Origin of the sequence: Pseudobutyrivibrio sp. JW11, assembly GCF_900115355.1 — a bacterium.
Taxonomy (GTDB): Bacteria; Bacillota; Clostridia; order Lachnospirales; family Lachnospiraceae; genus Pseudobutyrivibrio; species Pseudobutyrivibrio ruminis.
Genome location: NZ_FOWB01000016.1, coordinates 1 through 57,671, shown reverse-complemented (window position 1 = coordinate 57,671; position 57,671 = coordinate 1). Strand labels below are relative to the sequence as shown.

At 40.8% G+C, this 57,671-nt stretch carries 39 protein-coding genes (1 of these 39 running past the window's edge); 5 read left to right on the top strand and 34 right to left on the bottom strand.

Going from position 1 to position 57,671, the window contains the following annotated elements:
- The 5 genes from BM102_RS12010 to BM102_RS11990 all read right to left on the bottom strand — a co-directional run.
- A protein-coding gene (locus BM102_RS12010; protein ID WP_090482322.1) for a PTS transporter subunit EIIC crosses the window boundary here: on the bottom strand, window positions 1-1,135 show its 5' portion. The gene continues 341 nt to the left of window position 1, outside the view; 1,135 of the gene's 1,476 nt are visible here — the first part of the coding sequence; the start codon lies at window positions 1,133-1,135; its stop codon lies off the left edge, out of view.
- A 216-nt stretch (window positions 1,136-1,351) separates the two neighbouring features.
- Window positions 1,352-2,173, bottom strand: coding sequence for a carbohydrate ABC transporter permease (locus BM102_RS12005; protein ID WP_074789430.1), 822 nt, complete (start codon window positions 2,171-2,173; stop codon window positions 1,352-1,354).
- A 15-nt stretch (window positions 2,174-2,188) separates the two neighbouring features.
- Complete coding sequence (locus BM102_RS12000; RefSeq protein WP_090482318.1) at window positions 2,189-3,079, bottom strand: carbohydrate ABC transporter permease; 891 nt, start codon at window positions 3,077-3,079, stop codon at window positions 2,189-2,191.
- An 87-nt stretch (window positions 3,080-3,166) separates the two neighbouring features.
- The gene (locus BM102_RS11995; protein ID WP_090482315.1) at window positions 3,167-4,483 is read right to left on the bottom strand and encodes an ABC transporter substrate-binding protein; all 1,317 of its coding nucleotides are present in this window, start codon (window positions 4,481-4,483) and stop codon (window positions 3,167-3,169) included.
- 94 nt (window positions 4,484-4,577) lie between these two features.
- Window positions 4,578-6,791 carry an alpha-galactosidase gene (locus tag BM102_RS11990; RefSeq protein WP_090482312.1) on the bottom strand — a complete coding sequence of 738 codons (2,214 nt, stop codon included), beginning with the start codon at window positions 6,789-6,791 and terminating at the stop codon, window positions 4,578-4,580.
- A gap of 113 nt (window positions 6,792-6,904) precedes the next feature.
- On the opposite strand from BM102_RS11990, the gene BM102_RS11985 reads away from it, so the two are divergent.
- A complete protein-coding gene (locus BM102_RS11985; RefSeq protein WP_177194965.1) occupies window positions 6,905-7,732 on the top strand; it encodes an AraC family transcriptional regulator in 828 nt (275 codons plus the stop codon).
- Window positions 7,733-7,772: 40 nt separating this feature from the next.
- Here the strand turns inward: BM102_RS11985 and BM102_RS11980 are convergent, their stop codons facing one another.
- On the bottom strand, window positions 7,773-9,965 hold the full coding sequence (locus tag BM102_RS11980) for an LTA synthase family protein (RefSeq protein WP_090482306.1): 2,193 nt from the start codon (window positions 9,963-9,965) through the stop codon (window positions 7,773-7,775).
- A gap of 199 nt (window positions 9,966-10,164) precedes the next feature.
- Between BM102_RS11980 and BM102_RS11975 the strand changes: the two genes are divergently transcribed.
- Window positions 10,165-12,714: a hypothetical protein gene (locus BM102_RS11975; RefSeq protein WP_090482303.1), complete on the top strand. Its 2,550-nt coding sequence runs from the start codon at window positions 10,165-10,167 to the stop codon at window positions 12,712-12,714.
- Here the strand turns inward: BM102_RS11975 and BM102_RS11970 are convergent.
- From BM102_RS11970 to BM102_RS11915, 13 genes are all read right to left on the bottom strand, one after another.
- Window positions 12,700-13,356, bottom strand: a complete 657-nt coding sequence (locus BM102_RS11970; protein WP_074789408.1) for a lysoplasmalogenase family protein — start codon at window positions 13,354-13,356, stop codon at window positions 12,700-12,702. The two genes, BM102_RS11975 and BM102_RS11970, sit on opposite strands and share 15 nt — an antisense overlap.
- Window positions 13,357-13,370: 14 nt before the next feature.
- Window positions 13,371-15,449, bottom strand: a complete 2,079-nt coding sequence (locus tag BM102_RS11965) for a hypothetical protein (RefSeq protein WP_090482300.1) — start codon at window positions 15,447-15,449, stop codon at window positions 13,371-13,373.
- A gap of 44 nt (window positions 15,450-15,493) precedes the next feature.
- Window positions 15,494-16,651, bottom strand: coding sequence for a class B sortase (locus BM102_RS11960; RefSeq protein ID WP_090482297.1), 1,158 nt, complete (start codon window positions 16,649-16,651; stop codon window positions 15,494-15,496).
- Window positions 16,652-16,791: 140 nt separating this feature from the next.
- Window positions 16,792-27,264 carry an Ig-like domain-containing protein gene (locus tag BM102_RS11955; protein ID WP_090482294.1) on the bottom strand — a complete coding sequence of 3,491 codons (10,473 nt, stop codon included), beginning with the start codon at window positions 27,262-27,264 and terminating at the stop codon, window positions 16,792-16,794.
- 173 nt (window positions 27,265-27,437) lie between these two features.
- Window positions 27,438-28,049 carry a Fic/DOC family protein gene (locus BM102_RS11950; protein ID WP_090482291.1) on the bottom strand — a complete coding sequence of 204 codons (612 nt, stop codon included), beginning with the start codon at window positions 28,047-28,049 and terminating at the stop codon, window positions 27,438-27,440.
- Between the two features lie 4 nt (window positions 28,050-28,053).
- Window positions 28,054-28,218: an antitoxin VbhA family protein gene (locus BM102_RS14370; RefSeq protein ID WP_155952521.1), complete on the bottom strand. Its 165-nt coding sequence runs from the start codon at window positions 28,216-28,218 to the stop codon at window positions 28,054-28,056.
- Between the two features lie 122 nt (window positions 28,219-28,340).
- Window positions 28,341-29,621 (bottom strand): MFS transporter, encoded by a 1,281-nt coding sequence (locus BM102_RS11945; RefSeq protein ID WP_090482288.1) that lies wholly within the window; start codon window positions 29,619-29,621, stop codon window positions 28,341-28,343.
- 52 nt (window positions 29,622-29,673) lie between these two features.
- Complete coding sequence (locus tag BM102_RS11940) at window positions 29,674-30,246, bottom strand: winged helix-turn-helix domain-containing protein (RefSeq protein WP_090482286.1); 573 nt, start codon at window positions 30,244-30,246, stop codon at window positions 29,674-29,676.
- A gap of 152 nt (window positions 30,247-30,398) precedes the next feature.
- Window positions 30,399-31,184, bottom strand: a complete 786-nt coding sequence (locus BM102_RS11935) for a hypothetical protein (RefSeq protein WP_090482283.1) — start codon at window positions 31,182-31,184, stop codon at window positions 30,399-30,401.
- Window positions 31,185-31,595: 411 nt separating this feature from the next.
- Complete coding sequence (locus BM102_RS14210) at window positions 31,596-31,790, bottom strand: hypothetical protein (RefSeq protein ID WP_143085492.1); 195 nt, start codon at window positions 31,788-31,790, stop codon at window positions 31,596-31,598.
- 853 nt (window positions 31,791-32,643) lie between these two features.
- Window positions 32,644-34,554 (bottom strand): ABC transporter ATP-binding protein, encoded by a 1,911-nt coding sequence (locus BM102_RS11925; RefSeq protein WP_090482278.1) that lies wholly within the window; start codon window positions 34,552-34,554, stop codon window positions 32,644-32,646.
- Window positions 34,554-36,317, bottom strand: a complete 1,764-nt coding sequence (locus tag BM102_RS11920) for an ABC transporter ATP-binding protein (protein WP_090482275.1) — start codon at window positions 36,315-36,317, stop codon at window positions 34,554-34,556. The genes BM102_RS11925 and BM102_RS11920 overlap by 1 nt, the downstream gene beginning before the upstream one ends.
- Window positions 36,318-36,319: 2 nt before the next feature.
- Window positions 36,320-36,802, bottom strand: coding sequence for a MarR family winged helix-turn-helix transcriptional regulator (locus tag BM102_RS11915; protein WP_090482271.1), 483 nt, complete (start codon window positions 36,800-36,802; stop codon window positions 36,320-36,322).
- 297 nt (window positions 36,803-37,099) lie between these two features.
- On the opposite strand from BM102_RS11915, the gene BM102_RS11910 reads away from it, so the two are divergent.
- On the top strand, window positions 37,100-37,657 hold the full coding sequence (locus BM102_RS11910) for a TetR/AcrR family transcriptional regulator (protein ID WP_090395239.1): 558 nt from the start codon (window positions 37,100-37,102) through the stop codon (window positions 37,655-37,657).
- Between the two features lie 58 nt (window positions 37,658-37,715).
- Here BM102_RS11910 and BM102_RS11905 read toward each other — a convergent pair whose 3' ends face one another.
- Window positions 37,716-38,654: an ROK family glucokinase gene (locus tag BM102_RS11905; RefSeq protein ID WP_090395238.1), complete on the bottom strand. Its 939-nt coding sequence runs from the start codon at window positions 38,652-38,654 to the stop codon at window positions 37,716-37,718.
- 26 nt (window positions 38,655-38,680) lie between these two features.
- Window positions 38,681-40,882, bottom strand: a complete 2,202-nt coding sequence (locus BM102_RS11900) for a transglycosylase domain-containing protein (RefSeq protein ID WP_090482267.1) — start codon at window positions 40,880-40,882, stop codon at window positions 38,681-38,683.
- A 156-nt stretch (window positions 40,883-41,038) separates the two neighbouring features.
- Here BM102_RS11900 and BM102_RS11895 point away from each other — a divergent pair, with 156 nt between their 5' ends.
- Entirely contained in the window at window positions 41,039-42,073 is a 1,035-nt protein-coding gene (locus tag BM102_RS11895; protein ID WP_242942936.1) for an aldose epimerase family protein, read from the top strand.
- Window positions 42,074-42,197: 124 nt separating this feature from the next.
- Window positions 42,198-43,175 carry a diaminopimelate dehydrogenase gene (locus BM102_RS11890; RefSeq protein WP_090482264.1) on the top strand — a complete coding sequence of 326 codons (978 nt, stop codon included), beginning with the start codon at window positions 42,198-42,200 and terminating at the stop codon, window positions 43,173-43,175.
- Between the two features lie 82 nt (window positions 43,176-43,257).
- On the opposite strand, the gene BM102_RS11885 is transcribed toward BM102_RS11890, so the two are convergent.
- From BM102_RS11885 to BM102_RS11830, 13 genes are all read right to left on the bottom strand, one after another.
- A complete protein-coding gene (locus BM102_RS11885) occupies window positions 43,258-44,040 on the bottom strand; it encodes an Rpn family recombination-promoting nuclease/putative transposase (RefSeq protein ID WP_090482261.1) in 783 nt (260 codons plus the stop codon).
- A 181-nt stretch (window positions 44,041-44,221) separates the two neighbouring features.
- A complete protein-coding gene (locus BM102_RS11880) occupies window positions 44,222-45,391 on the bottom strand; it encodes a galactokinase (protein WP_090482258.1) in 1,170 nt (389 codons plus the stop codon).
- 18 nt (window positions 45,392-45,409) lie between these two features.
- Window positions 45,410-45,937: a DUF6106 family protein gene (locus BM102_RS11875; protein WP_090482256.1), complete on the bottom strand. Its 528-nt coding sequence runs from the start codon at window positions 45,935-45,937 to the stop codon at window positions 45,410-45,412.
- A 58-nt stretch (window positions 45,938-45,995) separates the two neighbouring features.
- Window positions 45,996-49,013 carry a beta-galactosidase, LacZ type gene (locus BM102_RS11870; RefSeq protein WP_090482254.1) on the bottom strand — a complete coding sequence of 1,006 codons (3,018 nt, stop codon included), beginning with the start codon at window positions 49,011-49,013 and terminating at the stop codon, window positions 45,996-45,998.
- A gap of 1 nt (window position 49,014) precedes the next feature.
- The gene (locus tag BM102_RS11865; RefSeq protein ID WP_090482251.1) at window positions 49,015-49,827 is read right to left on the bottom strand and encodes a carbohydrate ABC transporter permease; all 813 of its coding nucleotides are present in this window, start codon (window positions 49,825-49,827) and stop codon (window positions 49,015-49,017) included.
- A gap of 16 nt (window positions 49,828-49,843) precedes the next feature.
- Window positions 49,844-50,725, bottom strand: a complete 882-nt coding sequence (locus BM102_RS11860; protein WP_177194966.1) for a carbohydrate ABC transporter permease — start codon at window positions 50,723-50,725, stop codon at window positions 49,844-49,846.
- 107 nt (window positions 50,726-50,832) lie between these two features.
- Entirely contained in the window at window positions 50,833-52,197 is a 1,365-nt protein-coding gene (locus BM102_RS11855) for an ABC transporter substrate-binding protein (protein ID WP_090482242.1), read from the bottom strand.
- Between the two features lie 234 nt (window positions 52,198-52,431).
- Window positions 52,432-53,367, bottom strand: a complete 936-nt coding sequence (locus tag BM102_RS11850) for an AraC family transcriptional regulator (RefSeq protein ID WP_044939148.1) — start codon at window positions 53,365-53,367, stop codon at window positions 52,432-52,434.
- 8 nt (window positions 53,368-53,375) lie between these two features.
- On the bottom strand, window positions 53,376-54,746 hold the full coding sequence (locus BM102_RS11845) for a sensor domain-containing diguanylate cyclase (RefSeq protein ID WP_090482239.1): 1,371 nt from the start codon (window positions 54,744-54,746) through the stop codon (window positions 53,376-53,378).
- 24 nt (window positions 54,747-54,770) lie between these two features.
- Complete coding sequence (locus BM102_RS11840; RefSeq protein ID WP_090482236.1) at window positions 54,771-55,577, bottom strand: nickel pincer cofactor biosynthesis protein LarC; 807 nt, start codon at window positions 55,575-55,577, stop codon at window positions 54,771-54,773.
- A gap of 42 nt (window positions 55,578-55,619) precedes the next feature.
- Window positions 55,620-56,531: a DMT family transporter gene (locus BM102_RS11835; protein ID WP_090482232.1), complete on the bottom strand. Its 912-nt coding sequence runs from the start codon at window positions 56,529-56,531 to the stop codon at window positions 55,620-55,622.
- A gap of 146 nt (window positions 56,532-56,677) precedes the next feature.
- Window positions 56,678-56,854, bottom strand: a complete 177-nt coding sequence (locus BM102_RS14365) for a hypothetical protein (RefSeq protein WP_155952523.1) — start codon at window positions 56,852-56,854, stop codon at window positions 56,678-56,680.
- Between the two features lie 66 nt (window positions 56,855-56,920).
- Complete coding sequence (locus tag BM102_RS11830; RefSeq protein WP_090482229.1) at window positions 56,921-57,334, bottom strand: hypothetical protein; 414 nt, start codon at window positions 57,332-57,334, stop codon at window positions 56,921-56,923.
- Between the last annotated feature and the right edge of the window lie 337 nt (window positions 57,335-57,671).

The window sequence follows — 57,671 nt, the reverse complement described above, 5'->3', positions numbered from 1 at the left end:
ATACAAGGTAAAATACTACAAATGCTGCGATGCCAAGTGGAATAATCATCCATGTGTTCTTAGCAGCTGGAAGTGATGCAGAGAAGATTAAGTCTGTCGCGCCAGCTGAGAATGAGAAGCCTGCTCTAAATCCTACCAAGCCTGTGATAATTGTAAACACACCATAGAGGAGTGCGTATACTACGTAAAGACCTGGAGCAAGGAACATGAATGCAAACTCGAATGGCTCTGTAACACCGCAAACGAATGCGCAGATTGCTGCAGATGAAAGAAGACCAATTGCAACCTTTTTCTGATTTGTCTTTGCGCGTCTAATCATTGCGATTGCAGCACCAGGAATACCAAACATCATACATGGGAAGAAGCCTGACATGTAAAGTCCTAAATCCCAAGATACATCAGCAGATGTCTTGCCTGCCCAGAAGTTTGTTAAATCACCAAGTCCGATTGTGTCGAACCAGAATACGTTGTTAAGTGCGTGGTGAAGACCTGTTGGAATAAGAAGTCTGTTAAGGAATGCGTAGATACCAGCTCCAACGATTCCCATCTTTGAAACTCCTGTACCGATTGCTACAAGGCCTGCGAAAAGTAATGGCCATACAAAGAGCAATACAGCTGAAACACAGATAGAAATGAGACCTGAGATAATTGCTACGCTTCTCTTACCACTAAAGAATGCTAACCAATCTGGAAGCTTTGTGCCTTTAAATTTGTTGTAGCACATAGAACCGATTACACCGGCAAGAATACCGATAAATGGATTTTCAATCTTATCAAACGCCATCGAACGTGAAGCGCTTTCTGCGATTGAAGGCATGATTGTTGTAACAAATCCTGTAGCAAGAAGTGTTGTCATAATTAACCATGAAACGAGAGCTGCTAATCCGCCTGTACCGTCATGGTCATCTGACATACCAACACCTACACCGATAACAAAAAGTATTGCTATGTGGTCAATTAACGCTGCGCCAGCTTTTACCAGGAACAATCCGATAAGCATCTTTGCACCGGTGATATCTCCTCCTTGCATTGTTGCTGGGCATAAAGCGTATCCGATACCCATCAAAAGAGCACATAGAGGTAATACCGCTACGGGCAACATAAGGGCTTTTCCAAGTTTTTGTAAAAACTTCATACATTATCCTCCTTTTTATCCCCTAACTCCCTAATAAGATTCCTTATTAAGTACTACCTAAATTATAGTCATTTGATAAAATCTGTGTCAACGAAATCGCCCTACTCTGAAACCTCTTTCATGTTTGTAGCTAACCTTTCATTTTCCCTGACAGTACTTTCACGCAAAAGAAGCCCAAGCATACGCTTGGGCTTCCTTTCATGTATTTGGGTTTTATTAAAGCTTTCCACCTGATGTAGCAATACCTTCGATGAACTGCTTTTGGAAAATGACATAGAGAATAATCATTGGGAGGCATGCGATTAATGCTGCCGCCATAAGTTCTGGGTAGTTCGATGAGAACTGTCCTTGCATCTTTGAAAGTGCACTTGCAAGGGTTGTTTTGTTTGTGTCAGGACAAACAATCATTGGCCACATCAAATCCTTGTAAGCAAATACTGCTGTAAAGATTCCAAGGGCTACCATAGCTGACTTTGTAAGGGGCGCCATGATAAAGAGGAAGGTTTGTCCGATGTTACAGCCATCCAGTCGGGCTGCTTCTTCAAGCTCCTTTGGCAAGCCCATGTAGGCCTGACGAAGAAGGAATGTACCAAAGGCTGATACCAGACCTGGGAATAAAAGTCCAAGTAAGGAGTTGGTCCAGCCAAGCTTACTTACCATTACGTACTGTGGGATGATGAAAATCTGTGATGGAATCATCATCTGGAAAAGAACCAAACCAAACATGAAATCCCTGCCCTTAAACTGAAGTCTTGCAAATGCATATCCTGCAAGTGTAGCTGTGAGGACTGCACACAAAACTCTAAGGGCAATCATCATTATTGTGTTGAAATACAGTCTTCCAAAGTTTACGTTATGAAGAACTTTTACAAAGTTTTCTACCCGAAGCTTTGATGGAAAGATTACGAATGGATCCATCTGAGTAGATTCGCCAACTGTCTTGAATGCTGTGAGCACCATCCATGCAAATGGCACCAGCATTATAAACGACATGATTATAAGAATTATATAAATAATTATTTTATTTTTACGTCCCATTTTTCTCACCTCACATTAGTTGTAGTGAACCCACTTCTTTTGACCAACCATCTGTAATACAGTCAAAAGCATAATTACTACAAGAAGCACTACCACAACTGTTGCTCCGTAGCCCTTGTTGCCCTGTGTAAATGAGTATTTGTAGAACAAGCTTACAAGTGACTGCGTTTTAAACAGTGCAGGATTGTTATTGTCGATTACCATGTAGATAACGTCGAATACCTGCATAGCTGCAATGACTCTTGTAACCAATACGAAGAAGATTGTTGGAGAAATAAGTGGAACTGTAAGGCTGAAAAACTGCTGTACTCCATTTGCTCCATCTATAGATGCAGCCTCATAGTAGTCTCTTGGGACTTCCTGCAAGCCTGCCAAAAACAAAACCATATTGTAGCCGATGATTGACCAGATACCGATGATTGCGATTGAATAAATTGCAATGTCTGGATTTGAAATCCAGTTGGTCTTTCCTGGCAAGATATGATTCAATAGTCCAAATTCAGAATTATATAACCATCTCCACACCATGGCGATTGCTGCTGGAGCGGCAACCATTGGCAGGAAAAAGATGGTTCTAAAGACACTTCTACCTTTTATTTTCCCATTTAAAAATACAGCTAATACTAACGAAATAATGATAGAGATTGGTACCTCAACTACTGCATATTTAATTGTGTTCCACAATGCCTGCCATACTTCAGTATCTGAGAAAACCCTTTGATAATTACCGAGCCCTACAAAAATATTTCCTTTGCCAAAATCTCCAGTTTTGAAAAAGCTCTGATATATAGTTTGAAAAATTGGAATGATGTTTAGGATGATTAAACCAATCATTGTTGGCGCAATGAAAAGCCATCCCCAAATAAATTCGCTTCTTTCGCGCTTTGTAACTCTTTTTTTATCCATAACATTAGTCTCCTGCTTTAAGACAGACAAGGTGCAGTATGGACTACTGCACCTTTATCTGCAATTTAAACAATAATAAAGAAGAAGTTATTCCTCACTGAGGGTCTGATTCATGCTGTCACAGATTTCCTGACAAACTGTTTCTACGTCCTTTTCGCCTGTCCAAGCTTCTTTAAGCTTTTCTGTCTGCATATCTTCCCAAACTGTTGTGTACTTTGAATATGGACGGAATACTAAGTCTGCATCAAGCATATCCATATGTCCGCTTAAGTCGAATACATCTGTGCAGTTAACCCAAAGGTCTGAGCATCCTTCGTATGCTGACATTGTTACGCCAAGCTCTGCCTGCTTCTCCTGCATTTCCTTAGAGCCGAGCCATTCGATAAGTGACCATGCTGCATCTGGATTCTTTGTGTTTGCTGATGCTGCCCAGCCAAGTCCGTTGTAAATAGAAACTCTCTTACCTGTTGTAGCATCCTTTGGAAGAACTGCTACATCACAGTTTGCTGCTGTGTACTCGTTGTCCTTGAAAGCTGATACCATCCAAGAACCCTGTGTTACCATTGCAACCTTTCCTGACTCGAAAAGTACATCTGCTGCAGATTCTGAGATTGTGTTAAGGTCTGGGCAAGAGCCGTCCTGAACCATATCTACAAACATCTGAATTGCCTTGATTGTGTTAGGGTTGTCATAGCCTGAAGACTTCTTGTCGTCGCTGATGATTTCTCCGCCCATTGAATATACTGCGTTGTAGAATGAGTCCTGGTTGTTTGAAGGTGCAATTGCATATCCCCAGTGCTCATCGTTTGTAAGCTTTGCTGCTGCATCTACGAATGTATCCCATGTCCATGTGTCATCTGGATAGTCAACGCCCATCTCATCAAAGATTGTTTTGTTGTACCAAAGTGCGATTGTATCGATATCCTTTGGAACTGCGTACTGCTTGCCACCTGACTGATACAAATCAACGATACCTTCGTAGTAATTTGCCATGTCAATCTTGTCGCTAGCTTCAATCTTGTCTGTCAAATCCATGAGCATGTCATTTTCCATGTACTTCTGTGCCTGATTTGAGTGCATCCAGAATACATCTGGAAGCTCACCGCCTGAAGCGCCAGCCTCAAGGAGTGTCCAATAATCATCCCAGCCAACTACCTGGATAGTAGCCTTTACGCCAGACTGCTCTGACCACTCGTCAATGATTTCCTGCAAACCAGCTCTTTGGTTTTCATCCCAAATAGATACTGTAAGTTCGCCTTCTACGCTTCCCTTCATCTCTGTTGCTGTAGCATCGCCACTGTCTGCTGCTGCATCTGATGAGCTATCCCCAGAGCCACCACATGCCATCATTGACACTGCCATTAATGAAGCAAGCAATAAACTAGTTACTTTCTTTACCTTCATAATAACCTCCCTTTCGGTTTTGCCGATTTTTATTCTAAATTCATATTAGCTTTCTTTAGCATATCTTTATATGGATTAATTATTCCAAAAGATGTCATTTTGTGACTTTCCCTTTTAGGATATACATGTGAGTTGTGTAGTCTCCATCGCTCTCATACCAGTGTCTTTCCTTGTTCATAAGAGAAATCCCGGCATTCATCAAATAGTCACCATAAATATCATCCTTATCATTTATCGTATATACGATATCTGGATTTAACCCCTGAAGCTTTATTCTCTCTATTCCCCAGTTTGGAATGTTTTCTGTTTTATGTGTGGTAACGATTGCTGTCTGCTTGTCATCGGAAACAACCATCCATGCAGAGATGTTGTTTTCAAATGGAGACTGTAGACGGTAATAATTGCCGTACTGGAACAGCTCACGGTACTCCTTCATAAACTTGATTTGCTTTTTTACACTTTCGAAATCCTCTTCAGATATTTCATTCAAATCAAGCTCGTATCCAAATGTGCCATAGTAAGCCACATTAGCTCTATCGTCTATAGTCATATCGCGATGTGTCTGCAGATTAGGGGATGCAGATACATGTGAGCCCACCATAGACACTGGGTAGCCGTAGCTGGTGCCGTACTGGATTTTCACTCTCTCATGGCCGTCTGTGTCATCAGAACACCAAGCCTGTGGCGCATAGTAAAGCATGCCTGCGTCGAATCTGGCACCACCGCTGGCGCATGATTCAAAAAGGATATGTGGGAATGCCTTTCTCAATCTTTCATAAAGGCTGTACACTCCCATGATGTATTTGTGATAAACCATGCCCTGCTGATTTTTATCTACATCCTGGCTGTAGCACTCAGTGATTGAACGGTTCATATCCCACTTGATGTAGTCGATGCTGGCGTTTGAAATCACTTCGTGAAGCTGATTGTAGATGTTGTCTACAACCTCTAGCTTTGAGTAATCCAAAACCATCTGATGGCGGCCTAATGTACGAGGTCTGTATGGAGCAGCAAGTACCCAATCAGGATGCTGGCGGTACATATCGGAATCCTCGTTTACCATCTCCGGCTCAATCCAAAGTCCGAATTTTAATCCAAGATCATTTATCTTTTTTGATAATCCGCTGATTCCATCTGGAAGCTTATTTGTATTTACGTACCAGTCTCCCAGTCCAGCGAAATCGTCATTTCTCTTTCCAAACCAGCCATCATCAAGGACGAAAAGCTCCACTCCTGCTTCCTTTCCCTTTCTGGCAATCTTAAGGATTTTTTCCTCATCGAAATCCATCTCTGTAGCTTCCCAGTTGTTTAGAAGGATTGGACGTGGCTTGTTTTTATAGGCGCTTCTCACCAGGTTGTTGTTCATGAGCCTGTGGATGTTTTGGCTCAAATCGTTGAGACCATTTGAAGTGTAGGTGATGATAACCTCTGGAGTGTGGAACTCTTCTCCTGGCTCAAGTGGCCACTGAAACCACTTTGGGTTGAGTCCCATATTGAATCTAAGCTTTCCAAAAGTGTCAGCCTGTGCCTTTGCGATATAGTTTCCGCTGTATACCAGATTGAAGCCAAAGGCCTCTCCCTGGAAATCATCTGCATTCTTTCTTTTGATAATTACAAATGGATTGTAGTTAGCGCTGGAATGACCACGAAGGCTTTCGATTGCAGTGATGCCTGATGATATATCTCTTTCCTTTGGGCTACGCTCTCTTCCCCATGCACCTTCAAACTGAAGCCATGTGAAGCTGGTATCTGGAAAATCAACATTGCAGCTAAGTGCCTGCTCAAGCTTTAGCTTCTTGTCTCCAGTATTCTTTAGCTTTGTATGACGGCAGATGGCAGAATAATTCTCCCAAACTGTATAGCACAAAGTCACTTCAAGGCCAGATATCAAATCCCTGCAAACTATCTCTAATGACTCTGCCTCATCATCCTCATTTGTGTATGTGGCTGGAAGGCCTGGAATAGGTGCCTTGCCTTTGTATATTCTATGAAATTGGTAAGTAAACTTTGTCACTCTAGAACCGTTGTCCTGAAGAACTTCATATGCGCTTGAGCCGAAATCTCCATCGCCAAAGGCTGGGTACTCCAAAAGGGCCAGCTCTTTAGTGTATTTCTCATCATCCTTTTCGTTACAGCACAGCGGTCTGATGCCAAATGATTGATAATCCTGCAATCTTTGTTCTGTATGTATTGGCTTTCCAAAATACAACTGGCCAATATCTCCATCCTGACAAATACCGATTACATAGCTTAGCGATTTATTAAATATATGAAATTGCTTTTCCTGCTCATTAAAAATTATTCCCATATTTTCTCCTTTGCCCTTCTTTTTTGCTATAATCATTATATTGATTACGTAGAACAATTAAGATGTTCCAATTATTCATGTTCATGTCACTATGTGACATTTGGGAGAATCATATGGAAATTAGAGGCGTTGATAAATGTCGATTTGTAGACATCACTACCTCAAATGATTTTTATCTGTTTGAGGTGGGACGATATAAATGTGAGCCACATTATAATTATGGCCCTATCATCCGCACTAGAACTATCTTTCACTATGTTATTTCCGGTGTGGGATATCTGTATATGAATGATAAGAAATATGAGATTCATGCAGGCCAAGGCTTCCTGATTCCGGCCAAGGTGAAAGCCTATTATGAAGCGGATTCCAATGATCCTTGGGAGTATACCTGGATACATGTAGATGGACCACGTGTTACAGAGCTTTTTAATTCAGCAGGAATTTCTTTGGACCAGCCTATCTTTACTCCTAATGGGGATGCCAGTGAAATCATAGATTGTATAAATCGTATATACGATAATTATGATAACGAGTGCTATTGCTATGCCATGGTTTATCAACTGTTTGGCTGCATCATGGCAAAGTCCAGCACCAAGACTGAGTCAACCGAGGTGGACCCTCGCCTTGCCTATGTAAAGAACGCCATCAGATATATTAGGCTGAAATATTCCGAGCCTATAAATGTGGAAGACATCGCCAATGCCTGTGGATTAAACAGGAGTTATTTGACCCGTGTGTTCAAACATGCCACCGGCTACACACCTCAATCCTACCTGGCCACTTACCGCATGAAAAAGGCCTCTGAAATGCTTTTAAAATCAAATGAAAGTGTCAATACCATTGCCTTTAATGTAGGATACTCTGACTCCTTCACTTTTTCAAAGGCATTCAAAAGATACAGCAATCTATCGCCTAGCGAATATCGCAGCAATCACACATAACAACAAAGGTCGCAAAGCTTAATGCCTTGCGACCTTATTTTTATTCATCTGCATCTTCTGATGTTTCAGATTCTTCTAATTCTGCTTCATCTTCTTCCTCTACATAGTTTGGATCGAATACGGTGTACTCATTTGATTCGCGGAAGATAGTGTTTGAACTACCTACCTGACAAACCTTGATTGTATCGCCGTTTTGTACGTCAGAAGCCTTTATTGAAAGAACCTGTCCAGATTCGTATTTAGTTGAAACTTGTTCGTCATTTACATATACCTTAGACCACTTGGTAAACTCATCACCGTAGATGTGCAGCCTTCCGTTGAAGAAGTATGCGCTGTCGATTGTGACATCATTTACACCCATTACTAAGTCTGAAGGGCCGTACTCTGTGCCGACTTCATATGTGTAACGATCTCCGTACATGATATCGTACTGAAGCATACGTAAGTCGTTCATGTATTCACTAGTTCCACGCTCCTTGCCCTCAGCCATTGCTGTCTGGTGATATGCGTTGATGTTACCGTTGTGAATGTTGAGTCTGTTTAAGAACTCTGATACAAGCTGGTATGAAGCAAGGTCCTCATCAACCTTTTCCATACCGAAGTTGTTCCATGTGAAGTACTTTGTCTTGTAAAGGTCACCTGTGGCAACCTCATCGTTTGTAAGACCCATAGTTGGAAGGTGGTCACCAAACATGATAACAAGTGTATCCTCACCTCTGGCATCAAGTGCCTCGATGTACTGCTTAACAAAATCATCTACGTTGTAGATACGGTTGATGTAATATTCCCAAGCCCAGTTTTCTTCTTCTGTCTTACCAACAGCGTTGACCTTGATAGCTGGATCTTCCTCAACCTGGTAAGTTGGGTAGGCACCGTGGCCTTCAACTGTGATTGTGTAAACGAAATCACTCTCTGGTGTGGAATTCATGGCATCGAGAGTACCATCAATAAGGATGTCGTCTGTAGGCCAGTTTCCAAGTGGAGTGTAATCTGTAATATCTAAAAGCTCCTTAGATGTGAATGTGTCAAATCCCATCATGGAGAATGCGTTTGCTCTTGAATAGAAGTTACCACCATTGTTGTGGACAACGTGAGTGCTGTAGCCATCTTCTGAAAGAACATCAGCGTAGCTCTCAACATCTGTCTCCTTAAGGATGGTCTTCTGTGGGTACTCTCCTGGGCCGAAGAAGTTGCAGCTAAGTCCTGTAAGAACTTCGAACTCAGAGTTACATGTGCCGGCACCAACTACAGGAACGATACAGTGGCCTGTAGAGTAATTCTGCTCAAGGTAGTGAATGTAAGGAATTGGGTCCTCACTTGTCTCGATGAAATCTGCCTCAGATACATCGTAGAATGACTCAAGCAGGATAACAACGATGTTTGGCTGTGAGTCGTCCTCAGATGGAATCTCAAGTGTGCTTACATAAGCAGAATCTTCATCAACGATGCTTTCGATCTTGCTCTTTGAATAACCAAATGGGCGATTCATACCACGGTCAAGAACCGAAGTAGAGAAGCCATATAAATAACCATAATCCAAATATCCCTGGGCAAGGTTGCCGAAATAGGATGTCATGATTCCTGAGTTTCTAAGAAGCAATGTGGATGGATAAAGGGAAACCCAAAGGGCCACCACAAGTATCAATCTCTGCCAGAATGGCTTACCGTTCTGCTTTTTCTTGCCATTCTTTAAATAGATAATCATGATGATTATGTAGATTACCAAAGCTGCGATTGCAAGCATAGCTTCTTGTGCTGAGAAGTAGTTGGAATCCTGCATTGTCAGCAAATCACTGATCATGTATAGGTCTGTGTAGCCAAATGGTGAAACACGGTTCAACAGAATGACGCAATTTATAATACCAAGGATTATAAATATCATGCTGATGAATACTCGCCACCAACCACGTCTCTTACTAAGGAACACAATCGAAAGTGCTACGAATATACAATATGAATTGAATAGGTAAGGTCCTGTGTGATTAACTACGAAGCCGCATGCCTCTGTGAATGAATGACGGGACATCCACTCCATAACAAATATCAGAAGCATAGCCAGTGGAATGTGCATCCAGAATGAGTATTTATCCCACAACATCAACCATGTTTTATGGAATTTACTTCCTATATAAGACTGAACAGCCTTTGAATTAGCCAGTTTAATAAATGGCTTTTTTATGTTCTTTCCCAGCCATACAAAGCCAGACTTTATTTTTGAAAAAAATCTTTTCATGAATCCTCCGATTAGCACAAATTACATCTAATCTAATTTAATCAAGACAGTATGAAAAAATAGTGATAAAATGTTAAATATTCAGAGCCTATCAAAGAAAATCATTTCTTATTAAAGATAGGACATCTGAATATCTTAAAATCAAAATTCCAACGGATTATAACACTTAAAAGATATTTAATCAAGAAAGCGAGAATATATGAAGTTACAATTCTATAAGAAGGGCATCCCTACAGAAATCCTTAAGCGAGTGGGTATTTTAGTGGTTGTTTTTGTGGTTTCAGTGGTGTTTTTCGAGATAGTCACAAATATCAGCGAGCCACAGGAGGTGACCGCCCAGTCCTCTCCTACGCTGCCAACTGTCACCATCGATTATCTGGGTGACGCTACAACAGAGCTTCACGGCTATGTGGCAGAGATGGACCCAGCTTACATGCGAGACGCCATTATACCTTTGGACTCTGAAAGAAACGTATCTATAACAGTGGATTCCAAGGACTATGATGTGGATGGATTGTCATACGAGATACGCTCTTTGGATACACAGCGAAACATTTCGAATAACGAGCTGGAATTCACATCTAAGGACGGCATTCTTACCGCCAGCTTCCAGGCTGAAAACCTGATTGAAAAGAACGAAGAATATCTTCTTATTCTTACAATCACAAGCGGTGATGATGAAATCTACTACTACACCAGAATCATGCAGCCAGAAGGATGTAACGAAGAAGAGATATTAGATTTTGCTCAGTATTTCCACAACACTGCTCTTTCAGAGGATGCAACAGATTTGGCTACATATATCGAGCCTTCATCTTCTGCATCTGAGGATTTGAACCACGTTACTATCAATTCAAATCTTGCTCAGATTTCCTATGGTGGATTTGATGGCACGCAGGTAGGTGATGTTAATACAGCGCTCACTGATATCAGCAGCAACTACATCAGCCTTACCTTCACTTACCTATTAAATAGAGATAACTCAGGCAAGTCAGAATATTACACATGCGTAGAGGAGTTTAGAATCCGCTATACTTCCGACAGATTGTACCTGCTTTCATACGACAGAACAATGGAGCAGATTTTGGATGACCAGTCCGTTTCATATAGCAAAAATGTGCTGAACATCGGCATCACTGATCCTGATTTGCAGTACATGTCAAACGAAACTGGTACCATCGTTTCATTTGTACAGAATGGTTCACTATACGAATACAATCAGACAGACCGCACATTAAAGCAGATTTTCAGCTTTGTGGACGACCCTACTGACAGCCGTTCTATTTATGACCAGCACCAGATTCTTCTTCTAAACATCGATGAATCTGGAACAATGGACTATGTTGTGTATGGATACATGAATTCCGGTAGCCACGAAGGCGAATGTGGTATCAACCTTTACCACTACGATGCAATCGAAGATACTTCCACTGAGCAGGTGTTCATCACCTCTACAAGCTCTTACCAGATTTTGAACGCCAACTTCTCTGAGCTTTTGTACGAGACAGCTGACAACCAGTTCTACATCATGGTAAACGGAACTCTTCTATATATGAACTTAAACGAGCTTACTACCAAGGAACTGATGACAGGCCTTGATGATGCTCAGTATGCTGTTTCTGCATCCCGCAGATACCTGGCTTGGATGGATCAGGAGGATATGTCAGATTCAATCCACATCATGGATTTGGAGACTGGAGATTCTTATGATATTACAGCAGGCACAGGACAGCTTTTGAAGCCACTGGCCTTTTTGGATGACGATTTGATCTATGGTACTTTAAATGAAAACGATATCACTACTGACGGTGCCGGCTCTACTGTTTATCCAATGTACAAACTGACAATCGCAGATATCTCTTCTGGCTCAGGTCGTGAGCTGATGACATATCAGAAGAGCGGTTACTATATTACAGATGTTTCAATCGAGTCCTACACCATTTATCTGGAGCGTATTCAGATAGATTCTGAAGGAATTATCACCGCCGCTGATGGGGACACCATCAAAAACAGTGCCGGTGAGCAAAACAAAGCCGTTGATGTTAGCACAATATCAGACGATGCCAAGGAACAGGTTGTTGTTCTCACCATGGCTGAGCTGGAGGAAGATGAAAAGCTTGGCAAGGTTGATTACGATGTGCCTGGCCTGGTACTTGCCGATGGCAGCCACTCTATCTCTGTTGCCTCTGCCACAAGCTCTACACAGTACTTTGTATATGTAGGCAGCAAGGTTTCGCTGGCCACTGATGATTTGAATCGCGCAATCACAGAGGCCGATGAAAACATGGGTATCGTGCTTGATAACACACCTAAATATGTGTGGAAACGAGGCCGCAAGTCATATCAGAATGCAATCACAGGAATCGCTGTTGGTTCAAGTGATTCGGAGGCTTCCGGCAGCGCCAGAGCTCTTTCCGCTATGCTTGTTCAGGCTGGGGAAAATGTGCAGGTGCACACACTATTAGAATCCGGAGAAACACCTATTTCGGTGCTTTCAAAGACATTAAAGGATTACGACATCCTTGATTTAACAGGATTGTCACTTAGCCAGGTGCTCTACTATGTAAACCTTGGCACACCTGTGTACGCATACACCGGTGATGACACAGCCGTGCTAATCGTAGGATACGATGCAAGCTCCATCATATACTTCGATCCGATGACTAGCCAGAATCAAAAAATGTCACTAACCGAAGCTAGTGACTATTTTGAATCATTTGGTAATGTCTTTGTATCATACATACAGTAAACTATATATGAATAATAAAACCGCAGCATAATAAGTGCCTAGATTCACATAGTGAACCAACCGCTTGTTGTTGCGGTTTTTATAATGGTAGAAATATAGGAATAGTATTGTGAAGTCGCTGAACAGGAAAAGCATTCCCGCGATGCCAAGGATTGGTGTGCCGTTGAGGCCGCATTCCAGGGCCTTTAAAGTCATCGTGGATACGAAGTAGCAGTAGATTATGCATGGCACGAAGAGGCTGCCCATATGGAGGTGACACCACTTCTGCATGCCTATGAGTATCAGGCATGGAATCACTGGCACGATGTATACTAGCACATTGGTGCCTACCGTGATGCGACACATGTAGTTAAGCAGTCCTACATGGCCCAGCATAAAGGCTATAATGCCGATTTCCATGGCTTGTTTGCGACTGTAGGTATTGTATAGGCCCATCATCAAATCACCTATAAAACAGGCTAATAGGGCCCACAGAAGCAAGCCTAGTCTTTCTGAATACCACTGATTGATAAATAGAATAACCAAAAAGGAGATACTACAGATCACCTTTAATGGGACATAGTATCTCCTTGAAAATCTATTATCACATACAGCAAATAATGCAATTATAAGTGCTACATAAATAATAGTTTCTATTATCATATTTTTCACCCGACTTATTCGTCGTCTCTATCACCTGCAAGAATAGCCTCAAGCTTCTTCTGCTTGCTGAAAAGAATTGTACCTGCTCCAAGTAAGAAGATTGCTAAGCAAAGTAAATATCTGCTATCGAATCCATCTGCTGTAGTAGGTGTTGTATCCTTTGTGTGTCCAGAAGAGATTGAACCGTCGCTGCTTACCTTGTAAGTAACTGTAGTTGTTGTCTTTCCTGTGATTGTAAGTAATGTCTCTGCCCAGCCGTCTGTGTACTCAAATCTGACTACGTGGTCGCCAGCTGAAAGGCTTGAAACATATGATGCTGTAAGAGTGAGGATTGTTGAGCCTGACTCTACAGTAAACTGGTTCTGAGCAAGTGTTACGCCATCAACCTTGATTGCAACGATCTTATCAAGTGGGCCGTCACATGTAATTGTAACTGTACCTACATTTGATGGTACCTTCTGGTTTGCACCAGCTGTAACTGAATACTTTGAGTTGCTTGTTGTCTTGCCAGAAGCTGTTGTTGCTTTGTACTTGAATGTAACTGTTCTGTCTGCGTTGACTGTGCCTGACTGGTTCTCTGCGCTTACATATTCGTATCCAGAGTATGTCTTTGGATCGTAGCTGAATGTGTCGCCCTGAGAGTATGTATCAGTCTGACGTGTCTTTGTCTCAATCTTCTTTGTCATTGTCTGGTCGTAGAATACGTCGTAAACTGTGACCTTAAACTTCTTTGTAGAAGATGAAGATGCTGTGCTCTTCTTATAAGTAAATGTGGCTGTCTGGCTGTTTGAAGCTGTGACAGTGTATGTTGTTGTGCCAAATGCTGTGTAGCCATCTACTGTAGGAGCTGTGATAACCTTGCCAGCTTCCTGTGTGTAGGATGTGATTGTACGCTCGCCGATGTATGTTGTGCCATCGTTCTCGTAGAAGTTACCCTTGATTGTAACTGTGTAGGTAGGTGTTGTGCTTCCGCCGCCACCTGACTCTCCACCGGATGAGGATGAAGCCTTGTATACGAAACTGTATTCTGCATTAGCTGTCGCTGCTGCAAATGTAGGTGTTGGTCCTGATACATAAGTGTAAGTTGTTCCGTCAAATGTCTTTGTTGTTGCCGGCATTGATGGTGTTTCACCTTCAACAACTTTTACTATTTCAGTTTTAGTTGTACCTGTTTCTGCACCTGTAGAATCCTGTAATACGTAGTTGTATGTAATGTCGTAAGTGGTTGCCTCTGTGTAGATAAAGCTATAAGTAGCATCTGCTGTTACTGTTTCAAAATCAGGCGTTGGGCCTGATACATAATTATATGATACGCTGTTAAATGTCTTTATAGTGTCTGGCAGCTCTAAATCATCATCTTCATCATACTCTTCAGTCTCTGTTCCAATTTTATTGGCTGTTGAAATAGAGTCCTTGTAGTATTCGAATGTAATTGAATATGTTGTTGTAGATGATTCATCGAATAAAATTTTAACATTTCGTCCAGCTTTTATTAATTTTTCGAAATATGTAACCACTTCCGATGTGCTTGATAAAGCCTCAGCATGAACTACTGTACCATTTGCTGGCCATGAGCTGTGAGTGCCAATTGTTGCATCAGATGCAAATGTTAGGTCTGTAACATTGCTTCCATCAAATGCTCCAGATTTAATCGTCGATACTGAACTAGGAACTGAAAATGTTGATCCCACTGAAGCAGGAACCTTTACCAAGACTGTCATACTACTATCCGAATAAGTAGCACCGTCATCTGCTGTGTATGTACCGTCATCATTTGTTGATGCAAGCGATGTACCAAGAGTATCAGCTGGTAAGCTATATAATTCTAATGAATCAGTGCTGAAGGTTGTAGTTGTTTCATCTGAAGCATCAGCTGCGTCTTCTGATTCTTCAGTCTCCTCGGTCTCTGCCACCTCTTCAACATCTTCTTCAGTTGTATCTGGGTCCTCATTCAGAACTTCGTCCACGATAGTCGTGTCCCCGTCTGCAATCGAAATTGAGCTGCCAAAGAAGGTCCAGCCCGTCAGAAGAATAGATGCGCTAATAAGAATACATCCTATTTTTTTCAATAATCCCTTGTTCTTTTTCACCATAGCATTCCCATCCCTAAATCCAAGTTTTTAGGCTCTGTTATTTTTTATTTGACTCTCTTTGCAACTACAAACATGCGACCGTCTTCGGTGTAGCTATTGCAAGTGCTAAGGGTCAAAATCTTGTCCGTAGAACTAATGTCGATTGTCTCGTCGTATACCGATAAACTTTGGATGTTATCTAAAAACTCCTGGAGCTCTGAGCCTGTAACTGCGTCGATGAAATCGTAGTATTTGTAGCTGTCGTCATCATCATAACCCACTGCTGACAGCCCCACACCTACAACTTCGTACTCTTGCTCCTCGTATAGAGTTTTAAAGATTATCGTCTTATGCGACTGATAATAATCATAGTCTAAGTATCTTTTTAATCCACCAAACATGGTTCCAGATCTCATATTGTGACCATATATGATGGTGTTAGTGGTCGGATTAACTATGTCGCAACGATAATCGACGAATAAAGTACCGGCGGTACTCGTTTCTCCATAGAAATCTCTTCTCAAATAATATTCCGGGTCGTTTGGAGTCTGACATACTGGATAGTTGATATCCGTGTCAACGACTTCCAAAATCCCTACAAAATCGCTATTTTGCGAGTATAGCTCAGTCATATCTGGAAGAATCTCTCGCTCATCTGCTGCATAATTCTTATCCCAAGGACTTACTATTAAATCCTCAGTGATTTCATTAGCCTCTGCATTTGAGTCCTCCACAGAATCTATATCGTCATTATCATTATCAATATTAACGTTATTTTGTGAAATATTAGTGTTTTGGGTATTATCTTCTCGATTTTGTATCTCTGCAGCTATCTTTCTGGTCTCGTAAACGTCCTTTATTTCTACCCCAGCATATACTCCAATGAGTACCACCGCCATGGCTACGAATACAAGTCCCAGGCGTCTGGAGCTTTTTGCCTTGGTTGCTGCCTCTTCGATTATCTCTCTATCGTCTAGAAGTCCTGCAGATTTGTTTGCCACAATATCTGCCACGTGCTCTGTGTACTGAGCACCGATTGGACTGTTGAATGTAATGATGCCATCACGAATATCATTATATAGGCGTAGGGCAACCTCTGGATCTTGTATATCAAGCTCCTCATTGATGCACTCTATTTTCTTAACGTCCTCTTGGGCTGCACGATATTCATAGTGAGTTTCAAACTCGAACCCACCAATACTAAACCTTTTCTTGTCTGACATATATCGTTCTTCCTATTGCACATGATACTACAATATATTGTATCAAATTCAATAGGAACACACAATTAATTGATTAAAAATTTTTCGACAATATACAAAAAGGCCCTAGGGCACACTGCCCTAGAGCCTTCCTTTTAGCATTATTTCACTGTTACTGCAACGTGTTCTGACTCGTTTACTTTCGTTAACTCATCATCAACAACGGCGTATCCATCAATATGATAGTAATACGTTGCTCCACTCGTCAATTTAGAATTTGTATACTTGCCAGTACTTGCTGGAATGATTGCTACTAATTTACCAGTGCTTGTTTCATCATCTGCTCTGTAAATATAGTAAGCTATAACATTTCCTGATGTATTCCAACTAACTGTAGCTTTGCCTGCCTTCTTACTTTCCACTTTTATAGCTGACGTTGCTACACCTGTTGTTTCAATGACAAATTCTTCTTCACTTTCTATGCTAGTTCCATCACTCGTAGTTGCATATGCTGTTGCAATTACTTTATATGTGGTGCTACTTGCTAGTCCTGTAAATGTGTATGTATTTGTCTTGCCAGATACACCAGTCATCATAACATCAACATACTCGTTTGTACTTGTATCCAACTTCTGCAACTTCAGAGCTGTACCATCAGAATACATATCTCTAACCCATTCTGCTGTCATGGTACTACCAGTGTCCTCTGTAATTCTTAGATTTGCAACACTTTGCAGTTTTATAGTATATGATTTGTTAAGTGTTCCTGTAAGTCTATCTGACTTACCTGTAAACTTAATTTCTCCATCTCCATATTCATAGTCACCATAATCTACATCATAGTCACCAGATGGGCTATCAGCAGTCTCATCATATAATGTTAAATCATAATATTTTTGTACTGCACCTGTCTTTAGGTTCTTAGATTGAATATAGATTTCAAACGGTGGATTAACAGCCATTCCCGTATAACGAGGATATGTAGATGAACAAATTACTACAACCCTATCATCTTTTTTATCATTATTCGTACTCAAATTTCTAGCAGTAATACTATAATCTGCTGTTACGCTTCCGGTACGATCTCCAATTGAATATGCAATTGTTGCTTCAATGTAACCATCATCTGGAGTAATACTTGTCAAATCAGAAGTATTCTCTTCAAGTATGCTTCCGTTCTTATCCATTCTGTTATATGTAATACCTGTGATGGTTGCGGTAGAGACATTAATTTCAAAGTCTGGTTCAATTGGATAACCTGTAAACTCATAGCTTGGATCATAGTTATCGGCTTTGATATCAGATGTATTGAAATCTACTGCATAATCAATTTCTTTATCGCCAGACCAATATGCTGATGATACACCTGAATAATATACTGTTCCGGTTGATACAAAGCTGTCATTTGATGTAGGCTGCTTTGTTGCCTCATATTCTGTTCCAGCTGTTAATATATAAGTTTCAGTTTGATAAGCCCCCGGTAATACTGGTAAACCAAGATAAATTCTAGGTTCTCCATAGGTAATACCCTTACCAGTATATTGCTGTGTCAATGGATTACCTTGAACGTAGTTATCATTGGCATCTTTATAGTACGTTAATGTATCGTCAAGATTTCCCCAGATATAGAACTTCAGTGTTTTGGTACCTTTGTAATTACCTTTACCTGTTATAGTAACAGTAGCTTCACCTGGCAACCAGTTGTTTTCATATTCAACTGTATAATCAGTGTCTTCTACTAATTCCAACTGATTTCTTGTAACTGTAACCGTTCCTGTGATGAGTTTACCATCGTCATAATTAACGTTGTTTCCGTCTAATCCATCAACTGTATCATCAAATGCAATCGATACATCAAAATCTGAACTCATATCATGCTGTACAACAATGTATTCAATTGTAAATGTACTAGATCCACCTGAAGGAACGTAATAATTTCCACCTGTTCCACCAATTGCTTCAGTTCCCTTGAATGAAACCTCAATGTTGCTACATACGTAGCTTGTTACTGTTCCATTTGTCTTAGTAAATGATGTTACTGTATTGCTTGCGCCTTCTACATTAATATCATCTTCACTAATTGTTGTTCCTAAAACATTATCTTTTACTGTAACAGTAGGATTTATTGTAGTTCCGTCATAAACAGCATAGTAATATCCTTCGAATTTGTCGGCATCTTCTGTAGACATAATTCCAGTTACATTACCATCTTCGTCTGTATATGATTTAGCCAAATACGTTTCAGCCGTTGCCTGTGTAAACCTCTTAAGTGTTGTTCCTGTAACACTAAATGTAAGCATTGTAGTTCCAGCACTTGTTCCATCAGAAGTTGCTAACATAGGATTTTCTGTAGTAAATACTGTTCCTTGTACCAAATCGCTAGTATTAGTTTTTAGTAATTTAGCATTTACTGCTTTTCTATGTATTGCGTACTTCTTTGATAAGGTTCCGCAGTAATCACCTTTTCCAGTAATAACAATATACTTGTATCCAGCATTTATACATGTATCATCGTTTCCAGTAGCATCAGTATAAGAGATTGTATAATCTGTGTTTACTTTAAGCTGTGATGTACCATTAAATACAGTAACTGATGGTCTTAATTGCTGTCCATTATACTCGTAGTACCATTCAACCTCATCCTTCTTAGATTCAACATATGTAATCGGATTTGATATGTTTGAACCGGTTGGTGTATAGGTTACGGTCAAGTCTAGAGTATTAAGGTTTTGACCAATATTGTATGGCAATGAAATGGTATCCATGTAGTTGCCAATACCAGTTATTGTTATTGTTGGTGACGTTGATGCAACCGTTGCGTTAGTTGTTTCATCACCATCTTTATTCCATGCAGCACTACCTGCACCAGAATTATTGCTCAAAGAAATCGTGTAGTCTGTATCTTTCTTTAGATGTTTATAGCCTGTTGTTGTACTGGTATCTACGATTCCTTTATCTACAATGAGAATATCTGGTTCGTTGTCTCCACCAATTGTTACTACATCTGGAATGTATACCGTTAAACCAGTTGAATAATTAGTCACATATCTCTTATTTGTAGACTCGTAATCCCATGTTGCACCTGCATAATCTGTGCTTACCTTATCATAGTAATAATGATAATTATTTGATAGTGAACGTTTGGTAACTTCAAAACTAATCTCTTTGTAGTTAGCACAATTTGGACTATTGCCAGCATCTATTCTTAGCTGATACGTTCCTTGATTCTTAAGCGTACTCTCAACACCATTATTCAATACAACAATCTTATAGTCGTACGTTGTATCCTCTTTGTCTGATATAAGTGTTACATCTCCAAGTTTTACTGTAACTTTTGTGTATGGATCAATCTCAGTTCCTGTCCATTCCACGCTACTTGGAGAAACTGTAATATCTGCGACTGTTAAATCTAACTTTTCAATAGTGAACGTCTTCTTAATATTTGTTCCCGTAAAGTTGCCACTAGTTCCTGCTGAAATAGTTACAGAAGCATCTGTTCTAGCATATGTATTATTTGCATAAACTGGGGTTGTATAATCAGTTCCTTCAGTTAAGACATAGTTACCCAATTTAACTGTAATGGCAGGTTTAACCTCAACATTTTTACCCGCATACGTAGCTGTATCTACAGTTATCATATTCGGAGTAATTGCTACTGGTTCTATTGTGAACGTTATATCATCTACTACACCTGAATATGCATTAATACCTTGAATTATAATCTTTCCTGTTCCTGCACTTATGTTGTTTGAATAAGTAACAGTATAATCAGTATCTTTCTTAAGTGTTGAACCAGAGTGAGTAATTGTAACAGTCGGTTTAATAGCAGAACCTGTATAGCTAAATGGTCCCTGTTCGATACTAATATCGCATTCATTAATATCAACTCCAGATATCGTGAATGTGCTTGTTAATCTACCATATACCAAATCATCATCTTTTGGTGTAGCTACAATTGAATATGTACCCATCTTTGTTGCTGTGGCTGGATCAATCGTAACCATAGTGTTTGTTGTTTTATAGTCGTATATCTGCACATTGTGTAAAGTATCGGATGAATCAGCACTTGCGTCGTATGCTGCATATATTATCGCTGGTACATCCTGCGCACTTCCAGTATATGGAATATTATTAACCTCTACAGCTCCACTATAAAACTTAACCTTTGTGTTAGCACTCGATAGATTATATTTAATTTTGAATGAAAAACTATTTTCTGATGTCTTACCATATATGAAATATTTACTTTCTTGAGTTGGAACTATTACTGCATAATATGTTCCTACTTCAATAGGGTCAACACCGTTTGTGTAATTATTATAATCCTTTGTATATACAACTGAATAATCACCTTGCAAAGCGCCAACAACAGCTTCAGTTGCATCCTCTAATCCGGAGAAGGTTACGCTGACTGATTCTCCTGTATATTCATATACAGTTCCGCTAGTCATAGTTATTCCCTTGTAGGTGCTTAAATCCGCCTTGAAATATACAACACTTGATACTCCTGCAGATGATACATATCTTGCATTTACCTTTGAACCTGTAAGCTCCGTTCCAGATTTTGCTGTTATTGTAATATTTGCATCAGGTCCTGGTAATGTATCTCGAGTTCTAGTAATTGTACATTTGCTAACAGTATCTGAAATTATGCCACTATATACACCCGGATCATCCAATGTTGTTCTATAAGATATTACAGGCGTTATATCTGATGTAGTCTTACCATTTGCATCCAATTCATAGTATGGATCTTTAATACTTACATCTGCATATACTGAGTTCAAATTCAAGAGAATATTGAATGTTACCTTCTTATATCCACTATATGGCAAGTTACCTTTTACATAAATGTATGCTTCACCAGTTGATGGTGCATCATTTGAACCCACATAATCTGTCAAATCAGAAGGTGCACTAGTCAAAATTGTATAATCGCTTCCATATGTAAGTTCTTTATTCTCTGAACTCAAACTAAGCGTTGCTGTTCCTGCTTCAATAGCGCTCTTTACTTCACCTGCTGTAATATCGGTACCATCGTATACAAAATCACTTAACTCAGCATCAAAGTTCTCAATTGAATTGGTCTTAATTGTGTATGTAAATGTAATAGTTTTAGTAACAAAGTTTGTATTTGTAATAGTGTATGTCGCCACAGCTGTATTACCATCAGTAGATGGATCTACATTGTTTGTATATGCAACAGTGTAATCAGTATTTTCAACTAATTTATTATTAGATGCATCTGTAATTACAAGATTAGGTTTTATTTCTTCTCCTGTATATATAAATGTTGTCTTATCATCTAATGAATAACTATTAGTCGCCGCATCAGTAGTTGCAATTAAAGTTTCTGTAGCAATAGTTCCAAGATAGACGTTCTCATAACCTTCTACAATCTTAAATCCTAAAGACGCATCACCACTATAATTTCCAACACCTGTAACTGTTAAAGTTGCGTTAGTACCTACTGTTGAGCCAATATTGCCTTCACAAGTATAATCATCAGAAGTTAATGCCATAGAATGGCCTGCTTCTACCGTTGTATAAACTTGTTTTGTATCACTGTAAGAATATGTAAATATAAATGCTGGATCTACGGTTATGTCGCTACCTGTATAATGTTGCTCTTTTGTTGCAATAGCATTAACTCTCTGTCCACCCAATGGCTGAGGATTGATATAATAGCAAATCTTTGCAGTTCCATAGAAACCTTTGCTGGTATCGCCGGATACAACCATAGTAATTAGGTTGGAAGCACCTGTTCCCTTTGCTTCTCTTGCATCATATAACTTGTCCCCTGTAAGTCCCAGATTACTTGTAATAGATTGAATAGATACATTTCCTACGGTATTGTCGTCAGCATCGTAAATCTTTGTATTATGTTTGTCGTATAACAATACCTTTGGAGCCTGACTATTTCTCCACATGAGAGATACCGGGTTAGCTTCTAATGTAGAAATCTCTCCCAATATGCAGGCATAATCTTCGCCTTGAACATTATTGTTTGCGTCATAGTATGCACCTAAGATAGATACTTTACCTTGGCTAATATCTGTACCGACATCATATGGAATAACGACTGTTCCTGTATAATTGCCTGTACCTTTAATTACAAGATACTTTGTGCCTGCAACTGTTGTAATATTTGTTCCAGTACCAGTTGAAGCATCATAGCTGTCATAATACGCTACGGTATAGTCTGTTGAAACAGTAAGTGCAGATTTATATGTAACTACAGGACTTGGTGTTACTGGAGCCGAGCTATTCCATGTATAACTTGTTTCAATTCCACTTACCATATCCTCAGTGATTTCTCTTGGCTGGATATTGAAATAAACAATCGCATTGTTTCCAGCATAAGAATCTAAACCTGTAATTTTCAAATATGGTGAGCTTGAAGTGTAGTCAGTACTTGTATTTGCCGCCTTTGCGTTCTTGTATGAAGCAGCATAGTGCGTATTTCTGGTCAACAACGTACCGTCAGAACCATATACTGCTACGCTTCCACTGTAAATACTACCTGTATAGTACGTTACTAATGAAGAACATTTATAGTATCTTGTATAGCCTGTTACATTTCCTGATGAATCTTTTTCTTCCGCAACACTAACGTATTCAGCTGGATTTGTTCCTCCAATGTATATTGCAGAATATGCATCTTTATTACTGCTTATTGTAAATGTAATAACAGCACTGCCTGTTAGATTATTTTTACCTGTAACTGTTATTGTTGCTGTTCCCGGAGATCTATTATCCTTATATGCAACTGTAAAGTTTGTGCTTGTTAATGACTGCGTTGTGCTATCGTACTTAAATGTTTCTGTAAATGTTGTACCAATAGTTACTTTTACAGATGGTGTATGATCACTTCCTGTATAAGCAAAAGCTTCTGTTGCTGCGAGTGCTGCAGTTGCAGTTCCTCCGTCTGATAAGCTCGCTGCAGTTATTGAATATGTATAAGTTCCACTTAAATCGCCAGTATAATTGCCCAAACCTGTAATTGTAGGGCTAACTGTTCCAACATTAATATAATCGTCACCATAATTAATCTTGAAATCAGTTCCTTCAATCAAATATGTGTTTCCATATTTAATAGTTAAATCTGCGTTTGTTGTTGTAGATGTTGACCATGTTGTTGGCACACCATTTGATAAAGCAGTTGCAACCTTTGCTGTGGATGCATCTGTTGCTGTACTCCAGGTTAATGCTGCTCCTGTAAATGTTTTCTCTGACGCATTTGTTCCAAAGGAAACAGTGATAGCAGAATTGTTAAGTGGTCTTGACTCAACCTTATAGGTTGCCACTACTGGTTTATACTTTGAGTAATCAGTTGTTCCATTGTTTAATCCTGTTACAACTATGTACTTGGTTCCCACTTTTTCTGTAAGTGTAGTTCCAGTTCCTGCTGTTGCATCGTATGAATCATAAACAGTATATGTATAATCAGTGCCATAAGTTAAAGCACCATTAAGCCTTACACTAATATTAGGTACAGATGTTGGATTTCCATCATAGTATTTACTGTAACCAGTCACATAACTATTGCTATAAGTTCCATCATAATATGTTCCAGAATCAGAGATTCTAACAACTAAATCTAATTCATAATTAGGCACGATAAAGTAAGCGCTTGTAGTGTAAGTGCTTGAATCAAAGTTTGTACCTGCACCGGTTATTTTTACTCTTGGTGAATCAGAAGTGTTAATATGATCACCCTGATATGTCACATTATAGTCTGCTGCGCTTACCTCTACACCTGGGTTTATTGCTGATTCATAACCCAAATATGCAACAAAATCTGTTCCTGCCACAGGTTCTATCGCACTTCCTGTATGGGCAAATTCATTACCATTTTTCCATACTATTGTTACTTTCGACATTGATTCCTGCTGAATAGTAAATGTTGTAAAAATGCTACCAGTGTATCCTGAATCAGAATTCATTGTGAATACAATAGCTTTCTTTCCAGCTTTTGTATCACTTACTTCCGCACCTTTTGCAGCATAATCAGTCGCTGAATATCCTGATACATAATCGTATATTTTATAAGTAGCGCTTGACTTAGTAACCACTCCAGGGACTTCTTTATTATTTGAATTGTAGAATGTAACTTCGCTCCATCCCACATCAGTTACTTCAGTAAGAGAATATGCTGTGCCTGTATAATAGCAGTCTAGCAATCTAGAATTACTACTTAAACTAACAGTCAAAGCATTTGATATATCTGTATCTGAAGATGATACTGTAACCGTTCCTGTGAAGTTGCCGCTGCATGAGCTGTCGTCCGCATTAATTACTATTGAACTTGTAACTCCAGTTAAACTAGATACTGTAGCTGTAAAATCTGTATTAAACACAGGTGTAACAGCCAGCGCTGAATTGCTGTTTACATTTGTTACACTAGTTACACTTCCCGATGTTACTTTATAGTTTGCGGCTGCAAATGCATTGTTTCCATCTGTACTACTTGTAGTTGTTATATCTATAGGATTAATTGTAAAGGTTCGTGTATATGTATATGCCGCATCCACCGTTGGATAGTATTTAACAACAACAGTTGCTGTTCCTGCATCTTTATTATTAGAGCAAGACGAAGTCATATATGGATATGCCGCAGATGTAGTACCCACAGTAGTTCCACTGGCAGAATATAATACAACGCTCGGTGTAATAGCGCTTCCTGTATAAGAAGTACTATATGCTGAAGCTCCTTCTAATGTTGATACACCACCAATATACACATCAACTACATTAACAGTTATTTCTTTAGATTCGCCGTTATATGTTGCAGTAATTGTTACAGTACCCGCTTTTAAAGCCTTTAAAGTAGCAGTCATTGTCCCCTTTGATGTGACTTCTGCTATTAATGGATCGCTAGATTCCCATGTGATTGATCGTTCAATGGATGAATCTGAAAGTACAGCTGTTAATGTATCAGTATTTCCAACAGCATAATGGTAAACATCATCGTTATCAGGTGTTGATGTTGTAGTTATCGATGCAACTTTATAACTATCACTAATAGTGTCAGTTAACTCTAATGAAGCTTTGCAACCCAAATCACTATTTGCTGATGTTGATAAATAAAATGCATCGTTATAAGTTCCACTACAATTCCAACTTGTAGATGAGTTTCCTTTAATATAAGTCTGAGAAGACAAGCTATTTTCGTATGTTGAACCATAGCACAAATTAACTGCTGTGCTTGAGCTAACAACTATTGCATAGCTGTTTCCTTTTGTTACATAACTATTTCCACTTACACTCTCAGTTAAATCAATTTCTATTGTATAATAGCCCGTTCCGTCTGGTGTCAAATCCTGACTACCTGTTGCAACCTTTGTTCCTGATGTAGGAAGGGATGTTGAAGATAAATTCTTGTAAGCTGTAGCTGTGAAGCTATATGTTTCACTAGCATCTGATACATATATTACAAATGTTGCCTTTAATGGTTTTGTATATGTTGTATCAGATGTGGCTGTTGTAACTGCCGCAAAGTTTTGCCAATCCTCTAATTCAATATATGAAACATCCGATATCGTACCAACTACATAAGTCGAGAAATGCTCTGCATCAAAGCTTACATCCTCACCTGCTACGTCAGTTGGGATTTCTGTTACTGTTTCCTGGTCGTCCTCGATGCGGTATGCAACGATTTCTTCGTCTGGAGTGTCGGCAAGCTCTGAAACACCTTCGAATGTTACTGAAACTGAGTTGCCATCGTCCTTTGGTTGATACTTGTCTCCATGACGGTCGTAGATTGTGATATCGAAGGCCTCGTATGCTTCGAATGTGCCTTCGTCTATTGTTTCATTTACAATGTCGTTTACTTTTTTAAGTGATTTTGTGTAGATAGTAACCTTTGACTTTCTTGGCATTTCGCCGGCTACAGTTACCTTTACACCGTGGATTGTCTTTGAGTATTCCTGATACTCAAGTGACATATCCTCATATTTGCAGTGAACGCAAACCCAATCTTCGTCGAATTCGCAGTCCTCTACCTCTTCCACTCCGCACTTTGTGCAGCGCTTTGTGTGTGTTCCATCATCGTTTGAAGTGTACTCCCACTCGTGGTCGCACTCTTCCTCTTCTGCAGGCTGCTCATAACCGCAGCGGATACAGATTCCATCTTCGCCGAATTCGCAGTCTTCTGTCTCGCCCTTCTCTTCGCACTTTGTACAAACCCAAGTGTGTGTTCCATCATCGTTAGACACAGCTTTCCAATCGTGCTCGCACTCTTCCTCTGCGTCCTCCTCTGGAACCTCTTCCTCTGGGACAATTTCTTCCGTTTCATCTATATTTTGGGAATCGTCTATATTTATTTCTTCTGGATTCGTTACTTCATCCGTGACTTCTGGGTCAGTTACTTCTGGCTCTGTCACTTCCGGTTCTGTCTCAACCGGTTCTGTCACTTCTTCCGTTACCTCTGGCTCAGGCGTAGCGGTATCCGCAGTTTCTCCTTCCGTCGTTTCTACGTCGGCTGCCGCCCCGTCGTCTTGGATGGTTTCTGTTACCATGTCCAAATCGCTATCTGCCAGTGATGAGAAATCATCTCCCATCATGGTTGTAAGTAGCAACATGGCTAGCAAAAATGCCATCATCCTTTTCAAGATATTCATGCTGTTGTTCATAGGCCAATTCCCCTTTTCTCGTGCTTTTTGCACGCAAAAATAGACGTAAATATAGTTTTACGATTTCATTATCGGCACTTCTTATTATTAACTTTAGCTTGTTTCCGGAAAAAATATGTTAATTTAATGTGAAAAAAGCGCCCAAAATGGACGCTTTCACGGAATGTTTAGAATTATATTTCTACCAGGCATTTATACAAAAGCTCCTCGAATGGACCGTAGTTCAGGACGGAGCTTTCTTTGCTGGCCAGAATCATGTCATTTTTAGTTGTTTTAGAAAAATCTATATCAAAGTGATTGCTGTTTTTGCAGATGTATTCGATGAATACGCGCTGGGCGCGGCCGTTGCCTTCTCGGAAAGGATGAATCATGTTTATCTCGCCAATCAGATAGGCCAGCTTTTTCGCCATCACTTCTTTATCATCTATATCTTTCAGGTAATTATTGGCAATAATCCAATCGTGAACCTTTTTAAATTCTATTTCAATGAATTGCGTCAGGCAAAAGATCGTGCCCTTTGAAATATCCACGGTGCGAATCTTGCCAGCCCACTCGTAAATATCCTGGAACAAGTACCTGTGAATGGCACAAAGATGTTGCAAAGAAAAATCTCCAGGAATTGGGCGCTGGCTGATTTCAAAGTACCGCGCGGAGCTAAGCTCCTGCTCTGCTTTGAAGAGCTGCTCCTTGTCGTGTATATCAAGTTTGTTTTTGAGAATGTGAGTGTGAGGATAACAATACTGACCGTTATCCTCGTACTCATAGCGGTAATATTCATCCATCATAGGCTTATCCTACTGAAACATACCTAGATGTAATCTCGCGGACTACATCTTCCACATCAATCTCTTTTTCAATGATCATTCTCCCGCGTTCAAGCTCCTGCGGTGTGAGTATCATGTCCTCCATTGCAAACGAGGCAGAGACGCTAGCTATCTTCTCATCTGTAGACATTAATCTCTCCTTATTTATCGGATTAAAAACCATATTTTTCACCTATTATTCCGAAACGACTGTTAATTGGTGGTTAATCTATGGCTCTATTATATCACATTTTTTAATTGTTTTGTTATGGTTTATAACTGACTGTTTGGGCAGCCTTTTTCGGTTTGTGGCCTGGTTTTGGTGACGAAATCAAGCAAAATCGATAGAGCGAGGGCTACCACGCAGATGACGATGGTGAAAATCCAGGCATTTCTATCGTCGTTTGCATCCACATATCTGCCTGAGTACCACATGACATAACCGCTGGCCACTGCCCCCAGGAAGCTCACCCAACCAAATGCTCGGCCCCTGTACTCTGGCCCAACTGCTTGCACAATATATGGCGAGAAGCAAAGCATGGTAAGAATCTCTCCCACAATGAAGATTGCGATGGCGATATAGTAGGCTGGAATATGGCCAAGGCTTACTAGAAATACGCCAAAACTAAGGATTTGAGCGGCCACTCCGGCAACCAACTTCCATTGGTTGCTTCTTGATTCAACTATTTGAGTTATTATCGGTGTCAGGATGACTACCAGGAAGCAGCTTACGCTCATTACTGTTCCGTAGATGGTAGCTCCCATATCTCCGTGATACTTGGCGAAGTCGATTGGCATCAGGTACGAGAACTGGCTGTAACCACCTTCGTACAGGGCGAAGGCCAGCATGAAAAGGATTACAGGCTTGTTGGTTTTTATGAGCATGCTGATGAAACCTTTAGCTGCTGGGTTTATCTGGGTTGCTGGAGTTACCTGGGTTGCTGGTGCTTTGTTTGTTGTAGTTTCTGCTTCTTCTGTCTGGTATCCTTTTTCATCTACAAACAGAATAATCAGCACTGTGGACATTGCAATTGTAACAGCGTCGATGATAAAGCATAGCCACAGGTAATTGTTGAACAGGAAGCCTCCGATGATTGGAGCCAAAATGAAGCCCACATTTGCGCCCATGTACTGGATGGAAAAGGCTTTATCCTCCTTGCCCGGTGGGGTAACAAGGGCCACCAGCGCGCTATAGGCTGGGCCTTCGATTGTCTGGAAAAAGCTTGCCACCATTATCATAATGAAGGATGCAAAATTGAAGGCCTTTACTCCACAGATAAGATAAATAGTTATGGATACCAAGTCGCAAGCAATTATCATTGCTTTCTTGCTGATTCTATCCGCCAGCTGGCCACCGATCAGATTCGCTGGTAGGTTAATCAGGCCCGCTAGCATTATCCATAAGGCTGTCTTAGATGCAGACAGCCCAAACTTCTGGTTCAATATCAGCGTTAGCATCGGCATAATCATGGCACCCATGTTTGTGACCATTCTTCCAATTGCTAATGCATAATTTGCCCTCGTCAATCCTTTGTACTGTGTTAAAATTTTCATGTCTCTACCTCGTTGTGTGTGCTGTTTACAGTTCTGGTTTTGCTCCCGAGTTTTACTTCTTGTCTACTGGGTAGGCCAGGAGTGTTGTGCTCCATGGCTTAGTATTTGGTTGTTTATCGGCGTGGGCCGCTAGGAAATCAATTATATAGTTCTTCAGCTCTGCGGCATCTTCATCTGTAAGGAATGCTACTGAACTTATCACATCTCCCGTGACCGGTGCATGTACGTCTGTAGTTTTCTCGCCTCTAGCCCAAAGATTTCTCTTATATTCTAGGAACCCCTTCCAGTTTTCATTCATCATGTAGTTTAGGAACACTTCCTGCTCATTTACTACGCTATCATCCTGCTGTTCATTAGTTTTCAGGGAGATGTTCACATCCTCCAGCGCATAGTACTTGGCTGTGATTCCATTTATCTTTTTCGTGTGATCAAGCCTCAGTACCCCCAGGCTTTCCAGCTTTTTGATGTGGGCTGTGGCCGCCGAAGGTGATATCCCGAGCTCTTTCGACAGCTGCTTTGGAGTCATCGCCTCCCCGCTAACCTGCATCAAGCGAATCAACCTCTGGCGCTGTGGATTCATATAGATTTTGTTCTTTTCTGGTGTATCAAGGATTATTTCTTTCAATGTTATCCCCCTGTTTTATCTATCTTGATCATTCTCCGTATTGTTGATTCAATAGTTGTATTAACTTTATATTTACTTGATTCTTTCCTGCTTTGATTATCACAAATTATACGTTACATTTTATGTAACGTCAATTATTTTTTTCTATTTGATTACACTAACTTCTCTTTAATTTTCTGCTCAATTTGTTTGATATCCAGCGAAGAGAACTCTGTCTCCATAGAAATCAATAGATTCTCTCCTGCAACAACTCCATTTTTCTCATACATGTTAATCTTCTCCAGATTCTTGCTCGCATAGTCATCTTCTGCTGCCAGCCCCAAGTGCTCCCAGTAATATGTCTTCCTCTCTTTTGTATTAAGCAAAACAAAGTCCGGGTATACCGTCCTTCCCGATTTAAGCTTAAGTGCCGGCTCGTACTGATATGGCACATTGTGCTTGTAAAACATATCCGCCAAAATCTTCTCCGACTTTGACCTTACATACTCGCCCTTGTCAGTTATATATTTCCCATTTTCAGGGAATGGATTCTGATTTCCCGGATTCTGTTGATACCACTGCTGGATAAACTCTGCATCCGGCTGGATTAGCGGCTCTATCAGAATCTGCTTCGCGTGGCTTCGATTCTCGTATACTTTATTTATTGTCTCCGCGTTATAGTCAGCCAGGAACTGCTCCAGCGCTCTTATTTGCCTAGTCACAGCTTCTTTCAAATCTCGATAGTACTCCTGCTGCGCCATATTCTTGATAATATCCAAATCACTTTTCTTTACATAAGTGCGGCTTCCATCTGAGTGGTATATGTAGTACTGGTAGCCACTTTTTCGCTTGGAAAAGCTAATAGTTTGACCATCTATATTCATATTCTTATTTTCAAGTTTCTCAATTTGATTTAATACACTCTTTAATTCCGTTAACTCTTCATAAAACTTTTTCATATCCTCTTGCTCCTTTTTCACACGTAAATCCTACTTTTTCTTTGTTCTACGTGTCTCCTTTACTTTGCTCCGACACGTAGATTCTTACTTTCTCATTTTCTTCGTGTCTTCTGCGCGCTCTGCTGACACATAAACCCCTGCTTTTCTTACTTCTTCGTGTCTCCAAGCCTCTTCTCGGACACGTAAATTCCAGCTTTCCTCATTTCTTCGTGTCTTCTCGCCTCTCCTCTGACACGTAAACTCCAGCTTTCCTCATTTCTTCGTGTCTCCCATGCTCTCCTCTGACACGTAAATTCACTCTTTCCTCATTTCTTCGTGTCTTCAGGCCTCTTCTTAGACACGTAAATTACCTCTTCCCTCATTTCTTCGTGTCTCCCATGCGCTCCTTAGACACGTAAATCTCCCACTTCTCTACTTCTTCGTGTCTTCCATGCTCTTCTTAGACACGTAAATTACCTCTTTCCCCATTTCTTCGTGTCTCCCATCCTCTTCCCAGACACGTAAATTCCAGCTTTCCTCATTTCTTCGTGTCTTCAGGCCGCCTCTCTGACACGTAAATACACTCTTTTCCCATTTTTTCGTGTCTCCCATGCTCTTCTCAGACACGTAAATTCTCTCTTTCCTCTTTTCTTCGTGTCTTCCGGTCTCTTCCTAGACACGTAGATTCCAGCTTTCCTCATTTCTTCGTGTCTCCCATTCTCTTCTTGGACACGTAAATCTCCCTCTTCTCTACTTCTTCGTGTCTCCAGGCCTCCTCTCTGACACGTAGATTCCAGCTTTCTCTCTTTCTTCGTGTCTTCTCGACTCTTTCCGGACACGTAAAGCCCACCTTGCTCTATTTCTTCGTGTTTTCGAGCATCATTCGGGTGCCGGCACACCTATTTTCAGCTATACCAGGTTGCAGCCCCTCTCTTAACAGCAAGAATCTTTCCCTATTACTCCTTCTCAACATAGCGCGCCGCAAAAAATGCCTATTTTGTCTATTCCAACCTTCTCAACCTGAATCAACCATCACCGGCGAGTATCCACCTCTGAGAATCCCCAACCTGCTTCCAGCCAAAATACTAACGGGCACAAGCGAAAAGCCCATTCCCTCAGGCCGCCGCTTGGTGCGGGCAGACTGAGAGTATATCTACGATGACTTGATTCAATTTAAAGTATTAATGGGATTTCGGGTTCGATACATGAACCCACAAATTAGATTGTTATATGAAAACAAATCTTTCAAAAACTCGTTTGATACTATACCTGCTGAAATCAAACTTGTCAACCAATATAGCCGATAATCACCAGCATCCAAAATCAGGCCTATTTCCCCCACACAGCCAAATGCGCCACGAACTACACTCCCCTGCACAACAAAAAACCCTCCGCAGCGCCGAAGCACCGCGAAGGGTTCAAAATCTATTCAACTCACTCAGCCTGAAACCAGGCCTGAGGCAGCCCAAATTCCAAAGCTTTACGCATTCTGAATCTTACCAGTATAAAGCTGGTAGTACTTACCGCCTTCCTGGATAAGCTCTTCATGGTTACCGCGCTCGATGATGCGTCCCTGGTCGAGAACCATGATGCAATCAGAGTTTCTGATTGTAGAAAGACGATGGGCAATAACAAATGTTGTACGGCCGTGCATAAGCTTGTCCATACCGTCCTGCACGATTTTCTCTGTACGAGTATCGATTGATGAAGTAGCCTCGTCAAGAATAAGTACTGGTGGATCTGCGATAGCTGCACGGGCGATTGCAAGGAGCTGACGCTGGCCCTGTGAAAGGTTGCCGCCGTCGCCCTTGATTACTGTATCGTAACCCTGAGGCAATCTACGGATGAAGCCATCTGCATTGGCAAGCTTTGCTGCTGCAATAACTTCCTCTTCAGTAGCATCAAGCTTACCGTAGCGGATGTTGTCAGCGATTGTGCCTGTAAACAAATGTGTATCCTGAAGTACGATACCAAGTGAGCGGCGAAGGTCAGCCTTCTTGATCTTGTTGATGTTGATTCCGTCATAACGAATCTTTCCATCAGCGATATCGTAGAATCTGTTGATAAGGTTTGTGATAGTTGTCTTTCCGGCACCGGTTGCACCAACGAAGGCAATCTTCTGGCCTGGTGTTGCGAAAAGCTTAATGTTGTGAAGGACAGTCTTGTCCGGATTGTAGGCGAAGTCTACGTCGTCAAAGACGATATCACCTTCAAGCTTCTGATAAGTTGTTGTACCTTCTGCCTTGTGGAAGTGCTTCCAAGCCCACATTCCTGTACGCTCTTCGCACTCAACAATTTCGCCATTCTCTTCTCTTGCATTAACAAGCATTACGTAGCCATCGTCTGTCTCTGGTACCTGGTCGATAAGCTCGAATACACGCTCAGCGCCGGCCATAGCAAGAACGATTGACTGGAACTGCTGTGATACCTGCTGGATCGGCATGATAAATGAACGAGTAAACTGAAGGAATGAAACAAGCGCTCCAAGTGTAAGTCCTGTCCATCCGTTGAGGGCAAGTGTTCCACCAACAACTGCGCAGATAACGTAGTTTACATTACCAAGCTGCATGTTTACTGGTCCTAAACAGTTTGCAAGTCTATTTGCACGATAAGCGTTCTCGAAAAGCTCCTCGTTAAGTCCGTTGAACTTCTCCATTACCTCTTCTTCGTGACAGAATACCTTAACGACCTTCTGTCCGTTCATGATTTCCTCGATGTTACCATTTACTGCACCAAGGGCCTTCTGCTGCTTGCGGAAGTATCTTCCAGATGTACCAGCAAGTGTCTTTGTAACAAGAGTAATCAAAGCAATCATTACGATTGTCACGCCTGTAAGGGTTGGTGACATCATCAGCATGTAAACAAATACTGTAACGATGGTGATTGCACTATTGAACATCTGTGGGAAGCTCTGTGAAATCATCTGGCGAAGTGTGTCAATATCGTTTGTGTAAACAGACATGATATCGCCGTGTGCGTGTGTGTCGAAGTAGCGGATTGGTAAATCCTCCATCTTCTCAAACATCTCGTTTCTCAAGTCTCTAAGTGAGCCCTGGGCAACGAAAATCATAATAAAGTTGTATGAGAACATTGCGATGATACCAACTGCATAGTATCCAATCAATGTCTTGATAGCATCTGCAAGTGGTCCAAAATCTGTGCTGCCTGTCTGTATCATTGGCAAAATATATGAATCAATCAGCTCCTGCATGAAGGCTGTTCCCTTTGCATTGCAGATTACTGAAAGGAAGATGCAGATAATAACAAGCACAAGCTGTGCTGGGTATCTGCTTCCTACATATTTAACAAGGCGGCCGAGAACTCCTCGTCTTGCGGCCTTCTGCTCTTTTGTCAGTTTAGGAATTGATCCTGGTTGTGGTCCTCTAGCCATTAGTCCTCGCCTCCTTCCTGAGCCTTGTCAAAGTCGCCGCTACCGGCGCCTGTCTGCTGCTCATAGATTTCCTTATAAATCTCATTTCTAGCCATCAACTCTTCGTGAGTACCGAAGTCGTTGACCTTACCATCATCCATAACGATGATTCTGTCAGCATCCATAACAGATGAGATACGCTGTGCGATGATAAGCTTTGTTGTACCAGGGATTTCCTCGCGGAAAGCACGGCGGATGCTTGCATCTGTAGCTGTATCTACTGCTGATGTAGAGTCATCAAGGATAAGAATCTTTGGCTTCTTAAGAAGAGCTCTTGCAATACAAAGTCTCTGGCGCTGTCCACCTGATACGTTTGTACCACCCTGCTCGATGTGTGTGTTGTAGCCATCTGGGAACTTCTCGATGAATTCGTCTGCGCAAGCAAGCTTTGCTGCACGCTTTACTTCCTCGTCTGTTGCATCTTTGTCGCCCCAACGAAGGTTTTCAGCGATTGTTCCAGAGAAAAGTACGTTGTTCTGAAGAACTACGGCAACCTGATTACGAATTGTCTCAACATCGTAATCCTTAACGTTGTTGCCACCTACAAGAACTTCACCCTCATCCACATCGTAAAGACGTGAAATCATTGAAACAAGAGTAGTCTTTGCTGAACCTGTTCCACCAAGTACGCCGATTGTCTCGCCAGAGTTAATCTGAAGATTGATGTGGTCGAGTACTGGGCGTTCTGCTGTTTTGTTGTATCCGAAGACAACATCCTTGAACTGGATTGATCCATCTGGCACTTCATAGATTGGATTCTCACCATTTGTGATTGTTGTCTTTTCCTCAAGTACTTCATATATACGTTTCATGCTGGCTATTGACATTGTAACCATGATGAAAATCATAGCGAAGAACATGAGTGATGTAAGAATGTTCATGCAGTATGAGAATAACGAAACAAGCTCACCAGTTGTAAGTGTGCCCTCGATAACAATCTCATGGGCACCAAACCAGCTTATAAGGATGATACATACATAAATAACTGCACTCATCATTGGCATTGTGAAGGCGATCATTTTTTCTGCAGCTGTTGCTGCCTTGTAGATGCCCTGGCTGCCCTTGACGAATTTTGTCTTTTCAAATGCCTCACGAACGTAAGCCTTTACAACTCTGATACCTGTGACATTTTCCTGTACAGATGCGTTCAAGTCATCGTACTTCTTCATAAGAATCTCGAATAATGGTCTTGTTTTGATAAGTACAAAAGTCATGAATGCAAGAATGATGACCATTGCAATAAAGAAGTTCGATGCAATATGTACATTGATTCTGAAAGAAAGAATCATAGCAACGATAACTGTAACTGGTGCTCTGAATCCCATTCTAAGAACCATGATAAATGCGTTCTGTACGTTTGTTACGTCTGTTGTAAGACGTGTAACAAGTCCTGCTGTTGAGAACTTATCGATATTTTCAAATGAGAAGGTCTGAATGTTTTCAAACATCTTCTTTCTAAGGTTTTTTGCCAAGCCTGCAGAAGCCTTACTTCCGTAAACAGCTCCCATTACACCACCAAATAAACCTACAACTGCGCAAATGAGCATGTATCCACCGATTCGGTAAATCTCGCTCATGTTGCCCGCTTCAACACCTTTGTCTACTAAATCTGCTACAAGAAGTGGAATTATCATTTCCATTGCTACTTCAAGAATCATAAAAACAGGAGTTGCTAGTGCTGCTGCGGTGTATTCTTTTGTTTCCTGTAATAATCTCTTTACCAAATTTAATCCTCCTTCTTTAATTCTACGTAAGATTTATATTCCCTAGCGTTTTGCTGCATCTTTTCAAGGACGCGAATCACAGTGGCGATTTCTTCTTCAGAGATATCCTTTGTTACGTATTCTTCAACTTCTAGAATCTGATTCTCTATAAGATGATTGAATTCCATTCCCTTGTCTGTAACAACGATTTGCTTTTTGCGTCCGTCACCATCTACTGGGACCTTGGCAATCAAGCCATCTCGCTCCAGGGTCTGAATCATATCTGCCAATGTAGATTTAGGGAAATGGAAAATCTTTTCCAAATCTTTTTGGAAAATAGGCTCTTTCTGTCTGACGAAATAACCAATTAGCCATCCGTTTTTGGTAGTGCAAAGATCCATTTTGTTGTCGCTGGCGCCTCTGTTAATAGCGTCTTTAACCTCACGACCTATGCTTCCGCACAAAAAACCTATATGTGTCTTTTGGTCAAATTCTTTTGCACACATTTTTTCTCCTTTCCTCTATAATTTCTTTCTTTAATTTGCTTTGGGAATGTCCGACTTCGGAATGTTCGGTTTCGGACAATTCGGTTTCGGACAATTTGCATTATACACTCTAAATTGTGTCCAAGCAACAAAAAAAATATTAAAATTCTATTAAAAAGTCCACGAGCGACCTCATCCGTGGTATAGTAGACAATAGACATAATGATAGGACTTGAATAGGGGAGTACTAAACGTTAGAGAATGGATTTATTGCTTAATCCGCCTTAGGGAAGTAATTAATAAGAAAAGGAGTATAACATGAGAGAACGAAGCAAAGATTTACGTGTAAGAAGAACTCTTACCGCAATTAGAAAGTCATTTAACGAACTCGTACTAGCACGTGACTATCGTGAAATCTCAATTACCGATCTTACAGAAAGAGCAGGAATCAACAGAAAGACATTTTATCTTCACTATACATCTTTAGATGATTTGATTGATGAAATTGAAGAAGAGGTTTCTTCAGACTTATTAGAGCACATTGGAAAGTATGCATTAGATATGGACCTTAGTGGATGTATCACATACTTCTACAAATATCTTGAGTCATGCAGCAAGGTTCAGAAGAAGCTTATGTGCGATGAGTCATATTCATTCTTCTACAATGCAGTTGTAGATAAGGTTTTGAACAGTGACGAATTTTCTAAGTTCTTCAACCAGACTGAGCATCCTTCAATTGTACGTTCATACACAAAGGCAATCACATCTATTTACAAGGATTGGTTGGCAAGTGGCCGCGACGTAGAATTCAAGACACTTACAGATGTTGCAAGTGTTCTTGTTGGCAAGGGATACGCTGGCGTTATTAAAAAATAAATATGCATTATTAAAGGCAGGTCGTAATGACCTGCCTTTTTGTATGCTTTATTTCTAATTAAAGGATAAGCTTCATTGCGCCGTAGATACCAGCATCGTTTCCAAGTGATGCGAGAACGATTTTTGTGCTCTTGCAGCCGTGGAATGCGATTTGATTGAATCTGTATTCTACTTCATCAACAAGATACTGGCCAGCCTTTGAAACGCCACCGCCGATAACGAAGGCTTCTGGGTTTACTACACAAGAGATTACCTGAAGGCCCTGTGCCAAGTATTCGCAAGCGCGTCTTGCGATTTCCTTTGCAACTACGTCGCCCTTCTTTGCCTCATCGAAAACAGCCTTTGCATCAAGTGTTTCTACATCTCTAAGGCTGCTTGCATCATCATTCTGAGCAAGACGAATCTTTGCAAGACGAGCAATACCTGTTGCTGAGCAATACTGCTCAAGACATCCGTGATTGCCGCAACCACAAGTGTTTTCCTCTGTGTAATTTACTCTGATGTGACCGATTTCTCCTGCTGCACCTGCTGCACCACTGATGATATCATCGTTGATGATAACGCCACCGCCAACACCAGTACCAAGAGTAACCATAACTGAGCTTGAATATTCCTTTGCAGCTCCCATCCAAGCTTCACCAAGTGCTGCAACGTTTGCATCGTTACCAGCCTTAACCTTGAGACCGCCGAGGCACTCAGAGAATTCCTTCTCTACATTGAATACGCCCCAACCAAGGTTTACGCAACGGTTTACAACACCGTCATCTGATACAGGTCCAGGAATTCCGATACCAACACCTGCTACATCGTCAGCAGCAATGCCCTTTTCATCCATCTTCTTAACAACTGTCTGTGCAAGATTCTTAAGGATGTTTACACCGCCGTTTGATGTGTCTGTAGGAACCTCCCACTTCTCAAGTAGCTCACCCTCTGCTGTGAATAAGCCGCACTTACATGTTGTTCCCCCCAGATCCAATCCAAATCCGTACTTTGCCATTTCTTTCAAAATCCTCCATATTACTTCTATTCAACCTGATCCTCCACTTCTTCAGTGGTGGTTGTTATCTCTATATCTGTGGCGCCATCTGGTATTGCGCCCTCTGGCACTTCCGTGCCGTCGAAAGTCTCAGTAATAATTTTGTATGTGTTAGGCTCCTGAGGCGTTTCCCCAGGATTTTCCTCGTCGAAGACGCCGTATGGCTCTTCTTCTGATTCGCCCTCTTCCTCAGTTTCCACTTCGTCCTGCTGCTCTTCTGTGCCGATGTATTCCACTGGCTTTTTGAACTCTGCAGGAAGCAGGCCTTCGTGAATGGTGTTCATATATTCTTCCCAGATTTTAGCTGGGTAAGATGAGCCAGTCAAGCCCGCTATTTTCTTGGGCTGATCAGAACCAACCCAAATGCTTGTGGTGTAATATCTGGTATAGCCAACGAACCATCCATCGCGGTTGTCATTGGTGGTACCAGTTTTGCCTGCTGCCGGCATTTCACCAAGGTCGATGCCTCTGGCAGTACCCTCAGCCACTACCGATTGTAGCATATCTGTCATGGTTCTGGCAGCATTTTCTTCGTAAACTTGTACCTCTTCTTCCTGGGCTTCGTAAAGAACCTCTCCCTCAGAATCAGTGATTTGCAAAATGCAATCTGGCTCTCGCATGTAGCCATCATTTTGGATAGTGGCATATCCTTTTGCCATTTCCAAAGGACTTACGCCAACTGTGAGGCCTCCAAGGCATGCGGCCATGCCATAGTCGTCATCTTCTATGTGGGAAAATCCCAGGTTCTTCAGATACTGGATTCCCTTTTGTGGTGTCACTTCTGAATATAGCTGCCAAGCAACTGTGTTTTTTGACTGAGCCACAGCCTGGCGCAATGTGATTTCTCCGGAGTATGTACCTGTTGCATTTTCCGGACCATCCGCCGTCTTCACATCCATCACTTTGCTGTCTGGGGTGTAGCCCATTTCGATGGCTGGTGTGTATACAATAAGCGGCTTGATTGAGCTGCCTGGCTGACGGAAGCTTTGGTAGGCTCTGTTTAATGTGTAGCCTGTCACGTCCTGGCTACGGCCTCCCACTATTGCTTTGGTCATACCTGTCTCGTTATCAATGCACACTCCTGCGGATTGCACGGTATAGATGCCATCTTCGTTCACATCTGTAAAATCCTCCAGGTGGGAATCTATTGCCGCCTGCAGCTCATTTTGCATGTTCAAATCTATTGATGTGTAGATTCGATATCCTGATGTAAATAATGTGGTGTTCCACTGATTGTAAGCTTCGTCGTATGCTCTGTTGTAGGCTTCCTCCTCTTCATCCGAGTCAAACTCTGTCTTGAATTCGAAGCCATTTGCCTTCATCAGTGCCCTGGTTGCACAGTAATATGCGTATGTTTCTACGTAATTATTCTTGATACTATCTGGTCTTGTCAGCACGATTTCTTCGTTGACTGCTGACGTGTAAGTCGCCTCGCTGATTACCTTGTCCTTCAACATCGACGACAATATTGTATTGCGTCTGGTGATTGTGTTTTCCGGATTTACTACCGGGTCGTAGTAGGTTGGGCTGTTTGGAATGGCAAGCAAATAACACACTTCCGAAAGGGTCAGCTCCGATATATCCTTGCTGAAATATCCCTTTGCTGCTGCCTCAATGCCATAATATCCATTGGCGAAATAAACATTATTTAAATAGAACTCTAATATCTGTTCCTTGGAATACTTCTTTTCAAGCTCTGATGCAATATATATCTCCTCCACCTTACGCTGCCAGGTCTTTTCATTGCTGAGGAAGATTGTTCTGGCCAGCTGCTGAGTGATAGTACTACCACCCTGTGTGATTTCCTTATCCTTTAGCATTGTGTAAAGAGCTCTAGCGATTCCCTTATAATCGATACCGTTGTGCTCAAAGAACTTTTTATCCTCAATGGAAACCAATGCCTTCACTGCATTCTGCGGAATCTGATCGTAAGTGATGTAGTACACATCCTTTTCGCCCTTCAACACAGAAATTGTGTTGCCATTTGCATCGTATACTTCACTGGTTTCTATCTGTCTGAATGTATCTTCCGTGGATTTTTTTACAAGAGAAGTAGCCTCTGATTTTAACTCAGAGACTTGAGCTGCATAACCGCTGGCATAGTAATAGGTGACGGCCGAAACCAGCAGCAGTAGCAGTACTATTTGAAGTTTGATTAGTCGAAAGATTTTCTTGTTATTGGCCTTCATTCGCGGACCGCCTTGTTTTGATATAAATATATTACCATAATGTCATTTCTTTGACATTTTTACCTTTATAAATTGATTAATTATTTTGTATCTCTTGTATTAAAAACCACATACAATTATCATTAGTGTAGTTAATTTTATAGGGAGGTTTTTATCGTGGAAAAAGAAAAAGTAGGCGTTACTAAAAACGGCGAAGACATGATTGCATATACTCTTATCAATAAGAATGGTATGCAGGCAAAAATCATGAATTTTGGTTGTAATCTTTTAGAGCTTTGGGTTCCAGATAAGGAAGGAATTCTTACAGATGTTGTTTTAGGATATGACAATATTGAGGATTATTTTGAGAATTCTCCTGGATTTGGATGCTGCATCTGCCCTAATGGCAACCGCATCGGCGATTCAAAATTTACTTTAAATGGTGTTGAGTACAAGCTCGATGCCAACGACGGCAAGAACAATCTTCACTCAGGCTTCCATCCAATGCACAAGCGCATCTGGAATGTAGAGTCTGTAGATGACAGCCATATCACATTCACTTGTCACAAGGCTGACGGCGAGTGCGGATTCCCAGGAGAAATGGATATCACTATCACATACACTCTTGGAGATGACAACTCATTAAAGCTTGAGTATTCTGGGGTTTCTGATGTTGATACAATCTTCAACCCAACTAACCACAGCTACTTCAATTTGAACGGACATGACTCAGGTTCTGTAATGGATCACATCGTTTGGATTGATGCTGACAGATATACTCACACAGATTCAGAGTCTATTCCTCACGGAGAATGCCGTGAAGTAAAGGGAACTCCAATGGATTTCACTACTCCTAAGGCTCTCAAGCAGGATACAGATGCTGACTACGATCAGCTCAACTGGGCAGGCGGTTTCGACCACAATTATTGCCTCAACAATCCATCTCTTACAAAGCCAAGTTGCACACTTGAAGATCCTGCTAGCGGCAGAAAGATGGAAGTTTACACTGATTTACCTGGCGTACAGCTTTATGCTGGTAACTACCTTGATGACAGCCATATCGGCAAGGGTGACTGCCCTTACGGCAAGCGCTTCGGTGTATGCTTCGAGTCTCAGTACTTCCCAAATGCAGTAAACGTACCTACATTTGAGCAGCCAATCGCCAAAGCAGGCCAGAAGGCTCACTCAACTACAATTTATAAATTTATCTAGATAATGAAAGCAGCTATATGAGGAGGCTATCCATTTGGATAGTCTCTTTTTATATAAACAGTTGCATACAACTAATCCTTGTTTTAAAATTACAAAAGATTAAAAAGAATAATGGAGGTATGACATGATTAAAGTTGGTATTTTAGGATACGGAAATCTTGGACGTGGTGTAGAAGCTGCTGTTACTCTTAGCGAAGACATGGAGCTTGTAGCTATTTATACTAGAAGAGATCCAAGTACAGTTACAGTAAAGTCTAACGCACCTGTTAAATCTACAGCAGATTTGGATACAGGAAAAGAAGATATAGATGTACTTGTTATTTGCGGAGGTAGTGCTACAGATTTACCAGAAATGACACCAAAGTACGCAAAGCTCTACAATGTAATTGATTCATTTGATACACATGCAAGAATCCCAGAGCATTTTGCAAACGTTGACAAGGCTTCAAAGGAAGCTGGAAAGCTTGGTCTTATCTCATGTGGATGGGATCCAGGAATGTTCTCATTGAATCGTCTTTATGCAACATCAATCCTTCCAAAGGGACAGGCATACACATTCTGGGGCAAGGGCGTTAGCCAGGGTCACTCAGATGCAATTCGTCGTATCGAAGGTGTTGTTGATGCTAGACAGTACACAGTTCCAGTTCCAGAAGCACTTGAGAGAGTTAGAAATGGTGAGAATCCAGAGCTTACAACAAGAGAAAAGCATACAAGAGAATGCTTTGTAGTTGTTGAGAAAGGTGCTGATAAGGCACGTATCGAGAAGGAAATCAAGGAAATGCCTAATTACTTCTCAGATTATGATACAACAGTAAACTTTATCTCTGCAGAAGAGTTAAAGAAGAACCACAGTGGTTTACCACACGGTGGAAGCGTTATCTACACAGGCGAGACAGGATTTGATGGCAACAAGCACGTAATCGAGTACAGCTTAAACCTCGATTCAAACCCTGAATTTACAGGCGCTGTTCTTACAGCATACGCAAGAGCAATTTCTCGCATGAACAAGGAAGGCGCTACAGGTGCTAAGACAGTCTTCGACATCGCACCAGCTTACCTTTCACCAATTCCTGCAGAAGAGCTTCGCGCTCATTTCCTATAAAAGGTAGCAATTAAAATAAGCCAATATGTACGGATTAAACCTACATATTGGCTTTTCTTTAGATTATGATAATAAAAATACTTTATAGCATTTCTTTATATTTTTCGTATTCACTTTCAGGTATACCTAGTGCTTTCATAGCTTTTTCAGCAGAAAGATTAAGGTTTTCCATAAGGTTTTGAATATCCTCAAGCTTCCCTTCAGCTTTACCTTCAGCAAATTTTTCTCTATCTCTTTGTAATAATGTCATATACTCAAGCCTCCATTCTTCTCTGCTTTGAGCCTTGGATAATTCCAGATTAATCCTATTAGTGAACTCATCTGTAGGTTCTTTGCCAGATATATAATCTAAAAATGCAATTTGCGAGTTAGTAAGATTATTTCTGGAGCCATTAGCATTTATAAAGACTTTTGTTGTTTCATCTTGTAATTCTAAATCTTTGTCTTCAATACAAACATTCTTAAAAGTATAAATGCTTTTATTCCGGTTAAATAAATCATCTAGACAAATAAAAACAACAAACGATTCCTTTAATTCCGAATATTCAGCACCTCTGCTAATCAAATTTAGATCAATCATACCCTGATAGTATCTTGAACGCTTTGGAATATCCTTATTTACGGTTGTTTGCATTTCTATATCATATACTTTATTTCCATCCTCAGCATAAACATCAAGACGAATTCCCTTACCATCAGATGTTAATTCTATTGTCTTTTGTTTTTCTGGATATTGAATATCATGTACTTTAATGCCTAGAAGAAGTTCTATTACCTCTTTGCAAATATCTTTGTTGTCTAACATGATTTTACAAAACATAAAATCATCAGTAAAACTAAGTTCGTCGTAAATTTTCTGATTCAATACTATTCTCCTTTTATTATATCATCGTGGGATTCTAACTGTGAAGTCATAAAAGAATTAAAATTGAAAATAAGAAAAAAGAACTCCAATATCGTCGACAAGTATATTACAGGAAATATATATCATTGTCCACATAAAAAAGAGGCCACCCTTTCGGATAGCCTCCCTACAAAATCTTTTATTAGCTTAATCTTCTAGCTCCATCACCGATGTCTACTACATAGAACTCTGCGTCTAAGTCATACTTTTCTTTGTATGCCTTTCCTACTGTCTCCTTGAAGTTCTCAACAGCTTCGTCCTTTACGATGGCTACTGTGCAGCCGCCGAATCCGCCTCCTGTGATGCGGGCGCCGATTACACCTGGAACGCTCCACTCTGTCTCTACAAGGAAATCAACCTCCTCGCATGATACTTCGTAATCATCGCGAAGTGATACGTGGCTGGCATTCATAAGCTTGCCGAATGTTTCGATGTCGTTTTTGTTAAGAGCATCTACTGCCTTGATTGTACGCTGGTTCTCAGCTACTGCATGCTTTGCACGACGATAGTTTACTTCATCCTTGATTGCAGAGCCATACTTTTCGAATTCTTCGTCTGTAAGATCTCCAAGTGTTCTTATGCCACATACTGTCTGAAGATCTGCGAGAGCCTGTGAGCTTTCGTTTCGTCTGTCGTTGTATGCGCTGTCTACAAGTGAGTGCTTTACCTTTGAATTTGTGATTACAATCTTTGCTCCGTCCAATTTTACGCTGGCATATTGATAGGATAAATCTGCACAGTCAAGGAAAATGGCGTGGTCTTTTTTACCCATTGCAACCGCAAATTGGTCCATTATACCGCAATTACATCCGTTGAAATTGTTCTCAGAGTACTGTCCGATAAGGGCTAACTCTGTCATTGTCTTGTCGATACCGAATAAATCAGTGATTACTGTGCCTGTAAGTACCTCAAGTGATGCTGATGACGAAAGGCCTGAACCGTTGGGAATATTGCCCCAAACACACATTTCAAATCCTGATTTAATTTCCGAACCCTTCTCGATCATAGCCCAAACTACGCCAAGTGGATAGTTTGCCCAGTGATATGCATCCTTATTTGTAAGGTCATCAAGCGAGCTTTCGATAACTCCTACATGCTCGATGTTTGCTGAGTAAAGCTTGATTAATCTGTCTTCGCGCTTTCTTGCAACTGCATATGTACCGATTGTAAGGGCACATGGGAATACGTGACCACCGTTGTAATCAGTGTGCTCTCCTATAAGATTTACACGGCCTGGTGCAAAGTATGTGCGAATATCGCCACCCTGACCGAACTTTTCCTCAAAAATTACTTTTAACTCCTGCTCGTTCATCACATTTCTCCTTTAATTCTAACGATAAATGTCTCTCTTATTGTATTTCTCCATTGCTGTAAGCAACTTGTCTGTAGGATTGAATATTACTTTAAAATCGTTGCCTTTTGCCTCGCTATGAGCCACTAAGATGTAATCTTTTACTTCTTCATTGTGTGCTGAGCAGTCATATGTCTTAAGCTGAACATGATCAAACTTAAGTGATTCGTTTGTTCCAACTGCTGCAACCATCTTTATCTCGCTAGACTCGATTGTCACAACCTTTTTTCTCTTTTCGTTATTGATGATTTTCGCAATCTCAAGGCTACCATTTGTGTAGTCATATTCATATTCGATGTTTTTGTTCGAATATAAGATTATCGTAAATATACCAATAATAATGAGCAAAATCGCCATTATAAGTGTTAAAATCCCTCTTGAATAGCCAACAGTACCAACCAATAAGCAGAATGTTGCTACAGCAGCACCTGTTTTTTTTGTTTTATCCTGGGCTGTTTCTATAACCTTTACTGCCTCTTCTACGAATGTGTCGTTTGATTCAAACATTATCCTACCTCCTAAATAAAAAGATCCGGCCACGTGTGTAGCCGAATCTAATTATACCTTATATACCCCTGAAACTAAAGCAAATCTCCATGTCTTTGCTATTATCTAGCATGAATTCTGGATGTGTTTTTGCGCCCCAGGTATCATCTCCTGCAACGCCCATCTGCTTGCCAATTCGCACGTGTGTGAAATGAACTGGTGGAAGCTCTGTTGGATGCATTGCTTCGTCGATTTCATGTACTGTGTAAGGAAGGGCCGAGAATCCATTGTTCTTTGTAAGGAAGAGGACTCCGTCTCCTCGATTGTCGGTAAGCTTTGCATACCTTGTATCCTGGTGATTTCCGCATTCCTGTGGCACTAAGTATTTAGCCATGTTATCAGCTACCTTATTTCTAAATACTCCTAGCTTGCCATGGTCACGGTCGTTGTATGTTTCCTCTGGACCTTTGCCGTACCATTCCAGGTTTTCAAGCTGGCTATCAAGTGCAAATGTCATTGAAAGCTCTGGAAGCTCGCCTATTTCCGCTGATGCAGGAAGTCTTAAACTACACTCAACAAGTCCATCTGCATATACCACATACTCAACCTGACATGTTCCTGCAGGCTTTGTAGCTAAGTGATATGTATAAGTTACCTTTACTCGCTCATCTGTGGCATCTACCTGTGGGAACTCGTTGATTCCCTGATCCATAACTGATGTTGAGATGTATTTGCTTGCTAATTTCCACTGAGCCGCTCTGAATGGCAACTGGTTTGCCAAATCATTTTCTGTCATTGGGCGCCAGAAGTTTGGCATTACTATGCGCTTTAACAGCTCCTTGCCATGATACTTGTATGAGCTAAGGCCCTTCTGTCCTACGAATAGCACCTCGAAATCATCGCCTTTTACACCCAGGTTATGGAATCCCTGAGTAACCTTAAGCTGCTGCTTTGGTCCTCTTTCGAAGGTGAAGCGGCCAACTGTTGTCTGGCCGTAAGCTACTTCATGGCCTGCCTTTGCCCACATTGTATCTTCTGCAAGCACGAATGAAAGAGTTACCACATACTCATCATCCCTTGGCAAATCAAGCTCTAGCGCATATTCCGTAGTCTCAAGCGGAGGACAATCAATCACTAGCTCCTCTTCTGCTATTAAATCGCCAAGCTTTTCTACTGTAAGAATGGCTGTGTATTCATTTGTGTTTGTAAACAGATTTCTGTTTTCAATGATGGCCTTGCCCTCATCAAAGGTTATCTTGATATTTGAATAATCGAATTTAACCTCCTGCATCTTTGGGCTAGGCTCTCTGTCCTTGCTGTAGCAGATGCCATCTCCTGAGAAGCTGCCGTCGTTTGGTCTGTCATCGAAATCTCCGCCGTAGCCTTCGAATTCAACGCCATTTACATCTTTCTTTGTGATGGCCTGGTCGATGTAATCCCAGATAAATCCGCCTTGGAACAATGGCTCCTCATAAGCGTACTCTGTGTACTTGCTCATGGCGCCACAGCTATTTCCCATGGCATGCATGTACTCACAGTTGATGTAAGGCTTCTCTTTATGCTCTGAAAGCCACTTCTTAATATCTTTTACATAGACATACATTGTAGATTCAACATCTGATAAATCTACTCTTCTATCGTTGAAAACACCCTCGTAATGTACAAGACGTGTGTTGTCCCATTCATGGAACTTGTCTTGCATCTTTCTAAGGTTTGTTCCGCCGTAGCTTTCATTTCCAAGTGACCAAATCAGGACACAAGGATGATTCTTGTCACGCTCAAACATGTTGTGGGCGCGGTCGATAACGTTGTCTGTGTATTCAGGTCTATCTCCTGGAACAGCGTAGCTATCATCCCTCATTTTCAGGATTTGGATAGGTGTCTGCCATGTTCCATGAGTCTCTAAGTTTGTTTCATCAATAACGTACAATCCAAATATATCGCACAATCTGTAGAAGAATGTCTGGTTTGGATAATGGCTTGTACGGATTGCATTTATATTGTTTTGCTTAATTGTAATGATGTCCTTGAGGATGTCCTCCTCTGAAAGGGCACGTCCCGTTGATGAAGAAAATTCGTGGCGGTTAACGCCCTTGAATACGATGCGCTTGCCGTTGATGTGCATCATATGGTCCTTCATCTCGAATCTTCTAAAGCCTACCTTTTCCTTTATTACCTCTGAAAGTCTGCCTGTTGGGCCGAATACATTGAGCTGTAAATCGAAAAGATAAGGATGTTCTGCACTCCACAGCTTTGGCCCCCTCACATGAATTTCCATGTGATTCTTGCCATTTTCAACTGCCATTTTGTTCAGCACATCTGCATCATCATCAGAAAGAGTCATCTGAACAAGTCCCTCTCCAACAACATCCATATCAATTACAAGAGTAGCATCCTTATAATCGTCATCTAGAAGGGTTTGGATACGGATGTCGCGAATGTGTGTCTCCGGAACTGTATACAGATAAACCTCTCTGAAAATGCCTGAAAATCTGAAGAAATCCTGGTCCTCACACCAGCTTCCAGCTGTCCATTTGAACACCTGAACTGCCAGCTTGTTCTCGCCCTCTCTGATGAAAGGTGTTAAATCGAACTCGCTTGGAGTAAAGGAATCTTCGCTATAACCAACATACTGGCCGTTAAGCCAGAGTGCAAATCCACTTTCCACACCCTGAAATGAGATGTAGATTGGACCATTTTTCATGAATTCTGGAACTGTAAAATACTTGACGTAATTACCAACTGGATTCTCCTCTGTTGGTATTTCGCCAGGCTCTACGGCCTCGTGACCATCCCATGGATACTGAGTGTTCACGTACATGATTTTATCGTAGCCTTCTAATTGGATATGGGCTGGGACTTTAATATCGTTCCATCCCTTACAATCTCTTCCATCCTCATAGAAGTTCTTGTCGCAACACTCATAATTCTTGGCAAATTCAAATTTCCAAGTGCCATTTAAAGAGTACTTGAAATTAGATTTTTCACCGTATGCATATGCTTCGCTGTCATAAAATTCGTGGTCTGAGTGAGCATCTAATCTATTCTGTTGAAAAACTCTTGGGTCTTTTACAATTTCATAATTGAATTCATTCATTTTATTTTACCGATCCTGTAATTCCTTCTGCAAACTGCTTCTGAAGTACGAAGAATACAAACATTGTTGGTACTGAGCAGAACAATACGCCAAGCATTGTCATACCGTAATCTACGGTGTAACCACTTGAAATGTTTGCGATGAACATTGGCATTGTCTGAGCACGGTTGTCGCTCATTACTACCTTTGGCCACATATATGCGTTCCATGCGTTCATGAATGTGATAACAGCAGCTGCTGCATAGATTGATTTCTGAATTGGAACATACATCTTGAAGAAAATCTTCCATTCAGGTAGTCCATCAATTCTGGCTGCTTCCATGATGTCAGGTGGGAAATTACGAGAATTCTGTCTGAACATCATAATCATAAATGGTGTTGAAATTCCTGGTAGGATGAAAGCCCATACAGTATTAAGTAATTTCGCTTTCGAAATAAGTCCATACAAAGGAACCATTGTTGCTACTGCTGGAACCATCATTGCAAGAAGAAGAATTCCGAAAAGTCTATCCTTGCCCTTGTCGTGATAAAGCTCAAAGCCATAGCCTGCGATTGAACAAACAAAAAGTGTAAATACAGTCTGTACGATTGAGTAGAGGAATGAATTTCCCATACTGCTCCAAAGAGTACCCTGCACTGCGTTCTTTAAGTGCGCAAAGTTTACAGCAAGCTGATTTCCAAACGCAATTGAACCTCTAGCTACTGCAAGCGATTCATTTGTTGCTGCTGCAATCATCCAATAAAGTGGAAATACTGATATTAGCGAGCAGATTATCAAAAAGATGTAAGTAGGTATAAGCCTACGCTGTATCATTGATTTATTTCTCTTTTTAGTCACGTGTATCACCTACTTTCAAACTAATAAATGCTAGAATTCCAACCAAAATGAATACGATAAATGCCATTGCTGATGTGTATCCTAACTGTCCAACACCCTGACCAAATGCCTGGTTGTAAATGTAGTGTGACATTGTGATTGTTGAGTTTGCAGGTCCACCACTAGTCAAGTTCATTGACTCGTCGAAGAGCTGTAATGTACCGTTGATTGACATGATTGCTGTCATAACGATTGTTGGCTTAAGAAGTGGCACTGTAATGTACCAGAATGTCTTCCAACCACTTGCACCATCGATTTTTGCAGCTTCATATACTGAGTATTCAATGTTCTGAAGTCCTGCAAGGTAGAATACCATGTTGTATCCTGTCCATCTCCAAATCAAAGCAATGATGATTACTGCCTTTGCTGTTGCTGGAGTTCCAAGCCAGTTGATGTTCTCGCTGATGATACCAATCTTCATAAGAACTGAATTGATAAGACCCTGTGTTGCAAACATTGACTTGAAAATCAAAGAATATGAAACAAGTGATGTAGCACATGGTAAAAAGATACATGTTCTAAAAAGTCCCTTGAACTTTAAGTCCTTGTTGTTAAGAAGCTGTGCCAAAAGGATGGCAAGGATCAGCATGATAGGGACCTGTATTATTAAATAAAAGAATGTATTTTTCATGGATGTCATGAAAATACTATCCTGTAACATTCGAGTGTAATTGTAGGTAAGTGGATCAGCAAATGCGATATTGACACCCTTACCTGTTTTTAATGATGTAATAAAAGCTTTAATAATTGGATAAAAGCTCATTATGAAAATGAGTATTGTTGCTGGTGTAAGGAAAATCCAGCCCGCTGCTAATTGCTTATTAGCAAGCGTCATTCCTCTTCTTTTCTTTTCCACGGCGATTCCCTCTTCTTTTTAAAAAAGGGAAGTGGGTTTACCACTTCCCCAAAAATTATCTTTTAATACTTTTTTATTGATTGGAATTATAATCCCATATCAAATCTGAGCTGCTGCTCTGCATTCTCAAGTGCTGTATCAACATCTACGCCATCTGTAAGTACGCTCTGAAGAGCTGTAGCAAGCTGTGTACGTGCTGAGTAGTGATAATCTGACTGCTCAACTGTTGGTACGTGCTGTGTGTACTCAACGATTGTTGCATAGATTGGCTGATCGTTGAAGTAAGCAACACCCTGCTGGTAAACATCTGACTCTGCAGCTGCTGCACATGTTCCGATAACACCACCGTTTGTAAGAGCCTCATCATATGTTGTAGACTGTCCGTCCTCTGCTGAACGACCACCAAATGTGTAAGCTAAGAAGTCCTTAGCAAGATCTGTCTTTGAGCAGTTAGCTGTGATGTAAAGTGAAGAACCACCGTTTGAAGCGTATCCCTCTGCACCTGTAAGTGTAGGAGCTGTTGTGATTTCCCACTTACCTGCGTTATCTGCAACCTGCTCGATTGTAGGAATGATCCAGTTACCATTGTAAACACCTGCAACCATGTCGCCCTGGATAGCCTGATCTGTGTAATCTGACCAGTCATTTGCAAGGTAAAGAACATTGTCCTGAGCAAGCTTAACGATTACGTTAAATACATCTACGAGCTGCTGGTTCTCTGTGAAGTATGGCTCACCATCTTTAAACTGTGAAGCACCTTCAGCCTGAAGCATCATGTAGAATAAGTCGTTTCCATCGCCATCCATGCAAAGTAAGTACTTGCCTGTTGCGTTGTAAACATCAACACCAATCTTGTCGAACTCATCCCAAGTAATACCTGTTACATCATCGATTGTGTAACCAGCCTGCTCAAGAAGGTCTGTTCTGTAAGCAAAGATTGCTGTTCCTGCATCTACAGGGAATCCGTAATGCTTGCCATCGATTGTAGAGTATGAAAGCTTCTCAGCTCCAAGTCCTGACCAATCGCAATCTGCATCGTCAACATCCTGCCATGCATCTGGATAATTTGTAACGTACTGCTGGATGTAGTGATCCTGGAAAAGTACGATATCTGGTAATGTGCTGTAGTCGCCAGCCTCTGCTGCAAGTGTTACAGCATTCTCAACGTCTGAAGACTGTGACTGTGTGATAATTTCAAGATGGAAATCTGGATTAACATCCTGATAATCCTTCTCTGCTGCCTTAAGTGCTGGGATATTGAAGTTTTCGTCCCAAGCATAAACTGTAAGTGTGTTCTCGTCATCTGACTGAACATCGGCTGCAGCTGCTGCGCCGTCCTCTGTTGTTGCAGCATCGCCTGTTGCTGCTGTGTCTGAGCTTGAGCTGCCGCATGCTACCATAGAAGCTGCCATTGCACCAACAAGCATGAGTGAAAGTAATCTTCTCTTCATTCTCTTCTTCTCCTTATTTGTTTAAATTGTTCGGGGGTTATTGTGCATCATGCACAACTTATTACCCAATACCTACCCCTCATATGGTCATAATACTAGTTATATATAGTTATTGTCTGACAAATTTGCTCTAAAAAAGTGCAAATTCGACTCTCAAAGATTGTTAAATAATTGTTTTTCTACGAAAATATGTTAAGAACGTGAAAAAAGGATGGCGATTTAGCGTTAGCTAAATCACCATCCCTTCTTGGCACTGATTTGATAATTCTTTTTTGTTATTCCTAAATGATTCTCTTCTTTTTTCCACTGATATGGAGTCTTGCCAGTGAGCTTTTTGAAGTTACGATTGAAGGTGGATGGAGTCTGATATCCAACTCTAAATCCAACTTCTTCCATGGCGTAATCCTTGTTCTGGATTATCTCGCATGCCTTGTCTATTCGAACCATGTTCAAATAATCAAGAGGCTTCATGCTCATGGTCTCTTCGAATATTCGTCTGAAATGGCTCTCAGAAAGACCGCATTCATCGGCCACATCTGCCATCTTTATTTCCTCTGCATAGTGTTCTGCAAAGTAATTTATACTCTTTTCGATATAGCTATTTAAGCGTTTCTCCTCGATTGTAAGGGAAGAACTCATATCCTCGTTGATACGAAGCAGCTCCACTATGAATGCTCTCAGATAGCCCTTTACAGATTCCTTGTAGTAAGGCTTTTGCTCACGATACTCCTCAATAATGTTTCTAACAATGGTATTCAATGTCTTATTCTGATTCCACTGAATTACATAGCCCTGACTGTTAAGGCGCTTTATTACTTCCTCAGGAAGCATGCGCTTGAACTGCATCTCCTTCTTAATGAAGCTGTTAATATCGATGTACAGGTACTCCCATTTACAGATTCCATTGTTGATACTTTTGGTCTCGTGTGGAATATTCTCTGGGATGATGGTGATTATACCGCCCTTATAATTAACATTGGCCTCCTCGATTGTGAGCTGGCCATTGCCCCAGTAGCAGTAACCAATCTCCATGTAGTTGTGGAAATGAAGCAGATTTTCCTGCTCCGCTCCGTAGCTACGAACCCAACTATCGCCCAAAAGAGCCATTACATAATGGCCTTCAGGAATCTCATAATATCTGTATTCAATCTGCTTTTTCTGTTTTGCCATAATAAATCCTAGTGTCTTCGATCGTTATTTGCAGAATAGAACTCTGCCTTATCATTGTACATCAGCTTGTCGGCAGTGTTAATCATCTCTTCCATATTTTCTGCATTTTCCTGCCATGTTGCTCCTATGGCCATTGATACTTTTTTACATTTTTTCCTAAGCTTTGCTACCAGCTCTTCAAAATATTCTTTTTCTACCTGAGGTACGATTGCCACAAATTCATCTCCACCAATTCGGTAGCTATATTTCTTTTTAAAGACTGATTCTATAATGGCTCCCGCTTCTCTTATGTGCTCGTCACCTGCATCATGGCCTTGCTCATCGTTGATTGCCTTAAGGCCATTAATATCAGCAAAGCACACGCCAACAGGTATCTTCATACCCTCTATCATGTTTAGAGTTGCTGTAAATGCATTCCTGTTTCTAAGGTTTGTCATAGCATCATGTGAACTCATATATTGCATTTCCTGACCAAGGATGTAGTTTCTAAGCTCCTCAGATATGAAGATGGCAACTGTCTCAAATACTTCTGCCAGATTTATATCCAGGTACAATGAGAAATTGTCGGCAACAAGATAGCCGATTGTCTCACCCTTGTCCTGTATAGCCGTGATAATATAACGGGAAATTGTTCCCTGAAGCACATCCTCGTATACTTCTTTATTTTTCTTAATGATTTCTTTCGTATCTTCAACAATTACAACTCTATTCTCCAGCAACTGCTTATCCCACATTGTGAAGAAATCGAATCTCTCAAAGTCTTTTCTGTTTGGCAGGCCTGTGCCACTCTTTTTGTCTGTCCACTCGTAGATATCTCCCAGGTCACCGCCCTTCGACTCTACAATATAGACTCTGTCTGCCTTTATTTTTGTTCCAAGAGCTTTAAGTGTAGCCTTGATACCTCTTTTAAAATCGCTTGTGGAAAGAACCTTGGCGCAATCCAAGATTAGATTATTAGAATTAGATACAATTTCCTGGTTTTCCTCCTTGCGCTTTTCAGCTGTAACATCATGAATGATGAAGGCGCAAAAGCCTTTTTTATAAACTGGAACTGCCCAGAATTCGAACCATTTATTGAACTGTGTATTGAAAGTGCGGTTGATGACAGATTGGCGCATGACTGCAGCCTGATAGCTGAGCCTTATCCAATCCTCATCCCTGTTTGCAACAGTTGTATAGTATGTTGCACCCATTAATTCCGCTGTTGGTTTTCCAACTAAAGATGCGTATTTTTCGTTTACGAAAATGAACTGCATGTCATGTACAGTGCCAAAAGGATCTGTCATAATCCTGAAAACGCAGCATGCGTCAGGCAAATCCTTTAGCATATACAAAACTTCACTAGCTGAGTAATCCTTAAATTCTTCAATCTTCTCCATGTAAGAAACCCCTTTTCTCCCCGATTATTTAATAATCATTGCTCGTAAAAAACCTGCTAAACCATAGTCCCGTTTTCCGCTACCCATGCCAACCTTTTCGATAACGAATTCCTTTGGCAATGTGTCGCTTGTTCTAAGTGCCGCTACTGTGGCAGCTCCTGTTGGAGTAACTAACTCTCCATTGATGTCTAGAATTTCTAATCCAATTTTGTATTTAGAAACAATATTGGTTACTGCTGGCACTGGCACTGGCAAAATGCCATGCTGACATCTGACCGTTCCCTGGCCCTCGTACAGCTTTGGGACAATCACGTCAGTGATATCCAGATTGTCCATGCAAACTGCGATGGAAATGATATCGACGATAGAATCAATAGCCCCAACCTCGTGGAAATGAACCTGCTCCACTGGTACCCCATGAGCCTTTGATTCTGCCTCTGCCAACACATTAATAATTCTTTTGGCAATCTCTCTTGCTCTATCTGTAAGGGCTGCAGAATCGATAATCTGATTTATCTCCTTCATGCCCCTATGCTCATGATGGTGTTCGCGATGATGCTCATGTTCATGATGCTCCTCATGGAGATGTCCATAAAGATACTCCATGTCATGGTCATGACCATCATGCTCATCATCCAGGATTACATCAAAATCCATGCAATCCAAGCCTGCTCGCTTCACTCTGCTGTAAGCAATCTTGAAGCCCTCAGCATTTATTGTACTTAGGACCTCGGATAAGTATTGCTTATCAGCCCCCAAGTCTAAAAGCGCACCTACAGTCATATCGCCACTGATGCCTGAATTACATTCCAAATATAATGTACGCCCCATTTTGTCTCCTTTATTATCTTGATTATATCGTATTTACGATTTTTAGTCTCCCTCAATTGTCGCTAAAATTAGAATACCTGCGATAACAAGGAACAAGAATAGATACTGCTTTCTTGTAAGCTTTTCTTTCAGGAAGATTCTTGAAAGTGTAAGTGATACTACGCAAACTGCTGAAATGATTGGAGCAGCGATTGCACCGTTTCCACTCATGGCATATACGTATGTAAACTGACCTGCTGTCTCGCAAACACCGGCAAGTACTTTGTCTCTCTGTTTTGGAAGCTCAAACTTCACTCCACGGCTCCACATGAAAAGTAAAAGAATAATTGCACAGATGAAGAATGTAAGCTCGTAAGAAGTGTTAGCTACCTCTTCGATTGTTGCCTCGTTTACGTTTGCAAGTGGGCTTGTTTCCATTTCCAAATAATAGATATCAAGGAATGTTCCAAGTGCATCAAGTGTTGCATAGCAGAATGGCATCGCAAATGCTATAATTGCCATCTTCTTTCCAAGCTTTTTCTTTCTGTCGGTATCGCCGTTGTTCTCAAGGAAGCCAAGTCCAAGAATACCGATAACAATGATGACGATAGCGATGATTGAGCCTGTTGCAATTGTCTCACCAAGGATGATAACGCACATAAGTGAAACGATAGCACCTGATGTGTTCTCGATTGGATCTGAAATTGATTCCTCAATGAATCGCATTCCAAAGAATGAAAATGCCATTGAAAGAATGTAGCAAAGGGATACTGGAAGATAGCGAACAAGGTTGATTGGATCGTATCCAATATCCTGAGTAAGCAATGTAAAGATTGCATGCATACCCATGATGACACCTACGGAAACGCATATCTTCAAATGAGCGAACTTCTCGTCCGGGTTAGCTCCCTTCTTATAGAATAGCTCCGCAAGACCCCAGATAAAGGTTGTTGCGAGGGTAAAAAATAACCACATAATATTTCCTCATTTCTTTATTTAATTTACGGGTTTATTATATATTTTTTAATAAGTAGCACGCAATCTTTTTTGCAAAATTCACCGAGTTTTCACGGTTTATATAAAAAAATACCCCTGATTAAAATTAATCAGGGGTTTAAACACTATTTATTATTTTCATCCATTTCGATATTGATACTCAAATCAATATCGCTTTTCTCAAGCTTGCCTCTGTTGATTTTGCGCTGAGCTTCGTGAAGCATTTCTTTAAGCTTCTCTAAATCCTCGTATGCATCATCCGAGCTGTAAGGCTTGCTCTCGTCTTCCCAATTGTAATCCATACTGCATCCCACCTTTACTGTGGGGTCAGTATAACAAATTAGTTTGTTTAAATGATGAAATTTGTATTACATATTCTTGTCAACTAAACCATCAACAAATGGAATAGCAATTGTGCCCTGGTTAAGAGCCTTGAAGATAAGACCGATGAAAATGATATCTTCGCAAATGCTAAGAACACGGCATACAAGGTTGAAGATATCTGAAACAAAGTTTCCGTAGATATCTGCACCAAATACATTGATGAGAGATACAACCCAATCAGCAGCGTCTGGAATAAGTCCAACTAATGCAATAAGGAAATCAAAGAATACCATTGTTGCTGCAGCCTTAACTACTGCCTTCTTTAACCATGTGTTTTCTTCTCTAAGAAGAACATATCCTACTACAAGAGCTGTTGCTACATATCCGCCAAAACCAACTGCTGCAATTGCAAATGCTCCAAATAAACCTACTGGTAAACCTAATTTTGTCTTTTCCATAACTATTAATTCTCCTACTATTAGTATTAGTCATAGTCTTTCTTTACCTTTTCTATAGGTTCGACTATGCTGTTTAAGATGCTGTGGATTGGTTTATTACTCCTACCGCATAGACGGTTTAGTAGAGGCTCCAACCACAGTCTCTTTGTTTATTTGTTAATCAGTTAGTTACCGCATGACGGTTTATCAAGAAGTAGGTTACGATTGCAAGGAGCCCTGTGGATCTTAAAACAGTATCAATCTATTTTAAGGAGGTCCTATATGATTTTTGTAGGAATTGATGTCGCTAAAGATAAGCATGATTGCTTTATCACTAACACCGATGGAGAAGTTCTTT

What these genes read in the sequence shown, in the direction of transcription:
- BM102_RS11970 (WP_074789408.1), bottom strand. Translation starts at nt 13,356, where the DNA reads ATGATAATAGAAACTATTATTTATGTAGCACTTATAATTGCATTATTT.
- BM102_RS11910 (WP_090395239.1), top strand. Translation starts at nt 37,100, where the DNA reads ATGAGAGAACGAAGCAAAGATTTACGTGTAAGAAGAACTCTTACCGCA.
- BM102_RS11955 (WP_090482294.1), bottom strand. Translation starts at nt 27,264, where the DNA reads ATGAACAACAGCATGAATATCTTGAAAAGGATGATGGCATTTTTGCTA.
- BM102_RS11965 (WP_090482300.1), bottom strand. Translation starts at nt 15,449, where the DNA reads ATGGTGAAAAAGAACAAGGGATTATTGAAAAAAATAGGATGTATTCTT.
- BM102_RS11850 (WP_044939148.1), bottom strand. Translation starts at nt 53,367, where the DNA reads ATGGCAAAACAGAAAAAGCAGATTGAATACAGATATTATGAGATTCCT.
- BM102_RS11880 (WP_090482258.1), bottom strand. Translation starts at nt 45,391, where the DNA reads ATGAACGAGCAGGAGTTAAAAGTAATTTTTGAGGAAAAGTTCGGTCAG.
- BM102_RS11995 (WP_090482315.1), bottom strand. Translation starts at nt 4,483, where the DNA reads ATGAAGGTAAAGAAAGTAACTAGTTTATTGCTTGCTTCATTAATGGCA.
- BM102_RS11845 (WP_090482239.1), bottom strand. Translation starts at nt 54,746, where the DNA reads ATGGAGAAGATTGAAGAATTTAAGGATTACTCAGCTAGTGAAGTTTTG.
- BM102_RS11945 (WP_090482288.1), bottom strand. Translation starts at nt 29,621, where the DNA reads ATGAAAATTTTAACACAGTACAAAGGATTGACGAGGGCAAATTATGCA.
- BM102_RS11960 (WP_090482297.1), bottom strand. Translation starts at nt 16,651, where the DNA reads ATGTCAGACAAGAAAAGGTTTAGTATTGGTGGGTTCGAGTTTGAAACT.
- BM102_RS11860 (WP_177194966.1), bottom strand. Translation starts at nt 50,725, where the DNA reads ATGACGCTTGCTAATAAGCAATTAGCAGCGGGCTGGATTTTCCTTACA.
- BM102_RS11905 (WP_090395238.1), bottom strand. Translation starts at nt 38,654, where the DNA reads ATGGCAAAGTACGGATTTGGATTGGATCTGGGGGGAACAACATGTAAG.
- BM102_RS11975 (WP_090482303.1), top strand. Translation starts at nt 10,165, where the DNA reads ATGAAGTTACAATTCTATAAGAAGGGCATCCCTACAGAAATCCTTAAG.
- BM102_RS14365 (WP_155952523.1), bottom strand. Translation starts at nt 56,854, where the DNA reads ATGGATTACAATTGGGAAGACGAGAGCAAGCCTTACAGCTCGGATGAT.
- BM102_RS12000 (WP_090482318.1), bottom strand. Translation starts at nt 3,079, where the DNA reads ATGGATAAAAAAAGAGTTACAAAGCGCGAAAGAAGCGAATTTATTTGG.
- BM102_RS11875 (WP_090482256.1), bottom strand. Translation starts at nt 45,937, where the DNA reads ATGTTTGAATCAAACGACACATTCGTAGAAGAGGCAGTAAAGGTTATA.
- BM102_RS11915 (WP_090482271.1), bottom strand. Translation starts at nt 36,802, where the DNA reads ATGTGTGCAAAAGAATTTGACCAAAAGACACATATAGGTTTTTTGTGC.
- BM102_RS11830 (WP_090482229.1), bottom strand. Translation starts at nt 57,334, where the DNA reads ATGGAAAAGACAAAATTAGGTTTACCAGTAGGTTTATTTGGAGCATTT.
- BM102_RS11890 (WP_090482264.1), top strand. Translation starts at nt 42,198, where the DNA reads ATGATTAAAGTTGGTATTTTAGGATACGGAAATCTTGGACGTGGTGTA.
- BM102_RS11980 (WP_090482306.1), bottom strand. Translation starts at nt 9,965, where the DNA reads ATGAAAAGATTTTTTTCAAAAATAAAGTCTGGCTTTGTATGGCTGGGA.
- BM102_RS11835 (WP_090482232.1), bottom strand. Translation starts at nt 56,531, where the DNA reads ATGTGGTTATTTTTTACCCTCGCAACAACCTTTATCTGGGGTCTTGCG.
- BM102_RS14370 (WP_155952521.1), bottom strand. Translation starts at nt 28,218, where the DNA reads ATGTCTACAGATGAGAAGATAGCTAGCGTCTCTGCCTCGTTTGCAATG.
- BM102_RS11870 (WP_090482254.1), bottom strand. Translation starts at nt 49,013, where the DNA reads ATGAATGAATTCAATTATGAAATTGTAAAAGACCCAAGAGTTTTTCAA.
- BM102_RS11840 (WP_090482236.1), bottom strand. Translation starts at nt 55,577, where the DNA reads ATGGGGCGTACATTATATTTGGAATGTAATTCAGGCATCAGTGGCGAT.
- BM102_RS11855 (WP_090482242.1), bottom strand. Translation starts at nt 52,197, where the DNA reads ATGAAGAGAAGATTACTTTCACTCATGCTTGTTGGTGCAATGGCAGCT.
- BM102_RS12005 (WP_074789430.1), bottom strand. Translation starts at nt 2,173, where the DNA reads ATGGGACGTAAAAATAAAATAATTATTTATATAATTCTTATAATCATG.
- BM102_RS11985 (WP_177194965.1), top strand. Translation starts at nt 6,905, where the DNA reads ATGGAAATTAGAGGCGTTGATAAATGTCGATTTGTAGACATCACTACC.
- BM102_RS11950 (WP_090482291.1), bottom strand. Translation starts at nt 28,049, where the DNA reads ATGATGGATGAATATTACCGCTATGAGTACGAGGATAACGGTCAGTAT.
- BM102_RS11990 (WP_090482312.1), bottom strand. Translation starts at nt 6,791, where the DNA reads ATGGGAATAATTTTTAATGAGCAGGAAAAGCAATTTCATATATTTAAT.
- BM102_RS11925 (WP_090482278.1), bottom strand. Translation starts at nt 34,554, where the DNA reads ATGGCTAGAGGACCACAACCAGGATCAATTCCTAAACTGACAAAAGAG.
- BM102_RS11865 (WP_090482251.1), bottom strand. Translation starts at nt 49,827, where the DNA reads ATGATACAGCGTAGGCTTATACCTACTTACATCTTTTTGATAATCTGC.
- BM102_RS11935 (WP_090482283.1), bottom strand. Translation starts at nt 31,184, where the DNA reads ATGAAAAAGTTTTATGAAGAGTTAACGGAATTAAAGAGTGTATTAAAT.
- BM102_RS11900 (WP_090482267.1), bottom strand. Translation starts at nt 40,882, where the DNA reads ATGAAGGCCAATAACAAGAAAATCTTTCGACTAATCAAACTTCAAATA.